Raw genomic sequence first — 56,184 nt, forward strand, 5'->3', positions numbered from 1 at the left:
GCGTCCCGGCATTATAATTTCGCGGGTGCTAATTTCTTACCGGAGACAGATGAATGAGCCTCGGCAAGCAGAAACTCGGCAGCCAGGGGCTCGTCGTGTCGGCCATCGGCCTCGGCTGCATGGGCATGAGCCAATCCTACGGCCCGGCCGACGAAGCGGAGTCGATCGCGACGATCCACCGGGCGATCGAGCTTGGCTGCACCTTCCTCGACACGGCCGAGGTCTACGGGCCTTTCATCAACGAGGAGCTGCTTGGACGCGCGCTGAAGGGCCGGCGCGACGAGGTGACGATCGCGACAAAATTCGGCTTCCGCATCGTCGACGGCAAGCAGGATGGCACCGGGCGCGACAGCCGGCCGGAGCATATCCGCGACGTGGTCGAGGCTTCGCTCATGCGGCTCGCGACCGACCGCATCGACCTGCTCTACCAGCACCGCGTCGATCCTGATGTGCCGATGGAGGATGTCGCGGGCGCAGTCGGCGAGCTGGTTGCGGAGGGCAAGGTGCGCTTCTTCGGCCTGTCGGAGGCGGGGGTTTCCAACATCCGCCGCGCCCATGCCGTGCACCCGGTCTCGGCGCTGCAGAGCGAATATTCGCTGTGGGAGCGCAACCTCGAGCCCGAGATCATCCCGGCGCTTGCAGAATTGGGCATCGGCCTGGTGCCGTTCGCACCGCTCGGCCGCGGTTTTCTCGCCGGCGACGTCAAGCGGGCGGAAGACTATCCCGAAGGCGATTTCCGGCGCGGCGACCCGCGCTATCAGGGCGAAAATTTCGACGCCAATGTCGCCGCGGCCTCCACGGTCCGCGAGATCGCCGTCGCCAAGGGGGTCAAGCCCGGCCAGGTGGCGCTCGCCTGGCTGCTGGCCAAGGGGCCGGAATTCGGCATCGACATCGTGCCGATCCCCGGCACCAAGCGACGGACCTATCTGGAGGAGAATGTCGCCGCCGCCGACATCAAGCTCGACGCCACCGAGATGCTGGGGCTCGACATGGCGCTGACGCCTGAGAAGGTATCGGGGCCGCGCTATAACGAGCGGACGATGTCGATGGTGGATCGGTAGGGGTGCGGTAATCTCCCCGCTCTCGGGTCCTCAAGGGGGAGATCAACTCGGTCAATCCTACTGCTTATTGCAATCCGCCAGCGCCGCCATCGCCTTCTTGGCCTCGGCCTCGCTGGCGTATCTCTTCTTGCCCAGATCGACGACCAGCGTTCCGTCGGGCTTCTTCGGCACGATCTCGCACTGTTTCGAAACGGCGTCCCTGGCGACCCACCATTCCTCGGCCGCGACAGCAGGCAGGCTGGCAATGCCGGTAGCGAGGATTGCGAGAGCGACGGTGCGAACCATTCCTGGCCTCCATTGTCAGTTGCTGGAAAACAGGCCGGCGCTGCCGGCGCCGTTCGTCGACGGAACCAGCGCACCGGTTGGGCAAACGCCCTCCCCGGGCCTTCTGTTCCGGCGCTCAACCGCCCGAATGCGGATCGATGCTGTAGGGATGCACGGGATAGCCTGAGCCGATCGTCCCGCTCACCCGATCGATCCAGGCGCTGACCGCCGGATAGTCGGCAAGCGAAAAGCCGCAATCCTCGGCGCGATGGCCGTAGGCATAGACGGCGATGTCGGCGATGGTGAGCGAGCCGCCGACAAGGAACGGCGTGTCCTGCAGGCTGCGCTCGAGAGCGCCAAGCGCGCGGGCGCCCGCCTCACGCTTGCCGGCCACCATCGGCTGATTGCGGTCCAGCCGCCCGGTCAGCGACCAGAAGCGCAGCGAGCCGATGACCGGCTCGACATAGTACTGCTCGAAGAACAGCCACTGCATGGCCTTGGCGCGCGTGAGCCGGTCCGCCGGCAGGTAGGGCGTCCCCTCCGCGACGCAAGCGAGGATGGCGTTGGATTCGGCGATCGCCGCCCCATTCTCCACGGCGAGCACGGGAACGGCGCCGGCCGGATTGAGCTTCAGGAAGGCCTCCGTACGGCTCTCGCCCTCGAAGATCGAGACGATCCGGGTTTCATAAGCGATGCCGAGCAGGCCAAGCAGGACACGAACCTTCCAGGCATTTTGCGAGGGCAGATAATCGTAGAGCGTGAGCATGGGTGCGTCCCTCCTTGGCCAGGCTGGCTTCGCATGGGGCGCGCGCGGGCGCCACCCGATTTATGCGCCTTGATTTCCTCCCTTGAGGGGGAGATGTCGCCGAAGGCGACAGAGGGGGTCGTCTCCCGTAAATCGTCAGCGTCGTGTTCGTGGCGGACCGCGTAAGGCGCTGCGACCCCCTCTGGTCTTCCGACCATCTCCCCCTCAAGGGGGGAGATCGGCAGTTCCGCCACGCCTCACCCCGCGATATCCCTCGCCACCGCCTGCGCCTCGATGCCGATCTCGCGCAGCAGGCCGGTGACCGGATTGTAGAAGCCGACGAGGTAGACACCCAGCGCCGTCGCGGGTGGATTCACTCCACTCTTCCCCGGCCGCAGCTCCGCCGGCAGGATGCCGTCATAGCCAGGACGGTAGCCCGTGGCGAAGATTACGGCGTCGAAGTTTTGCTCCTGCCCGCCGGCGAATGTTGCGCCGTCCTCGGTGAAGCTGACGATATCGGGGAGAATGCCGATCCTGCCCGCCTTGATCGCTGCTACAGTTCCGACATCGATGACGGGAATGCGGCCGGCGTCGATCTGCTTGAGGATGCCTTCCTTCGGCCTGACGATGCCGTATCGCTCCAGCCTGCCCAGCGCAAGGTCGAGGATTTTCGGGAACATCCAGTCGTTCAGCGCCCGCGGCATCGGCCGGCTGGCGATGCCGACCATCTGGATCGGCACGCCGAAAAGCTGGCGCGGCACGATGTGGACGCCCCTGCGCACCGAGATCGTCGGATGCGCGCCGCTCTCGGCAAGGTCGAGCGCGATCTCGGCGCCGGTGTTGCCCATGCCGACGACCAGAACGTTCCTGGCCGTATAGGGCGTGGCCTCGGTGTAGGCGGCGCTGTGCAGCACCTCTCCCTTGAAGGTTTCGATGCCGGCAAAGGCCGGCGTTATCGGCTCTGCGTTATTGCCGGTGGCGATGACGATCTTGCGGGCGTTGAAAGGACCGGCATCGGTCTCGACCACGATTTTTTCGCCCGCCCGGCGGATCGATTTCACCGTGACGCCGAAGCGCGGCTCCAGGCTGAAACGCGCGGCATAGGCGTCGAGATAGGCGACCACCTTTTCACGCGGAACGTAGCGTGGGTGGCTTTTCGGGAACGGCAGGAAAGGCAGTGACGAGAAGGACTTCACCGTGTGCAGGTGCAGCCGCCGGTAATGCCGCCGCCAGGCCGGCGCCAGCTCGCTCGCCTTTTCGAGGATGATGAAATCGACTCCGGCCCGCTTCAGGCAGGCCCCGACAGCCAGCCCCGCCGGTCCCGCGCCGACAATGACGACATTGGTATCCAAGGCAACCTCCTCCCCCCAAGGCAGGAAGAAGCTATGCCCGAGGTGGCGGAGGAGCAAGTAGGGGGATCACCTGGAACTTGCGGGACAGGGTGCACCGAGCGAAATCGGATGAATGGCCGAGCGAGGCGCCGGAGTCTTATCTCGCTCCTTATCGGGAAATGTCGCCGAAGGCGACGGAGGGATCGCTGCGCGTGAAGTGCCGGCGCGTTGCGCGGAGGAATACAACGTCGGCGATCTGCGTGAGACGACCCCTCAGGCCTCAAGGGGGGAGATCAGGATTCGCGCTCTACTCCGTCCCGCTCGGCGCTTCGGCCTCGTCCTCGGGCGGTTCGAGAATCTCGATCAGCCGCGCTACCCTGGCGCCCGGCATCGCGCGACCCTCGTTCATCAGCGCCTCGTCGGCGCCGATCCAGGCGAAGGCCTCGCGCAATTCCTCGAGGCTGGCGCCGGTGAGCGCGACGTCGGCGATGACGGCCTCGTCGACAGGGCCAAGAACGGAAATGATCTCGTTGCGGGTCATCCTTGTCTCCCTGGGGCGGAACGATGACAAGGAAACGGCGGACGGGTGGAGCGGGTTCCGACGGCGTTGTCTCCGCCTTGCGGGAGAAAGCGCCGCGCGGTCTTTGCTCTTGCCCCGACAACCGCTATGCACGCAGGCTCGTCCCGGAATTCTGCCGAGTCCTCATGAAATCCGTCTTGCTGCTTTCCGCCCTGCTCCTCTCCTCACCCGCCCTCGCCCAATGGAAGCCGAGCGAGAAGGTCGAGACCTATGCGATCTCAGGACAAAGCGTGGAGGCGCTCTATGTCTCGATCGGCGAGAAAGGCCCTGTGATCGGCGGGGACTCGGCCGGCAACGGGCGGCGGGCAATCGCGCAGACCAACTTCAAGCTGACCTGGCAGCGCGATTATCAGACTGAAGGCGGCGCCTGCGTGCTGAAGACCGCTCGCCCGAAGCTGATCATCACCTACACGTTGCCGAAGCCCGCCGCAAAACTTGCCCCCGCCGTGCAGGCGCGGTGGGACGCGTTTGCCGCCGGCCTCGCCGCACACGAGAAGGTCCACGGCGCCGGCATCGTCGACATGGTGGACAAGATCGTCGCCTTCAGCACCGGCCTCACCGTCGCCGATGACCCCGGCTGCACCAAGATCAGGGCGGAGCTGACGAATTATCTCGACCAGCTTTCCAAGGAGCAGCGCCGGGCCAGCCGCGACTTCGACAAGGTCGAGTTCGGGCCGGGCGGGAACTTGCAGAAGCTGATTGCGGCGTTTCTGATCGGCGGGTGAACACGGCCAAGAAGCGGCCGCGCCCCTTCCCGCGGTGGCAGCAGGGCCACACCGGAAGCACCGCTATCAGCATGACCGCATCTCGAATGGGATAGCTGCCAAATTCCGTCTGCGCGGAAACGGGCACTCGTCAGCTCTTTCTCGGCCCAGGTTGAAATCTACACCTTAGTACTTGCTAATGCGCATTCAGCCTTCTTCGCCGACCTGATTAGCGGCCACGCGGTACGGCCCTGGATTGACTTAGCTCACCGTAGGCTTGGCTCCTTTGTCCTTTGAGACGAAAGTCTAAGGGTATGCGCCGCAGCTTTACAGGCGGGTTTGGTAGCGCTACCGTTTCACAGTCGCGTGACCCGGGGGGAGCTGGGGCAAACGTCGCCGACGCCAGTGGTGGATGCTTGCCGGCATCCGTTTCAGCCACACCTTGATTGGAAACGGCTCCCCGCGAAACCCGCAGGGACCATCGGGAGGAGTTCGATGGCGTCTGTCGCGATTGGCGATGTCTACAAGTCGTTCGGAGCCACCCAGATCCTGCACGGCGTCAGCGTCGACATAGAGGACGGCGAGTTCGTCACGCTGGTCGGGCCATCGGGCTGCGGAAAATCGACGCTTCTGCGGATGATTGCCGGGCTGGAAAAAATCTCCCGCGGCCATATTTCGATCGGCAGCCGTGTCGTCAACGATGTTGCGCCGAAGGAGCGCGACGTGGCCATGGTCTTCCAGAACTACGCGCTCTATCCGCACATGACCGTTGCCGAGAACATGGCGTTCTCGCTCATGCTGAAGGGAGTGGCCAAGGCGGAGAGCGATGCCGGGGTGAAGCGGGCGGCCGAGATCCTCGGGCTGGTGCCGCTTCTGTCGCGTTATCCGCGCCAGCTTTCGGGCGGCCAGCGGCAGCGCGTCGCCATGGGCCGGGCGATCGTGCGCAATCCGCAGGTGTTTTTGTTCGACGAGCCGCTCAGCAATCTTGACGCCAAGCTGAGGGTCCAGATGCGCGCCGAGATCAAGGAACTGCACCAGCGGCTGAAGACCACGACGATCTATGTCACGCACGATCAGATCGAGGCCATGACCATGGCCGACAAGATCGTCGTCATGCATGACGGCCTCGTCGAGCAGATCGGGCCGCCGCTCGAGCTCTACGACCGGCCGAACAACCTCTTCGTCGCGAGCTTCATCGGCTCGCCGGCCATGAACCTGCTCAAGGGCACATTCGCCAATGACGGCACGCCGTCGTCGTTCCGGGGCGCGGGTGGCGTCTCCGTGCCTCTGTCGAAACCACCCGCGATCGGCAACGGCGAAGCCGTCGTGCTCGGCGTTCGGCCTGAGCATCTGCGGCTGGCCGAGGACGGCATTCCGGTCACCGTGGTGGTGATCGAGCCGACCGGCTCGGAAGTGCAGATCATCGGCCGGACGGCCGGCGGAGAGGATATCGTCGCCAATTTCCGCGAACGCCATTCCTTCGCGCCGGGAGAAACCATCCGGCTGTCGGTGGAACCCGGCCCCATTCATCTGTTTCACGGCGAAACGGGCCAGCGGATCGAAGCGGCGCCATAGACCACGCAACGAGGAAACCCACAGGAGGAGACGAGCATGAAGTTCACCAGACGCGACGTGATCCGCACGACCGCCGGCGCGGCCGCCGGGGCCTTGGGCAGCCGCTTCGTCGGCTCGAGCGCCTTCGCCCAGGAGGGCCTGACCTACAAGCCGGAGGAAGGCGCCAAGCTCCGGCTGCTGCGCTGGTCGCCTTTCGTGCAGGGCGACGAGGACCAATGGCTGAAGAATACGAAGCGGTTCACCGAGGCGACCGGCGTGGAGGTGCGCGTCGACAAGGAGAGCTGGGAAGACATCCGGCCCAAGGCGGCCGTCGCCGCCAATGTCGGCTCCGGTCCCGACCTGATGTTCGTCTGGTTCGACGACCCGCACCAATATCCCGACAAGCTGCTCGACGTGACCGAACTCGGCGACCATCTCGGCAAGAAATATGGCGGCTGGCACGACGGCCCGAAGCAGTATGCGACGCGCGAGGGCAAGTTCCTCGGCCTGCCGCTCGCCACCATCGGCAACGCCATCGTCTATCGCGAAAGCTGGGTGAAGGAGGCCGGCTTCTCGGAATTCCCGAAGGACACGGCGGGTTTCCTCGAGCTGTGCAAGGCGCTCAAGGCAAAGGGCCATCCCGCCGGGTTCACCCATGGCCACGGCGTCGGCGACGGTAACAACTATGCGCATTGGCTGCTATGGAGCCATGGCGGCCAAATGGTCGACGAAGCCGGCAAGGTGACGATCAACAGCCCCGAGACGCTGAAGGCGATCCAGTATGCGCAGGAGCTCTACAAGACCTTCATCCCCGGCACGGAAAGCTGGCTCGACGTCAACAACAACCGCGCCTTCCTGGCCGGCGAAATAAGCGTGATCGCCAACGGCATCTCGGCCTACAACACCGCCAAGGTCAACAAGGACAACGACCCGAAGCTGGCCGAAATAGCCAAGGACATCCGCACCACCAATCTGCCGATCGGTCCGGTCGGGAAATCGGTCGAGCTGTTCCAGGTGACCACGGCCGTCATCTTCAACTACACGCCCTACCCCAACGCGGCCAAAGCCTATCTGCAGTTCATGTTCGAGGACCCGCAGATGTCGGACTGGATCACGTCGTCGGCCGGCTATTGCTGCCAGACGCTGAAGGCCTTCGACAACAATCCGGTGTGGAAGGCCGACCCGAACAATGCCGCTTACGCGAAAGCCTCGGCGACGCTGCGACCCAACGGCTATGCCGGGCCGCTCGGCTATGCCTCGGCCGCGACCATGGCCGATTATGTGCTGGTCGACATGTTCGCCAAGGCGGTGACGGGACAGGCGACACCGCAAGAGGCGATGGAAGAGGCCGAAAAGCGCGCCAACCGCTATTATCGCGTCTGATCCTGCCGGGCACCTGAAGCAAGGGTGGCCGCGTCGGGATCTTCCGGGGCACGGAAGGACCACGCGGCCACCACCACTCCACCGCATGTTGCGAGGAATCCGCGCCCATGGCCGTGTCATCCGTTGCCGTTCAGCGGCGTCCGTCGATGCTTTCGCGACTTGCCGAGAGCCGGAACACTCTTGGTCTCGGCTTCATGCTGCCGGCGGCGGCGCTGCTCCTGGTCTTTCTCACCTATCCGCTGGGACTCGGCGTCTGGCTTGGCTTCACCGACACACGCATCGGCCGGCCCGGCATCTATATCGGTGTCGAGAACTATGAATATCTCTGGAGCGACAGCGTGTTCTGGCTGTCGGTCTTCAACACCGTGCTCTACACGGTCAGCGCTTCGATCCTGAAATTCGTGCTCGGCCTCTGGCTGGCTCTCATCCTCAACGAGAAGCTGCCCTTCAAGTCGTTCTTCCGCGCGGTGGTGCTGCTGCCCTGGGTGGTGCCGACGGTGCTGTCGGCCATCGCCTTCTGGTGGATCTACGATTCGCAGTTCTCGATCCTGTCCTGGGCGCTGCAGCAGATGGGGCTGATCGACCACCGCATCAACTTCCTTGGCGATCCGACCAACGCGCGCGCTTCCGTCATCGCGGCCAATGTCTGGCGCGGCATCCCGTTCGTCGCCATCACGCTGCTTGCCGGCCTGCAGACCATCCCGCAGTCGCTCTATGAAGCCGCCACGCTCGACGGCGCCAGCCGCTGGCAGTTGTTTCGCCATGTGACGCTGCCGCTTTTGACGCCCATCATCGCCATCACCATGACCTTCTCGGTGCTCTTCACCTTCACCGATTTCCAGCTGATCTATGTGCTGACCCGCGGCGGGCCGGTGAACGCCACCCACCTGATGGCGACCTTGTCCTTCCAGCGCGGCATTGCCGGCGGCCAGCTCGGCGAAGGCGCGGCAATCGCGGTCGCCATGATCCCCTTCCTGCTGGCGGCGATCCTGTTCAGCTATTTCGGCCTGCAACGGCGCAGGTGGCAGCAAGGCGGCGGAGACTGATATGGCCGCGATCAGAGAAGTCGAGCGCCTGGACACCGAAGGCGGCATGGGCTACCTGCAGAGCCTGCCGCGCCGGGTGGTCACGGTCTATCTGCCGCTGCTGGTGTTTCTCATCGTGCTGCTGTTTCCATTCTATTGGATGACGATCACGGCGGTTAAGCCCAATGTCGAGATGACCGATTATGTGAACTACAATCCGTTCTGGGTCGTGCATCCGACGCTGGAGCACATACGCTATTTGCTCCTGGAGACCTCCTACCCCGGCTGGCTGCTCAACACGGTGATCATATCGACGGCGGCCACCTTCCTGTCGCTGGCGGCTGCGGTGCTCGCCGCCTACGCGATCGAGCGGCTGCGGTTCTCCGGCGCCCGCCAAGTCGGCCTTGCCGTCTTCCTCGCCTATCTGGTGCCGCCCTCGATCCTGTTCATCCCGCTGTCGGTGATGGTGTTCAACCTCGGTCTCTACGACACGCCCTTCGCGCTGATCCTCACCTACCCGACCTTCCTGATCCCGTTCTGCACCTGGCTGTTGATGGGCTACTTCCGTTCGATCCCCTTCGAATTGGAGGAATGCGCGCTTATCGACGGCGCCACCCGCTGGCAGATCCTGACCAAGATCGTGCTGCCGCTTTCGGTGCCGGGCCTGATCTCGGCCGGCATATTCGCCTTCACGCTGTCCTGGAACGAATTCATCTACGCGCTGACCTTCATCCAGTCGTCGGAGAAGAAGACGGTGCCAGTCGGCGTGCTCACCGAGCTCGTCCGCTCAGACGTCTACGAATGGGGAGCGCTGATGGCGGGCGCGCTGATCGGCTCGCTGCCGGTGGTGGTGCTTTATTCGTTCTTCGTCGAGCACTACGTCTCCTCGATGACGGGCGCGGTGAAGGAATAGCGTCCGCTTTGGCGGTCATGGCCATTGCACGAGGCACCCGCCGATCGATGGATTTTAGCGGATCGGCACCAGCATGGCAGCCTCGCGGATGACGCGGATGGCGTCCGGATTGGTGACGGGATAGCACCGGCCGCGATCGACAGCGGCGCCAAGCGGCATTTCGAGAAAACGAAGCTGCAACTCATCGCCGCCGGTTTCGAACTCATGCCCGTCGATGCCCAGCCCCGATGCTCCGACGGGGTGGCGAGCAAGTAGCCGAGGGGGTGGTGCGTCGCGCTTTCTTCCCCGCTAGCTAGGGGCCGCTAGGGGGAGATAACGGCGCCCGCCGCCGCGCTAAAAACTGATCTCCACCGCCGGCGCACTACGCTTCGCCTCGCCATGAAACACCGCCTCGATGTTGCTGCCGTCGGGGTCGAGCAGGAAGGCGGCGTAGTAGCCGGGGTGGTAGGGACGCTCGCCCGGCGCGCCGTTGTCCTTGCCGCCGGCGGCGAGGCCCGCCTGGTAGAAGGCGTCGACCATGGCGCGGTCCTTGGCCTGGAAGGCGAGATGGTGACGGCCGGTGAGCACGCCCTGGGCCGCGCGGCTATCGGCGCTGGAAACGAACAGTTCGTCCGCCCAGAAATAATCCTCGGCCTCGCCGCCGATCGGGATGCCCAGCACTTCGAGCACCGCGCCGTAGAAACGCCGGCTCGCCTTGACGTCGCGCACCACCAGATGAAGGTGGTCGATGAGCCGGCCGCGATAGAGTTGCATGGCGTGTTGCCTCCTCCCGATTGCAGCGGCTCAATCTAGAAGGGCCTGGTGCGCGGTCAATGTGGGTGCGGAAGACTGCTGACAGGTAGAGAGATCGGCGCGAGGCACCCCCCTCTGTCCTGCCGGACATCTCCCCCTCAAGTGGGGAGATCAGTTTCTTCGCGGGTTTCGCCAATCACCGACGTTGTAAGGAGAGGCGCGGATCACGACACAGCCGATTCTCCGCTCTTGAGGGGAGATGCCCGGCAGGGCAGAGGGGGGCGTGACGGAGCGCCGACGTTGGCGACGATAACGCGTCCGAAAAATCCGGATAAAAAATGCAACCAGATTGTAGGATCGGTGTCCGCCTCGGCGTCCTTCGGACGCAAGCGGCGCGATGGACCTGGAAAAACCGTGCCGCATCAAACAGGATGCCTTACGGCATGGGAGAAAACCATGAATCCTTCCTATCGTTGGGTCATCGTCGCGGCCGGCGCGCTGATGACCTGTGTGGCGCTCGGCGCGATGTTCTCGCTGGCGATCTTTCTCGAGCCGATGTCGATCGACACCGGCTGGTCGCGCGCCGGCATTTCCAGCGCCATGACGCTGAATTTTCTGGTGATGGGCGTCGGCGGCTTCGCCTGGGGCGCGATCTATGACCGCGTCGGTGCCCGCCCCGTCGTGCTTGCCGGCGCGGTGCTGCTCGGGCTGGCGCTGGTGGTGGCGAGCCGCGCCAACTCGCTGCTGATCTTCCAGCTCAGCTACGGAGTGATCGTCGGGCTGGCGGCCAGCGCGTTCTTCGCGCCTATGATCGCGCTCACCACCGCCTGGTTCGACACCAACCGAAGCCTTGCCGTGTCGCTGGTTTCGGCCGGCATGGGAGTGGCGCCGATGACCATCTCGCCCTTCGCCCGCTGGCTGATCTCGGCCTATGACTGGCGGACCGCCATGTTCGACATCGGCGTCATGGCCTGGGTGCTCCTGCTGCCCGCCGTCTTCCTGGTACGCCAGCCGCCGGCGGCCGGCGCGGCGGCCGACGGCGGCATGCCGGCGCGTGCCGCCGTCGACCCCGGCATGAGCGTCGGCCAGGCGCTGCGCTCGCCGCAGTTCCTGGTGCTGGGCATGACCTTCTTCGCCTGCTGCGCGGCGCATTCGGGGCCGATCTTCCACATGGTCAGCTATGCGATGGCCTGCGGTGTGGCACCGATGGCTGCCGTCTCGATCTATAGCGTCGAGGGCCTTGCCGGCCTTGGCGGACGCCTGCTCTACGGCGTGCTCGGCGACCGGCTGGGGGTCAAGCCGGTGCTGATCACCGGCCTTGCCATCCAGGCCGCCGTGATCGCCGCCTATCTAGCGGTCGGCCGGCTCGAGCAGTTCTACGTCCTGGCCGTCATCTTCGGCGCCACCTACGGCGGCGTCATGCCGCTCTATGCGGTGCTAGCACGCGAATATTTCGGGCCGCGCATCATCGGCACGGTGTTCGGCGCCGCCACCATGCTCTCCAGCCTCGGCATGTCGTTCGGCCCGCTCGCCGGCGGCATGATCTACGACGCCTATGCCAGCTATTCCTGGCTGTTCATCGGCTCGGCGCTGGTCGGCCTGGGCGCCGCCGGCATCGCGATCGCCTTCCCGCCGCAGCCGAGCCGGCAGCGGCTGCAGATGGCATAGCGAGATGAATCTCCCTCCTCGAGGGGGAGATGTCGCCGTAGGCGGCAGAGGGGGTCACGGCGCGTGACTGGCCGACGCCCCTCTCCGTCGCTTGGGGCGCCGGCGATCCACGCGCCAGGACCTGCCCTGCCGGCATCTCCCCTCGAGTTGCCCGCACCGCCGACGCGAAATCCATTGCCCGACGACGGCGAGTGTGAAACTCTCCGCGCGAGAAGACGCTGCATCTGAATGCCGGCCGGGCCGGCGCCATCCGCGGTCGGGGATATTGCAGTGGACACAGGCCTGGAAGCCGCAGAAGCAAGGAATTGGTCCCGCCTGCTGGTCGCGGCCGAGAGCGGCGATGCCGAAGCCTCGCGCGCGGAGCTCGCAGCGGGCGCGGATATCAACCAGACCGATGAAGACGGCTGGTCAAGCCTGCACCTCGCGGCGCATAACGGCCGCACCGCCGTGCTCGAAACTTTGATCGGCCACCCGGCGGTCGACGTGAACTGCAGAAACAAATGGAAGAGCACACCATTGAGCCTGGCTGCGGCTAGGGGTCACCTCGCCTGTATCCGGGCGCTGCTGAAGCATCGGCAGATCGATATCGACGCCCGCGCCGACTATTACGGCAGGACGCCGCTCATCGAAGCCGCAAGGAACGGGCATCTCGATATCGTCAAGCTGCTGGTCGAGCATGGCGCCGACGTCAATCTCGCCGACAAGACGGGACGCAACAGCGCGCTCATCGAGGCGATCAAGGGACGCCACTTCGAAGTCGCGCAATATCTGCTGGAATCCCGCAAGGTGAACTTCCTCAACAAGGACATGCGGCTCAATGCGCTGATCTGGGCCGGCAGCACGCGCAACGCCGAGCTCATCGGCAAGCTGGACGCCGCGATCCATCGCTTTTTCGAAGGCAAGTGAAGCGCGGCCGTCAGCCATTGGAACCGTCAGGCCGAAGCTGCCCTCAGCCCGTGCCCGTACCTGACCTCAGCGCCTCCCTGCCCTCGTCGTCGCGGCGCAGCCGCGCGTCGGAGATCAGCATCACCGGGCATGGGCAGCGCTGCAGCACGCCGCTCGTCGTCTCGCCGAAGATGAGCTCCTCGCCGGGCCGCCGCGCCACGCCCATGACGATCAGCGCCACGTTCCTGCCCGCCTGACGGGCAATGGCATCGGCGGCGGCGGCCCTCGAGCGGATGGCCGTCTCGATCTCGACGCCATAACGGTCGGCAAGCGCGACAATGTCCTTCAGCACAGCCTCCCTGCGGCGATGCGAGACGGTGTCTCGCGGTTCGTCGCGACCCGGACGCGCGACATAGAGGACCTTGACCGGCGCGCCGGTGACGGAGGCGACGGCAAGCGCGAGTTCCGCGCCGCGGCGCGCATTCGCCGTGCCGTTGACCGGCACCAGGATCCTGCCGGATCCCGGCCCAAGGCGCGGCATCTGCCGGCCGACGCCGGCCGGCTTCAGCACCAGGCAGAGCGGGCCCTCGAAAGCGCCGGCGACCTCGTTGAGCCGGCGCGAGAAGCCGCCCTTCGCGGTCACCGCTCGGCCGAGGCCGATGAGCAGCATGCCGTAGCCCTTGCGCGCCTCCTTGGCGACCGCCTCGGCGGAGAGCGGAGCGTCATGCGGGCGGCGCGTGAGGGGGGCTTCATGCGCGGGCTCCTCGTCGGCTTCCTTCGCCGCCTCGCGGCCCTGCTCAGCGCCTTTCTCGATCTCGTCCAGATGCGCCGCCTCGACGGGGTCGGCTTCGCTTTCGCCGCTTGTACGGAGCACGGTCGTCGGCTTGCCGGCTCCGATGACACCGGCGAGGTAGGCGGCGAAGCGGCCGACGACGCCCTCGTCGACCACCACCAGCAGCCGCTCCAGATTGGTGATGAAGCCGCGCTGGTCGACCTCCTCGCGCTCCAGCCTTTTCTTTTCCGCCTCCCCCATCGGCAGCCGCCCCAGCGCCCAGCGCAGCGTCGGCGGCATGGCCAAGGTGGTGATGACGGCCATGGTGACGATCATGGTGAAAAGCGTGTGCGAGATCACGCCGATCGACAGACCGATCGAGGCGACGATGACCTCGGTCGAGCCTCGCGCATTCATGCCGCAGCCGACGGCAATGCCCTCGCTGCGGCTCATGCCCGCGGCCTCCGCGCCGATGAAGGCGCCGCCGAACTTGCCGAGGCTGGCGATCGCCACCAGCGCCACGGTGAGCAGTGCAAGCTCGGGATCGACGAGCACTGTCAGGTCGGCTGAGAGACCGGCGACGCCGAAGAAGACCGGCATGAAGAGTGCCGTGATCACGCCGCGCAATTGCCCCTCGATGTGACGCGACAGGATCGGCGACTCGCCGACCAATATGCCGGCGACGAAGGCACCAAGCACCGTATGCACGCCGATTAAGTCGGTAACCAGCGCCATGCCGCCCATGATGGCGAGGATGACGGTGACCACTGCGTATTCCGAGCGGAAGGTGTCGTTGGTCCAGCGGATGGCATCGAAGACGATGCGGCGGCCGAGCGTGAAGGAAAAGGCCATGAAGGCGGCGACGCCGGCGAGCGTGAAGGCGAGGCTGGCGAGCTCGATGCGGCCATGCGTGGCGATGCCGATGGTGATGGCGATGATCACCCAGCCGATCGTGTCCTCGATGATGGCCGAGGAGACGATGATCTGGCCGAGGTCGCGGCGCATGAAGTTCATCTCGCGCACCACCATGGCGACGATCTTGACCGAGGAGATCGAAAGCGCGGTGCCGAGGAACAGGCCGGAGACGATGCGCTCGCTGCCGGTGGCGAGCAGCGAGGCCGGCATGAACTGCGCCGCCACAAAGCCGAGCGCGAAGGGCACGGCGACGCCGGTGGCGGAGATCGAAAAGCACGCGCGGCCGACGCGGCGCACCAGCCTCAGGTCCGTTTCCATGCCGGTCAGCAGCAGAAGCATCAGCACGCCGAACTGGGCGATGGCGTTGATCATCGACTTCTGCGCGGCATCGCCCGCAAAGACCAGCCGCTCGGCCGCGGGCCACAGCCAGCCGAGCAGCGAGGGCCCGAGCAGGATGCCGCCGATCAGCTGTCCCATCACCGCCGGCTGGCCGAGGCGCTCCAGCAATTCGCCGATGCCTCGGCCGACGACGAGCAGCAAGATGACTTCGAGAACGAAGATGCCTTCGCTCGACATGCCGGTTTTTTCGGCGGCGAAGGCGGCGGCCGGCATCGATGCAAGCGCCGCCGCGGCAAGCGCGAGAGAAACCGGCCGGCGCCGGTTGGGCATGAAGGACAATTGCCGCACCCCTCGATTATCCTCGCCATAACGGTTTCGCACATGCATCGGTTGCACGGCGGTGGAACTGCCACTCTCTCCCGTTGTGGGGGCGATGTCCGGCAGGACGGGGGGGGCGCCGTGGAGGACCAACGTCGATTCAACCTATCTCCAAAGCAGGCCACTTTTAACCGTGATGGAGGTGCCTGCAAGGGCTGGGATGCCGGCGGGACAGCGCCTCCTCTACCCTGCCGGACATTTCCTTCACAACGCGAGAGAGTGGCAACTCCGGCGCCGGCCGCCTCTCTCAAGCAGCTTCGACGTCGCGTACAATTCGATTCAAATGCTGCCGCCCATCTTTGCTTGTCGGTAAAGCGACTCACGCATGGTCGCTGCACGGCGGGGCAATAAGGAGAAGCTAATGAAAAGCGACTTTGCCGCCGCCCACCTGCACCTCGACAGGGCCTGCCATTATCTGCGCGGCGACGACGAGACCAGCCGCACGGCGCTTGCGGCGCTCGACCTTGTGATCGAGGCGGTCGCGACCGCCCTCTATGCCCGGCCCGAGGCCGAAGTGGTGCCGTTTCCGATATCAGCCGCTCAGCGATAGGAAGCATCCATGACCGGCGGCCGGCAATGATGATTAACGGCCGATCAGATCGGTCATCGCCTCGATGACCTTGCCGGCCGCCGCGCCCGTCGCCGACCGATCATTGACGATGATCGAGATGCGAAACGGAATGTCGAACTCGATTGGCCTGAGTGCCAGTCCGAACTCGGAATAGAAGCCCGCAGTGAACGGATCGACCACAGCCAGCGAGCGGCCGCCCCTGACCAGCGCGCAAGCCAAGAATGACTGGAAGATGTCGGCGACGGTGTTGGCCGCGGTCACTTCGAGCAGCCTCGCGCCGTCGCGGCTGCGGCGGAAATAGAGCTCGCCCAGCGACACGAACGGATAGAGGGAAAAATCCTCCAACCGGACGCGCTCGCTCTCGGCAAGCGGATGCCTCTGGTCCATGACACAAACGCTATTGCGCTCGAAAGTGGCGACGCATTTGGCATCCAGGAAGGAAACGCCCGCGTCCACCAGGCCGACGTCGGTCAGGCGCGAGGCGACGGAGGAGACGATCTCCGTCGAGCTCCGCACCGCGATGGTGGTCCTGGCCTCTGGAAAGCGCGTCCGAAGCTGCTGGATCGCTTCCGGCACGATCTTGAAGGACATCGCCGCCAGCGTGCCGATGCGCACGACGCCGCGCTTCAGTTCCCTGATCTCCTGCGCCGCCATGATCAGATTGCGCGCGCCATGAAACGTCTTGCCGACCTCGCCGTAGAACAGCAGGCCCTGCTCGGTCGGAACCAGCCGACCGTGCGATCGATCGAACAGGCTGAGGCCGGTGTCGATCTCCAGCTCCTGCAGCAGCCGGCTGACGCTCGGCTGCGAGACGTTGAGCGCGATCGCAGCGCCCGACACGGAGCCGGCCACCATCGTTGACTCGAAGGCCTCCAGTTGACGAACGCTGAGCCCGGAAAAACGCATCTCTTCCTCCCGGTATAGGATTAGCACATACCGGACCAAAATCTTGATCTTTGATTTCGCTGCGTTTCGGGCCCTAGCTGCAAGCTTGGCAGAAACGGACGGAGCCGTCGTGAAGCGAGCCAATGTCATCTTCATCTGTGCCGACCAGATGCGCTACGACGCGCTCTCGGTCACCGGCAACCGCGTCGCCCATACCGCAAACATCGACCGCATCGCCGCGCGCGGCGCAACCTTCCATCGGCATTTCACGCCTAACCAGATTTGCTCGCCAAGCCGAGCGACCATGGCAACAGGGCTCTATCCACGCCATCACGGATTGTGGCGCAACGGCGTGGCGCTCGACGGTCAGCTCCCTAATCTGTGGCAGGCGCTGTCGCTTGCCGGATACGCCACAAAAGGCGTCGGAAAGCTGCACTTTCAGCCACTGCTCGCGCCCGTCGAACGCGACATGCCGGAATCGCTTGCCTATTGGGAAAGGCCGGGCTGCGAGGACTGGCAGGGTCCCTATTTCGGCTTCGATGCCGTCGACCTCGTCATGGGCGAAGCCAACGAAGCCACTCGCGCCGGCCACTACGCCGCCTGGCTCAAGCGCAACCACCCCGAAGTGGTGGACCTCTACGAGCCCGACGCCAGTCCCGACAGCCGGGCGCAGGATCTGAACGAAGTCTGGAAAAGCGCGGTGCCGCCCGAGTTGCACTACACCAGTTGGATCGCGGATCGGGCGATCGACTTCATCGAGCGCCAGGGCAAGCAGGCAGAGCCGTTCGGCTTGTTCGTCTCGTTTCCGGACCCGCACCACCCCTTCGCCCCGCCCCGGCCCTATTGCGACCTGTTCCGACCGGAGCTGATGCCCACGCCGACCATCCGGGCGGGCGAGCTGGAGCGGATGCCGGCCTATCTCGGCGAAGGCGACGATCCGACCAAAGTGCCCTACATCGCCTCCGGCGAGCAGCCGCGCGAGCAGGGCTTCCTCCTGCGCACCGACGATATCTCCGACGAAACGCTGGCCATCGCAATCGCCCACACGCATGGCATGATCCAGATGATCGACGATGCCGTCGGGCGGCTGCTCGTCGCACTGGACGACGTTGGCGTGCTCGACGACAGCTTCGTGCTGTTTACCGCCGATCATGGCGAGTTGCTCGGCGACCACGGGCTGCTGCGCAAGGGGCCACCGCCCTACCGACAACTGCTGCAGGTCCCGCTGGTTCTTAGCGGTCCAGGCATCCGCGCCGGAACAAGCCTCGATGCGCTGACCAGCCACCTCGACCTGTTCGCGACCATCGCATCGCTGCTCGGCCTGCCGGCGCCCGCGACCGACGGCACCGATCTCAAGCCGCTGATCGACGGCCGGGTCGCCGACGTCCGCGACTTCCTGTTCGGTGAATATCATCCGCGACGTGACGCCTGCCTCTACAATCAGTCGATCATCTCCAAGGAGTGGCGGTTCACCCGCTATCCCAACCAGCCGGCCTGGGGGGAGCTGTTCGATCTTCGCGAAGACCCCTGGGAGCACTGGAACCTGTTCCCCGAGCGAGCACTCGGCGCGCAGGCGCGCGCACTGAGCGCGGTTCTCGACCGGCGGCTGCCGCCACAGCCGCTGATGGTCAACGAAGTCCTTGGCGCGTACTGAACCAATGGGAGAATGACATGAACGACAGAAGCGTCTTCTCGAGCCTGGACAGCATGAACCGCCGCAGCTTCATCAAGACGGCCGCTGCGGCTGCCTTCGCCACGGCGGCGTTTCCACATACCGGCCTTGCCGAGGCGCCGCGCAAAGGCGGCGCGCTGCGCCTTGGCCTCAACGGCGGCAGCTCCGCCGACACGCTGGACCCGACGCAGCTGATCGGCACTTTTTCCATCAACGTGTCGCGGCAGGTCTACAACACGCTGGTGGAGATCGGCGATGACGGCAAGCCGGCGCCGGAGCTCGCGGCAAGCTGGGAAGCCAGCGACGGCAACATGCGCTGGATCCTCAATCTCAGGCCGGGCGTGCAGTTTCACAACGGCAAGACGTTCGACGCCGACGACGTCAAATACTCGCTGGGCCTGCATATCGGCGACAAGACCAAGTCGAAGGCCAAAGGGCTGGTCGCCGACGTCGCGGAAGTGCGGGCCATCTCGCCGACGCAAGTCGAGATCCTGCTCAAATCGCCAAATCCCGACATGGATTATGTGCTGTCGGATCTGCATTTCGCCATGGTGCCCGCAGGCTTCGCCGACTGGTCGAAAGCGATCGGCACCGGTCCGTTCAAGCTCACCGCCTTCCAGCCCGGCGTGCACGCCACCGCCGCCCGCAACGAGACCTACTGGCGCAGCGATCGCGGCCATGTCGACACGGTCGAGACGGTCGTGATCAACGACGCCGCGGCACGCGTCTCGGCTCTTCAAGGCGGCTCGGTGCACATCGTCAACGGCATCGACTACAAGATCGCACCGCTGCTCAAGAAGGACCCCCGCGCCTATCTGCTGGTCACCGAAGGCAAGCAGCATTTCTCGCTGCCGATGGACGCCACGAAGGAGCCGTTCAACAGCCCCGATGTCGTGCTGGCGCTCAAGCTCGCGCTCGACCGTGAGCAGATGGTGAAGCTGCTGATGGCCGGCTTCGGACGGGTCGGCAACGACCATCCGATCGCTGCCAGCGATCCGAGCTTCAATCCTAACATCGCGCAGCGCGCCTACGATCCGGACAAGGCCCGTTTTCACCTCAAGAAAGCCGGCAAGAGCGATCTTACCCTCGAGCTGCACGCCGCCCCCGTGGCGTTCGAGCAGGCGGTCAACACGGCCGAGCTTTTCGCGCAATCGGCCAAGCCCGCCGGCATCACCATCAATGTCAAGCGCGAGCCCGATGACGGCTACTGGAGCGACGTGTGGCTGAAGAAGCCATGGGTGGCTTCCTTCTGGGCCGGGCGGCCATCGGCGAGCATGATGTTTTCCTCCGTCTACGCCTCGGGCGCGCCGTGGAACGAAACGCATTGGAAGAACGACAGCTTCGACAGACGGCTGACGGAGTCGCGCTCATTGGCCGATCCGGCGAAACGCCGCGACGTCTATTTCGAGCTGCAGCAGATGATCCATGACGAGTGCCCGACCATCATCCCGGCCTTCGCCAGTTGGATCGACGCGGCGCGCCAGGAGGTAAGGGGTTTCGTTCCCAATCCCAACTTCCTGCTCAGCGATCATCGCGTGGCCGAACGGGTCTGGCTGAGCGCATAAGAGCTTCCGTCGGAGAGCGTCAGCAGGAACATTTCTGCCGGCCCCACATTGTGCTATATGGGGTGTGGCCGGCTCAACGGCCGGCCACGGCGGGAGGCACGTGGCAAGGGGATGTCGCAGGTCCAGACCGTAAAGCCAGCCGAAGCAGCGGCGCCGCCAAGGGGCTCCGATGCGTTCGCGCTGAAGCTCACTTCCTCCGAATTCGCAACCACCATGTCGCATTTCCACCGCGCGGAGATCGCGCGCATGGCGGGCTGGCGCGACCGGCTCGACCGCACCAGCAATTGGGCAATCACCGTGGTGGCGGCGATGCTGTCCGTGTCGCTGTCGACGCCTTCGGCGCATCACGGCGTGCTGCTCTTCGCCATGCTGCTCATCACGCTGCTTCTATGGATCGAAGCGCGGCGCTACCGGTTCTTCGACGTCTATCGGGCGCGGGTGCGTCAGTTCGAGCGCTACTACTTTGCGCAGATCTTTTCGCCGCAGCCGGATTTCGCCTCCAACTGGCTTGCCATCCTCGGCGAAGGCCTGCGCTCGCCGCGCTTCCTCATCTCGCAGCGCGCGGCGCTGGTCCGGAGGCTGCGGCGAAACTACGTCTTCATGTACACGATCCTGATGCTTGCCTGGGTCTTGAAGATCACCACGCCCAGCCTGCAGCGTGAAGGCTCGCCGATCGGCTTCAGCGCCTCGCTGCTCGACACCTTTCGCGTGGCGACGCTCGGTCCCATCCCCGGCGTCGTGGTGGTCTGTGGCGTCGTCGTATTCTATCTCGGGATGCTTGCCGCCGCCTTCCTGATGCGCGCCGACGACGGCGAACTGTCGTTCGGCGACGTGCATGTTTGAGCCTGGGGCGGCGGCCCTTGGTCTTTCAGGCAGCCCGCCGTTTCCACGCGCTCACAATCCCGGTGGCCTGACGAAACCGTCGGTGAGACGCGCCAGCGCTTTCGCCACGGCCAGCAGCTTCATGTCCGAATGGCGGCGGCCGACCAGCTGGGCGCCGATCGGCAGGCCCTCCCGGTCGACACCGATTGGAATGACGGCGGCCGGATGCCCGGTCAGGTTGAAGCGGCAGGCGTGGCTGAGCCCGCTCCAGTAGGGCGTCTCGATGCCGTCGACGGGGATCGGCGCACCCATTTCGCGGTGGCGGAAGGCCGTGCACATCATCGCCGGACAGACCAGCACGTCCCACCCGTCGAAGAACCGCTCCCAGGCAGCGATGAATTCGTCGCGCTGGTTGAGCGCCTCGAGATAGGCGGCCAGCGAGGGCGAGGTTTCGCGCGGCTGCCGGAAGACCTGCGAATACCAGGTGATGAGATCGGAAAACAGCGCCCGCTCGGCCGCGAAATCGTGCTGCGGCAATGCCTGCCCTACCCGCGCGCCGCCGACCTCGATGGCGCCCGCGAAGCCTGCGATCGCGTCGGCGATGTCGAGCGCGGTCGGCACTCCGGGAAATTCGGGCGCGAAGGCAACCCTGAGCGTCCCCAGCGGCGGCTCCGGCGCCTCGTCCGTCGCCACCGGCGGCACTTCGGTGTCGAGACCGTCGGCGCCGGCGATGATGCGGTGGGCCAGGATGAGATCGTCGACGTCGCGGGCCAAAGGCCCGATGTCGAACAGCAGGCGGAAGCTGCGCGGCAGGTCGGGCGGATCGGCGTAGCTGCCGGTGATCGGCACCGTCGCCTGCGTCGGCTTGAAGCCATAGACGCCGCACAGATGCGCCGGCATCCGGATCGAGCCGCCGGCATCGCTGCCGATCTCGAGCGGCACCAGCCCGGCGGCGACCGCGGCCGCCGCGCCGCCGCTGGAGCCGCCGGGCGTGCGGGTAACGTCCCACGGATTGACGGTGCGGCCGAAGATCGGATTGTCGGTCTGCAGGTCGCGCAGCCTGGGCGGCACGTTGGTCTTGCCGATGATGACGGCGCCGGCCTTGCGCAGCCGCGCGGCAATCGTGCTGTCCGTCGCCGGGACATGACCGGAAAAGGCTTCCAAACCGATGGTGGTGCGCATGCCGGCTGTGGCATGGCCGTCCTTCAGCGTGACCGGCACACCGTTGAGCGGACCGACGGCCTCGCCTCGCACGACCGCCATATCCGCGGCCTGCGCTCCGGCGCGGGCCGCCTCCTCGTCGAGGGTGACGATGGCGTTGAGCAGCGGATTGACGACAGCGATGCGGGCAAGCTGCGCCTCCATCGCCTCGACAGCGCCGACCTTCTTCTCGCGGATCGCCGCCGCCAGTTGCGACGCGGTCAGGAAGGTGGTGTCCAAATGGCTCATCATGGTGGTGTTCCTTCCTGCGGAACGGAAATATGGGAGTAGGGAAGATCAGAATTCGTGAACTCCGCGCATCGGATGCCAGTACCTTTTTCCCCTATTCCCCTATTCCCCTCCCTTCCCTTCAATTCAACGAAAGCGCCGTCCGGAACTCCTTCGTGGTGTTGCGGTTGGGATAGGGCTCGTCCGGCACCGGAACGCCGAGATGGGCGCAGAGCGGCGCCCAGCCGTCGCCCAGCTTGTGAACCAGCAGGCGCTCGGCCGGCACCGTCTTCAGCACCGCTTCGATATTGGCCTCATAGACGGCAATCGCATGCGCGCGGTCCTGCGGGCGGCCGCCGAAAACCTGCTTCGTGACAAGGGCGACGCCCAACGACTCCTGATCCTGGCTGTCAATGACGGCCGGCAGGATGGTTTTTGCGAAACTCTCCCACCAGCTTTCCGGCGAGCGCCAGGTGAGGATGACGCGCGCTTGCGGAAAGACTTCGATCAGCTCGCGCCAGTAATGCACCGAGGGCCAGTCGACGCAGGATTTATAACCGGCAAACAGCCGATTCCAATCCGGCGCGGCGCCTTGGGCGAGCGCTCGCCAGAGCCGCTTCTGCTCCGCATGCGCCATGACCTCCGACATGTGATGGCACGGGCCGAAGCCGAGCATGGTCAGCGCCTCGCGCATCGAATCCGTGCCGGTGCGGCCGAAGCCGGTTCCTATCACCCTGATGGTCATTCTCCCCTCCTCCCACTTGTCTTCCCCAATCGTCGGCTGCGGCGCGATCAACCTTCCCGAAGCACGAACCGCAAGCGATTGCCTTCCGGGTCCGCGGTCTCCACGGCACCGCCGATCTTTTTCGGCGGCAGGTTGGCGGCATCGAGCCTGCGTTCCAGCGCAGCCAGCTCCTCGACCGATGCAAGCTCAACCGTGAAATGGTCGAGGCCGGCGGCACCCGGCGGCGGCTCGCGCAGCTCGTCACGCGCCCAGATGTTGAAGGCGACCATATGCGGCCGGCTCCCGGTGCCGCAGTCGAACATGCCGAAACTTCTCGACTGGATGTGCGGGCGGAAGCCGAGCACACCGACATAGAATTCCATCAGTTCTTCCGGCGCGCGGGCGCGCATATGGATGTGGCCGATGAAGGCGTTCTTCGCCATCCTCTGCTCGACATGGCCGGAATTGCCGAGGTCGCGCAAAAGGCCCGGGAGATGGAGCGGCTCGAGCCCGGAATGCGCGCTGCCGTCGGTGCCGATCAGCGCCACGCGGCCATCGGCCGACACCTCGCGGCGCAGACAGCGTTCCGGCGTGTCGAAGCAGATCTCGATGCCGTTGCCGGACGGGTCGGAAACGTAGAGCGATTCCGAAACCAGGTGGTCCTGGGCGCTGTAGCGCAAGCCGGAAGCCTTAAGCCGGGCGGCGGTGTGGGCGAGGTCGCGGCGGCTCGTCACATGGATGGCGACATGGAAGAGATCGCGCGATTTCTGCGGCAGGGCGATCTGCGCTCCGGGGTGGAGCACGATAAGCTTCCGCCCGCCGGCGCCGAGCTCCGCCGTGGCGGCATCCTCGCCGAGGACCGCCAATCCGATCGTGTCGCGCCAGACGATCAAGGCAGCCGGGATGTCGGTCACCCTGAGATGGACCGGCCCGAGACGGGTGGCTTGAGGCAACCCTTCGCCCATCGTCGTCCGTCCGATTGCGGTCGGCGAACATATTAGCCGTGAACGATATTTCTGTCTCGCGCCAAGTTCGGGTTGACCCCTCCCCGGCGGGCGGCGACTATTGCCACGAAGCTTCTTGGGAGGAGACCACATGGACGAGACCGACCACTGGCGCAACATGGCGAGCGCGCCGCGGGACGGCAGTCGCATCCTGGTGACGGTGCGCTCGTCCGAACAGGGACCGGCCGAGGTCGACATGGCCTACTGGTCGCGCGCCGACCAGTTCGGCGAGGAAGGCTGGCGGGCGTCGGATTCATCGCCCGGACGCGTCGTCGAGTATGCCGAGCCGGAGCTCAGATGCTGGATGCCGCTGCCCACGGCGGGGCGAGGTTCGTTGCCGAGCCCCTGGGAAGGCGACGACGTGCCGCTGGTGGATGGCGAGGGGATTTAGCGCCTCTTTCCTTCTCCCCTTGTGGGAGAAGGTGTCGCCGAAGGCGACGGATGAGGGGTGCTGGACGGAGTGAGGCGCTGGGGAATGTCGCTGCGCTGTCGTCGTGGCCGCCAAGCTGGAACACCCCTCATCCGTCTCGGCGCTGCGCGCCGATCCACCTTCTCCCACAAGGGGAGAAGGGGAGCTTTTCAGCCCACCGCCACCATCACCGCTCCCGCCTCGACCTTCGCCGGATAGGTCCTGAGGTTGATGCATGGCGGCAGGCGCTTGGCGGCTCCGGTGCGGTAGTCGAAGGCGCCGGCGTGCTTTGGGCATTCGACCTCGTAGTCCATGACCAGGCCGTCGGCGATGTGCACCGCCTCATGCGTGCAAAGCCCGTCGGTGCAGAAGACCTCGTCGTCGGGCGAGCGAAAGACGGCATAGGTCTTGCCGCCATGGTCGAAGCGGCGGGCGCCTTCCTGTTCGATGTCGTCGAGCCCGCAGGCCCTGATCCAACCGGTCATTTTTCTTCCCTTCAGATCTGTCTTGCCTTCAGATTGAGGCGAACCCATCGGGGCGGCGAAGCCGGCCGCCCCGATGATCCGGGTCTAGTTCTTGTTCAGGTATTCCGCCGCGTTGGCGGGCGTCACCAGTTCGAACGGCACATAGACGACGCGGTCGACCTTCTCGCCTTTGGCAAGCGCGAGCGCCGCATCGACACCGCCGCCGCCTTGGCCCTTGGCGTTCTGGAACACCGTGACCGAGAGCTCGCCGGCCTTCATCGCCTGGAGCCCGTCCTGGGTGGCATCGATGCCGCCGACCACGACGTTCTTCAGGTCGACGCCGTTGGCCTTGAGCGCCAGGATGGCGCCGATGGCGGATTCGTCGTTGTTGGCGATGACGGCGTCGGGCGCCGGGCCGGCAGTCAGCCAGTTGGTCATCAGGTTCTGCGCATTGTCGCGCGACCATTCGGACGACTGCTTGTCGGTGACCTTGATGAAATTGCACATGTCGGTCGAAAAGATCTGCTCGACATCCTTGGTGCGCTGGAGCGCCGCCTGATGCACCAAGCTGCCCATGATGATGTAGGCCGTAGCGCCGGCCGACTTGCCCTTGGCGCGCAGCATCTTGCAGACCTCGAAAGCTTCCAGCGTGCCGGACTCGACCTCGTTCGAGCCGACATAGACCTGCTTCTCCGGCAGGTTCTTCATGTCCGATGGCTCGAGGTTGACGAAAACCAGCGGAATGCCGGCCTTGGCGGCTTCCTCGCTCATGGTCTTCGAGGCATTGGTGTCGACCAGCGTGACGATGATGGCGTCGACACCGCTGGCGATGAAATTCTTGACCTGGTCGAGCTGTTTGGCGACGTCGTTCTGGGCGTCCTCGACCTGGATCTCGGCACCCTTCTCCTTGGCGCGGGCCTGCATGCCATGCATCAGCAGCGTCTGGAAATTGTTGTCGAAGTTGACGATCGAGACGCCGAGCTTGGCGGCGAAGGCGCCGGTCGAGACAGTCGCGAACGCGGTCGCCATCAAAGCGGCGAGCGCCGTCGAGATGAGAAGCTTCTTCACGGGTTTCCTCCCTCTGGATTTGGAGTGCCGGCTCACTCCTGTCTTGTTCGCCGGCCCTTTCGGGATCGTTGAAGCGGGCGGCTCAGGCCGGCCACGTGGCTTTCTCTGCAGCTGTCATTTCGCGGCGGCGTTGGCGCGCGCCTTCTTCTTCTCGTAGCGGGCCTGCATGCGCGCCTCGCCGTCCTTGCTGCCGTCGTGGAAAGTGCCGAACCAGCGGTCGAACGGGATCAGGCCGTCGCCGTAGTTCACCTCGAAATATTTGTGGTGCAGGTAATGGATATAGGCGTGGCTATCCACCGATCTGTCCTCGGTCAGTTCCACCTTGTCGAAGCCGACATGGCCCGGGATCGCGCCGAAGCCGGCATAGTGGAGCTGGTAGAGCGCCAGCAGCGGGTTGGACGGAATGATCAGGTGCCAGAAGGCGACGCCGAGATAGCCGAGCTGCTCCACCGGATGCATCGACAGCGACGACCAGGGCGACGGGTTGACCGAATTGTGGTGCACCGAATGCACCCATTTGTAGAGCGGCCCCAAATGGATCGTCCGGTGCAGCAGGAAGAAATGCGTCTCGTGGATGATCGGCACCACCAGCGCCAGGCAGAACAGGTAGACGGGGTTCTCCGCGAAGGTCAGCCACGGCACGTAGCCGTTGGCGTAGGCGTAGAGGATCGCCACCTCGATCGCCGTCCAGATCGGCATGCCGGTGCCGAAGGTGCGCAGCATGTTGTCGATGTTCTGGTTCTCGAAGAAGAAGGCTTTGCTCTTCTGCTCCGAGGGCCATTTGCCGTTGTATTTGAAGCGGTTGCCCTGGGCTCTCAAAATGTAGAGTCGAAGCTCGAAAGCGCCGAAGAAGACAAGCAGCGCCGCGCAGTTGACGATGAACAGGCGCAGGATCCAGCCGATGGCGAGCGTCTTCATCGTCTCGACGTCCGGCAGCACGTAGCGCCACCACACCACTGCCGAGAGGGCGAAGAGCAGGTTGTAGGGCAGGAAATAATGCGGCAGCCACTTCAGCAGCGCCAGCGGTCGCGGCGGAAACGCAAAGAGCGGCGCGGTGCCGGCCGGTTCGTTCGGGGCCCAATCGCCCCTCTTGTTGCGCGTGCCGTATTGCAGGTCGTCCATGGCTGGTCTCACAGCGATTGAGAGAGCGTGAGGAGGCGGTCATAGGCGGCATCGTCCATGTCCACCTGGTGCTTCGCTTCCGGGTAGCTGCCTTCGGCCACGTCGCGGCCGAAGGCGCGGAACGCACTGATGCGCCTTTCCTGCAGCTCGGCCTCCAGCGTGACGAAGTGGGCATAGCGCTTGGCATGGCGCGGATAGTGGCCGGTGTGGGTGCCCAGCACGTCGCAGGAGAACAGATACTGCGTGTCGCAGGCAGTGCCGCAGCCCATGCCCATGGTGATCAGCGGCGTCGAGCGGGTGATGTGGTCGGCGAGCCTGACCGGCACCACTTCGACCTCGATGCAGGCCGCACCCGCATTCTCCAGGTCCTTGGCCGCGCGCAGCACCTTGAAGGCCTCTTCCGCCGTGCGGCCGACGGCTCGGAAATTCGTCCAGGTGGCGCGGTTCGGCACCAGGCCGACATGGCCGGTGACGGGAATGCCCTCCGCCGCCATCGCCTCGATGAAGCGCGGCGAGTGCGATGAATAGACCGCGTCGGCGCCGCGCTTCATCATGGCGAAGCCCAGCCGCACCGCCTCGTCCGGCGACGCGACCGCGCCATGCGGCATGCCGACGGAGAGGAACGCGTGAGGCGCCGCTTGGCGGATCGATTCCAGATTGTGGTCGGGCTCGCAGGAGAGGATGACGATGTCGCAGGCGACCGCGGCCGCCGCCTCGGCCGGCGTGTCGACATGCAGCTGCAGCCATTTCCTGCTGCCCTTGGCGGTTTGCAGGTCGTAGGCCGTCAAGCGTCTTGCCACCGATGATCCTCCCGTTCGCGGGCGGACGATCAGGCTTGTGAAAGGTCCCCCTCACCCGGATTGGCAGCCGACTTGCGAAGCGCAATTCGGGGCCATCCGACCTCTCCCCAGGGAGAGAGGAGCCAGGCTGCGTCGGTGCCGGCCCTCTTCTCCGCTCGGGAGAAGGTGGCCGCGCAGCGGCCGGATGAGGGGGAGAATTCGCACATGCTCGTCTCCCGTTCGCGGTCGAGTTAGCACCGCGATGCCGGCCAAGGCTCGCGCAACCTTGATCAAATCAGATCAAAGGTTCTCGGCAGTGAAGGTGATGAAGCGGATCGGCGGGTTATCGACCGGCAGGTCGTGCAGGTTGAGCGCCGCCAGCACCAGGTCGATGGCGCGGCGCGCCTGCGCCTCCGGCGCCTGGTCGAGCACGACGTCCATCGTGCCGTCATGCAGGCCGCGCGTGCTGCGCTCGGTTAGTTCATGGCCGACGAAGAAGACGTCGCGACCGCGTGGGTGCCGGCGCAGCACTTCGTTCAGGGCCGTGTTGGCGCCGCCGGCATTGTACAGGCCGGCAAGGTCGGGCCAGCGCACAAACGCCTCATGCAACTGCTCGGCATTGCGGTCGCCCTTGTCGAAACCGAACAGGGTGGCGATGGGCTCGAAATCCCGCCCCTCGTCGATCAGATAGTCGAAGAAGCCCCGTACGCGGTCGCGGTGGACGCGATAGATCTGGCTGTGACAGATCGCGACCACCTTGCCCGGCCGCCGCTGCATCTTCGCCATCAGCAGCCCCGCCATGCGGCCGGCGGCGTAATTGTCGATGCCGACATAGGTGCTCTTGGTGCCGGAGATCTGGGTGACGATCTGCACCGTCGGGATGTTTTCCGCCTCCAGCTTCGCCACCGCCGCGCTCACCAGCGGATGGTCGGGCACGGCGAGGATCAGCGCGGCGCGCCGCATCTCCGGTTCGAGGATGCGCTTGGCGATCGCCGCCGGATTGGCCTCGTCGAGAAAGGTGCGGTGGACGGCGATCGAGCGGTCGAGCGTCGCCGCGATGCGTTCGAAGGCGCGGGAGAGGCGCGCGAAGAAGGTGGCGTCGGGCCTGACCAGGATCACCTCGATGCGGATGACGCCCCGATGCGCTTCGGGCAGTCGGCGCGGATAGTCGAGCGAGCGCGCCGCCGCCACCACCTTCTCGACCGTCTCGGGGCGCACCCCGCCCCTGCCGTTCAAAACGCGCTCCACCGTCGCCGTGCCGACCCCGGCGCGGCGGGCGATTTCGAGGAAGGTGGGCTTTGGAATGGGTGGGCTCCTGGGGGTGCTTTGGCACGAAGCCTAGCCGTTCTCCGGCAACAGGAGAAGGCGAGACGCCGAAGCCGCTAATCTCCCCCCTTGCGGGGGAGATGGCCGGCAGGCCAGAGGGGGGTGCGAAGGAACGCTACCGTTGGCCGGATCGGTTCACCGACAGGATGAATGTGGGACTGCCAAGAATTGACAGGCTGGCGGGACAGCACCCCCCTCTGCCCTGCCAGGCATCTCCCCCGCAAGGGGGGAGATTGGCAGTTTCAACGCCTCAAAACATAAACGCTGCCGTCGCCGAGTTTGGTCCCGTACGGCCGTCGGCGACGCCGCCCAGGCCGCACTATCCCGCGAACGTCTCGACGATGATGCGGGCCATATCGCGGTGGACTGCCTCGCGCGACGCCCGCGGCGCGGTGGATCCGGTGTAATAGACGGCCACGAGAATGGGCGCGCCCTCGGGCGGCCAAAGGATTGCGACGATGTTGGTCGTCCCGTTGTCGCCGCTGCCGGTCTTGTCGCCGATGCCCCACGTTGCGGGCAGCCCGGCACGAATTCGCGCCGCGCCAACCTTGTCTTCGATCAGCCAGGCCTCGAGCCGTTTGCGAGATGCCGGCGACAGCGCGTCCCCCAGCAGGATGCGCCTGGCGTCGCCAAGCGCCGCCCTCGGGCTGGTCGTATCGCGCTTGTCGCCGGGGATGGCCGTGTTCAGCGTCGGCTCGGTGCGATCGAGCCGGGTGACATCGTCGCCGAGCGAGCGTGCGAAGCGCGTAAGGCCCTGCGGCCCGCCGAGCACCCTGAGCAGCAGGTTGCCGGCGGTGTTGTCGCTCCAGACGACCGCCGCGGCGCAGACATCCTCGAGCTTCATGCCATCGCCGACGTGGTCCTTCGTGATCGGCGAATAGCCCTGCTCGACATCGGATGCGGCATAGACGATGCGGTCGTCGAGCTTGGCCTTGCCGTCATCGACGGCCTTGAGCACGCCCGCGGCGGCGAGGAACTTGAAGGTGCTGGTCATCGGAAACAGCTCGTCCGCCCGGTACTCGATCGCGGCGTTGGTCCCGATATCGAGAATCATGACGCCCAGGCGCCCGCCATTCCTGGCTTCGAGCGCTTCGACCGCCTTGGTCGCGGCCACCACATCGGCCTTGCCCGGCCGCGTCGCCGCCTGGATACGGACGATCGGCAAGGATGCGAATGCGCCGGCAAGCGCTGAACGCCGGGTGATCGAGGTCATCTGTTTCTCCATTTTGGGCAGGTTTTTTTGGGGCGCAGGCGGAGCGCCGGTGAAAAGTGCATTGGCCAAGGAGCGCCGAAGCGATCGGACGCGCGGCTAGTCGGTGAGCCGCGACAGCACCTGGTAGGCCGCCCTGACTCGCGCCTCATTCGGGTAAGCCTTGTTCGCCAGCATGACGATGCCGATCTTCCTCGACGGGACATAGGCGACATAGGCGCCGAAGCCGTTCGTCGAGCCGGTCTTGTTGAGCACCACGTCGGCGCGTGGCGCCATCGGCGGCTCGATCGCAGTTGCAGGGATCGGCTGAAGCATACTGGGCGCATTCCCGGCGACGATCTTCGCCAGGTCGACCGGATAGGGATACTGCTCCCAGATCAGATCCTGGATGAGTTCGCCAGCGCGGAAATAACCGGTGTGGGTGGCTTCGAGCGCGCGTGCGACATCGTCCGGCACCTTGCCGATGCCCATGTTGGCCTCGATGAAGCGGATCATGTCGACTGCGTTCGACTTGATCCCGTAGGCCTCTTCGGCGAGCAATGCCGGGGTGACGCGGACGGGCTTGTCGTTGCGGTTATAGCCCCAGGCGTAGGATTTCATCTGTGCGGCCGGGACGTTGACGTAGGTTCGCCGCAAGCCGAGTTCCGGCAGCAGCCGTTTTTCCATCAGCGCCGGGAAGCTCGCGCCCATCGCCTTGGCGGTGGCCATCCCGAGCAGGCCGATGCTCGGGTTGGCGTAGGTGCGGGTGGTGGCGGCCGCGAATTGCGGCTTCCATTGGCGATAATAGGCGATGAGCTGTTTTTGCGTCTTCACCGTATCGGGCAGCTGCAGCGGGAAACCGCCGGCCGTGTGCGTGGCGAGGTCGAGCAGCCTGACATCGCCCAGCGCGCTGCCTTGAAGCTCGGGCATGTGCTTGCCGACCTTGTCGCCGAGCGCCAGCTTGCCCTCGACCTCGGCATAGGCCGCGAGCGTCGCGGTGAAGGTTTTGCTGATCGAGCCGAGCTCGAACAATGTATCGCGCGTGACGGCGGCCCGGGTGTCCTTTTCGGCCACGCCATAGTCGATGAAGAAGCGCTCGCCGTTCACGGACACGGCGACGGCCATCCCCGGAATGCCGTACTGCGCGATCACCGGCTTCACCGCCTCATCGACGAGCTGCCTTATCTTGGCGTCCTGATCGGCGGCGCGAGCGCCCGACAGACTGCCCGGGGCGCAGGCGAGGACGACGGCAGCGATGGTGAAGCGAAGCCGGCTGCACATGATCTGCTCCCTCTGGATCGGACGATTGCGGGTTTATGACCCCTTCGAACCGGCTACAAACGATGATAAATCGCAACAGCTATAAGATAATCTTGGGCATCGATGGTTCGACCTTACCTGCCGCTCAATGCATTGCGGGCCTTCGAGGCGTCGGCCAGGCATCTCAGCTTCACACGTGCCGGCATCGAACTGGCGGTGACGCAGGCCGCCGTTAGCCAGCAGGTTCGATCGCTCGAACAGCGGCTCGGCGTGCAGCTGTTTCGCAGGTTGCCTCGCGGCCTCAAGATCACGGCGGAAGGCGAGGCTCTGCTGCCGATCGTCGGCGACGCCTTCGACCGCCTGGCGCGATCGCTGGAGCGGGTCGGATCTGGAAAACTGCGCGAACCGCTCGTCGTCGGCGCCGTCGGAACCTTCGCCGTCGGCTGGCTGCTTCCGAGACTGGAAGACTTCCGGCGCACCCATCCGTTCGTCGAGCTGCGCCTGTCCACCAACAACAACCGCGTCGACCTGGCGGCCGAGGGATTGGATTTTTCGATCCGCTTCGGCAATGGCGCCTGGAATGGCCTTGATGCGACGGAACTTTTCGAAGCACCTCTGACGCCGCTTTGCACGCCGGAGCTGGCGGCGACGCTTCACGCGCCGCAGGACCTCGGCGCGCTTACCTTGCTGCGCAGCTACCGTCAGGACGAATGGAGCCGCTGGTTCGAGGCCGCCGGCATGGAAGCGCCTGCGAACTTCGCGAGCGCGATCGTCTTCGATTCTTCACTGGCGATGATGGAAGCCGCCGAACAAGGGGCAGGCGTTGCGCTGGCTCCGGCGCTGATGTTTTCGCGACAACTGAGCAAGGGGTCGATAAGGCGCCCTTTCCAGGCCTCCATATCGCTCGGCAGCTACTGGCTGACCAAGTTGAAGTCCAGGGAACCGACCGCCGCGATGTCGGCCTTTGCGGATTGGATCACCAGCTAGGAACCGGACCAGACAAAGCGCTCCCGGCTAGCCGAGCTTCAGCCGGCTTTCGCCGCGTCCGATGCCCCGAACCTCAGCCCATCCATCAAGAGCTTCACCAGCCGCCCCGAGCGGTCCCGCCAGTCGGGCGTGTTGGGGGCGGAGTAGATGCCGGCCAGCGCATGCAGCACGTCCGACGCATCGACGTCGGCGCGGATCTTCCCCGCAGCTGCGGCCTGTTCGACCAGCCCCTTCAGCGCGCCGGATACGCGGCCTGAGGTATCGGAGAACAGCGTCGAGTTGGTGGTGAGCAACAGCCGCAGGCTTGTCGCCAGACCGCGCTTGGTGGCGATATAGTCGACGAAGCGCTGCATCCAGAGTTCCAGCGCCACATCGGCCGGATGAGCGCCGGCAAGTTCCTCGGCCGCATGGCAGAGCGCTTCCACCTCGCGGCGGTAGACCACCTCGACCAGATGCTCGCGCGTCGGGAAATGCCGGTAGAGCGTGCCGATGCCGACTCCTGCCCGCTTGGCGATCTCCTCCAGCGAGGCATCGACACCCTCGGCGGCAAACGCCTGCGCCGCCGCCTCGACAAGCTTGTCGCGGTTGCGCCGCGCATCGGCGCGCAGCGGCTTTGGGGCCGGCGTTTCAGGCTTTTCGGCAGGCTCCGAGGGCTGTTCAGTCAGTTTTTTCTCCACTGTCGCAATATGGGGCTTGAACCCATCCGGGTCAGCCCCCACGTAAATAAACGGAGGCGCCTCCGTTTTAGTGGAGTTGTCTTATCATATAATCATGGGAAGCGATATGTCACGGTGTAAGCGCCTAATCTTCCCCCTCGAGGGGGAGATGTCGCCGAAGGCGACAGAGGGGGTCGCCGCGCGTGAAACGCCTTGCTGGCGCGCGACGCGCGAGGGCGTTGGCGCTCTACGTGAGACGACCCCCTCTGCCCTGCCGGGCATCTCCCCCGCAAGGGGGGAGATTAGCTGCTTCGACGCCTTGCCCCTCTCCTCCCAAGCCCCATTTCCCTCCCCCTAGCGTCCAGCAATCGGAGCCCGACGCCTCATGACCAGCCAGACGATCATCGATCCTCCCGAAGACGGCCATTTCAGGAACGGCCAGGCCAGCAATGGCGCAAGCCCCACCACCTTGTCCATCCACCTCACCATCAACGGCCGTGACCACGCGCTCGATATCGAGCCGCGGGTTACCCTGCTCGACGCGTTGCGCGAGCGGCTCCACCTCACCGGCACCAAGAAGGGCTGCGACCAGGGCCAGTGCGGCGCCTGCACCGTTCATGTCGACGGTGAGCGGGTGCTGGCCTGCCTGACGCTCGCCGCCCAGGTCGAGGGACGCTCGATCACAACAATAGAAGGGCTCGCCGACGAAGACGGCACGCTGCACGCCGTGCAGGCCGCCTTCCTCGAACAGGACGCCTTCCAGTGCGGCTATTGCACGCCCGGACAGATCATGTCGGCGGTGGCCTGCATCCGCGAGGGCCATGCCGGCTCCGACGAGGAGATCCGCGAATACATGGCCGGCAATCTGTGCCGCTGCGGCGCCTATCCGCACATCGTCGCCGCCGTCCGCCAGGCAGCCGAGGGACTCCGCTCATGAGAGATTTTTCCTATCTTCGCGCCGACAGCGTCGAGGCCGCCCGCAACGCGGCCGCCCTTCCCGGCGCCATGCTGCTTGCCGGCGGCACGACGCTCATCGATCTCGCCAAATGCGGCGTCGCCGAACCGGCCACCGTCATCGACATCAGCCATATCGAGGGGCTCAACGCCATTGATGTAACCGCCGACCGCGCCGTCATCGGCGCGCTGGCCAAGATGAGCCATGTCGCCGACAACGCCGAGGTGAAAAGCCACTTCCCGGCGGTTTCGGAAGCGTTGTGGCAGGCGGCCTCGGCGCAGCTGCGCAACATGGCGACCATCGGCGGCAACCTGATGCAGCGCACGCGCTGTCCCTATTTCCGCGATCCGCAGAACTTCCCGGCCTGCAACAAGCGCGAGCCGGGCAGCGGCTGCTCGGCGATCGGCGGCGTCACGCGCGGCCATGCGGTGCTCGGCACCAGCGAAGCCTGCATCGCCACCTATCCGGGCGATCTTGCCATCGCGCTTGTCGCCTTCGACGCCGAGGTCGATCTTGGCGAGCGGAAGCTGAAGGTCGAGGACTTTTTCCTCGCCCCTGGCGCCACGGCCGAACGCGAGCACGACATCCGCCCCGGCGAACTGATCACGGCCATCGAGATCCCGGGCTCGGCCGCGGCCCGGCGGTCGACCTATCTCAAGGTCCGCGACCGCAAGTCCTATGAGTTCGCGGCGGCGAGCGCTGCCGTCGGACTGGAGCTCGAGGGCGACGGCCGCACCATACGCGACATCCGCGTCGCGGTCGGCGGCGTCGCGACGAAACCGTGGCGGGCGCGCGCCGTCGAAGAGGCGCTGAAGGGCAAGCCGCTCGACGAAGCGTCCGTTCGCAAGGCGAGCGAGCTCGTCATGGAGGGCGCCGTCGACCACGGCGCCAACCACTACAAGATCGCATTGGCGCCCCGCGTGATCGCGCGCGCCATCCTCCAATTGGGAGAAACGGCATGACCGTTCATGACATGAAACACGCAGGCTCCGACAGCGCGCGCCTCGAAGCGGTGGGCGGGCGCCTGTCGCGCGTCGACGGCCCGGCCAAGATCACCGGCGCCGCGCGTTACGCGTTCGAACAGCAGCTCGAAGGGCTGACCCATGCGGTGCTGGTCGGCGCGACGATTGCCGCCGGCAAGGTCACCGGCATCGACACGCGCGCGGCTGAAACCGCGCCAGGCGTGCTCGCGGTGCTGACGCCCGAGACCATCATGGAACTGAATTCGGCATCGGACTGGTTCGGCAGACAGCCGTCCGAAGAAACCTATTGCCCGCTCGTGCGCGAGGTCACCTTTTCCGGCCAGCACGTTGCTGCCGTCGTGGCCGAGACCTTCGAGCAGGTCGTCGCCGCCGCGGCGCTGGTCAAGGTCAGCTATGACGAGACGCCGGCAGTCGTCGACCTGAGCGACGGCAGCGACGGTATTCCGGTCGACGCCATGACCAAGGAATGGGGCGACGCCGAGGCCGCCTTTGCCGAGGCACCGGTGCGCGTCTGCGCCGCCTACAACACGCCGCGCGAGTTCCAGGCGGCTATGGAGCCGCACGGGCTGATCGCGCGCTGGGAGGGCGACCAGCTCACCATCTGGGAACCGAGCCAGTGGCTCGACGGCATGGCGCGCACCTATGCCGAATGGTTCGGCGTGCCGTTCGAGAATGTGCGGCTGGTCTCGCCCTATATCGGCGGCGGCTTCGGCTCCAAGGCGCTGGCGCTCGCGCACAGCGCGGTGGCGGCGGCGGCGGCAAAGATGCTCGGACGCCCGGTGAAGCTGGTGCTCAACCGCCCGCAGAATTTCACCTCCTATGGCGGCCGCGCCGCGACGCGCCAGACGGTTGCGATCGGCGCCGACAAGGCGGGCCGCATCCAGTCGATCGTGCATCGCGGCGTCAACGAGACGGCGGTCGACGGCATGTGGGTCGAGCCGCTCGGCTCCGTCACCTCGATCATGTATGCGACGCCCAATTTCTCCTCGAAACAGAATGTGGTCAGGGTGAACACGGTGGTGCCGGGGGCGAAGCGCGCGCCGGGCGAGAACCCGAGCGCCTTCGGTATCGAATGCGCCATCGACGAGCTCGCCCATGAGCTCGGTATCGACCCGCTGGAGATGCGGCTGATCAATTATGCCGAGCAGGATCCCCACGCAAAGAAGGCGTGGTCGACAAGGCAGTTGCGGGAGGCCTTTGCCGCCGGCGCGGAAGCCTTCGGCTGGGCGAAGCGTTCGCGCGAGCCGCGCTCGATGCGTGACGGCCACCAGCTCATCGGCTGGGGCGTCGCGGCCGGCACCTATCCGGTTCGGCGCGCCTATGGCGAGGCCGTGGTGAAGCTCCTGGCCGACGGCTCGGTCGAGGTCGAGAGCTCCTCCATCGACATGGGCCAGGGCACCTACACGATCCTGGCGCAGACCGCGGCCGAGACGCTTGGCGTGCCGGTAGAGAAGGTGTCGGTGAGGCTGGGGGATTCCCATTTCGCCCGCGCCGGCGTCACCGGCGGCTCGCGGCTTGCCGGGGTCATGACCGGCGCCGTCTACAAGGCGGCGGGCCAGGCGCTGGACGAGCTGATCGGGCTGGCGCTCTCCGATCCGCGCTCGCCCTTCCATGGGCTGCAGGCGAACACGCTTCAAGTGAAGGGTGGCCGCATCGCCTCGCCGCGCGGTGACGGCCCGGAGTTCTCGATCGCCGAGCTGATGCGCGCCCTCGGTCGCGAAAAGATCGAGGCCAAGGGCGACACTGTCCCGGCCAGCTTCACGCCGGAGCAGCGCTACAACAACTACACTACCATCGCCATGGCGCTGCCACACACCGAGGGCGATTATTCCCGCCACTCCTGGTGCGCGCATTTCGTCGAGGTGCGCGTCGACGAGGATTTTGGCACGGTGCGCGTGTCGCGCGTCGTGTCGGCGCTCGATTCCGGCCGGCTCTACAACCCCAAGCTGGCGGAGAGCCAGTGGAAGGGCGGCATCATCATGGGTATCGGCCAGGCGCTGCTGGAAGAAGGCATCGTCGACCGCCGCCATGGCCGGATCGTCAACGGCAATCTCGCCGACTACATGCTGCCGACCAATGCCGACATCCCGGATATCCAGACGATCTCGGTCGGCATCCCCGACCCGCATTCCTCGGCGCTGGGCGGCAAGGGCGTCGGCGAGCTCGGCATCGTCGGCGTCGCGCCGGCGATTGCCAACGCGGTGTTCCACGCGACGGGGAAGCGGGTGCGGGACCTGCCGATTACGCTGGAGAAGTTGATTTAGCGCCGGCCTTGTCTCCCCCCTCGAGGGCCCTCGAGGGGGAGATGTCGCCGAAGGCGACAGAGGGGGTCGCCGCGCGTGGGGCGCCAACCTACAACCGTCGCAATAGGCCGAGTCCAGTCGGACCGACCCCCTCTGCCCTGCCGGGCATCTCCCCCTCGAGGGGGAGATCACTTGCCCTGGCTCTGGCCCTTCAAAAACTGGCTGAGCAGATCCATCGGCAGCGGGAAGACCACGGTCGATGAGCGCTCGCCGGCGATGTCGTGCAGGGCCTCGAAATAGCGCAGCTGCATGGCCTGCGGTTCGGCCGCCAGCATGCGGCCGGCCTCGACCAGCTTGGCCGCCGCCTGCTGCTCGCCGTCGGCGTTGATGACCTTGGCGCGCCGCAGCCGCTCGGCCTCTGCCTGCTTGGCGATGGCCCGGACCATGCTCTCATTCAGGTCGACATGCTTGATCTCGACATTGGAGACCTTGATGCCCCAGGCGTCGGTGCGCTGGTCGAGGATGTCCTGGATGTCGCTGTTGAGCTTGTCGCGCTCGGCCAGCATCTCGTCCAGCTCGTGCTTGCCGAGCACCGAACGCAGCGTGGTCTGCGCCAGCTGGTTGGTGGCGGTCATGAAATCCTCGACCTGGATGATCGCCCGCTCGGCGTCGACGATGCGGAAATAGAGCACCGCGTTGACCTTGACCGAGACATTGTCGCGCGAGATGACGTCCTGCGGCGGCACGTCCTGCACCACAACGCGCAGGTCCACGCGCACCATCTGCTGGATGAAGGGAACGAGCAGGATGAGGCCGGGCCCCTTGACCCCGGTGAAGCGGCCGAGCGTGAAGACCACGCCGCGCTCATATTCCCTCAGGATGCGGATCGCCGCCGACAGGAACATGATCACCAGCAGCGCGAGGATCAGATAGGCGACATAGCCGAGCGTCATCGTTTTGCTCCGTCGTTTCCCGCTCCGTTGTGACCTGCACCACGCCGCCGCACCGTCAGCACGAGATCGCTGACGGCGGTCACCTCAGCACGATCTCCGGGCGCGATCGGCTCCTCGGCCTTGGCGCGCCAGCGCTCGCCGAGCGCCAGCACATGACCTTCTCCGCCTTCCCAGTCGAGAACGTTCACGGAAAGACCGTGCATGGCCCCGCCGCCGACGCGCGGCGGATTGCGGCGCGCCGCCCAAAGATAGCTGCCGGCCAGCAGCGCGAGGCCCAGCGTCAGCGCCGCGGCGGGGCCGATGACCGCCCACGATATGGCGAAGCCCGGCCCCTCGACCTTGAGCAGCATGGCCGCACCGAGCAGGAAGGCGGCCGCGCCGCCGACACCCAGCACCACTGTCGGACTGAAAGCCTCGACGATGAGGAAGGCGACGCCGAGCAGCATCAGGGCGAGACCGGTATAGTTGATCGGCAAGAGATCGAGCGCGTAGAGGCCGAGTACGAGGCAGATGGCGCCAATGACGCCAGGCGCCACCGCACCTGGGCTCGTGACCTCGAAGACGATGCCGTAGAAGCCGATCAGCATCAGGAGGACGGCAACGTTCGGATCGGTGATGACCGCGAGAAGCCGGATGAACCAGCCGGGATCCAGGACCTCGACGGCCAGGCCCTTCGTCGCCAGCACCTCTTTCTTGCCGGCCACGTCGACGGTGCGGCCGTCGGCGAGCTGCAGCAGCTCCGCCGTGTCACGGGCGACAAAGTCGATGACATGTTGCTGCAGCGCCGCACCTGCCGAGAGGCTCGCCGCCTCGCGAACCGCCTTCTCGCCCCAGTCGCCATTGCGCCCGCGCAGTTCGGCGAGGGAGCGGATCAGCGCCACCGCGTCGTTGGTCGCCTTGGCCGTCATCGGGTCCCCGGCTGGCGTCCCGGTGTCCTTGTCGTCCTTCTCACCGCCGGGAAGCGAGGGCAGCCCGCCGATCTCGACCGGAGTCGCGGCGCCCAGATTGGTGCCGGGCGCCATCGCCGCGACATGGGTCGAGTAAAGGATATAGGTTCCGGCGCTCGCCGCATGACCGCCGGCGGGCGCGACATAGCCGATGACGGGAACGGGGGATGCCAGGATATCGGCGATCATCTCGCGCATCGAGGTGACGAGGCCGCCGGGCGTGTCGAGCTGAAGGATGAGAGCCCCGGCGTTGCGCTCGGCCGCGGTCTTGAGCGCTTCCTTGAGCTGGCGCGAACTCGCCGGACCGATGGCGCCGTCAATCGCGATGCTCAAGGCCATCCTCTCCCCCGCCGTTTCGGCCGAGGAGAAGGGGAAAACCGCCGCGGCGGCCATGAAAGCCGCTGCCAGAAGGGCCACCCGCGCGAGTTTCACGCCTCAAAGCTCCTTGGGATTCAATATGGGGTTGTGCCGGGGCAAGTCCAATGAGGGCAGCGGAGCGGGTAATCTCCCTCCTCACGATTCCACGGCAATTTCGACGTCGCCTCCAACGCTGGCTCCCTCGCCCGTACGTCATTGTCCCCATCGACGGCGCGAATGAACGCGCTCGCAACAATGGAGACGACAATGACGACGATGGATCGTTTGCAGTACGAAACCGACCGCACGGGCTTCAACCTGTTCGGCTCTGCCCGCCGCGGATTGCGGCTGGCCTATCACGCCATGCGGATGCGCAGCGATCGCGCCGCGCTGCGCGCCATGCCGGACTATTTGCTCAAAGACATGGGCATCAGCCGCTCGCAGATCGAGCACTACACGTCCACGCGCGCCGCGCTCGCCGCAGCCGGCAGGACGGATGCCTGAAGCGGATGAACGACTGCATCGGCGGCCGGCCGGAAGGCTGGTGAAAACCCCGGCTCGCCGGGGTTTTCGCGTTCCGGCGCGAAGCATTGCCGGCATTGGGACCGGTCGCGGCTGCCCGCCCAAATGAAACGGGCGATGCAATTTCCACGGTGGGCGCACCAGAAATTCCACGCTGCCATCCACTCTCGTTCAAACGCATCGGCGTCAGAAAGGAAGCCGTCACGGCAACCAAGCCGCAAAGCAACCTTCGGAGTAGTGACATGCAACCTAACACCAAACCTGCCCGCGTTCCGCTCAACGGCGTCGACACACCGAACCTCCTGGCGACCATCAATTTCGTCGCCGGTCAGCCGGAGCTGGCGAAGTTCCAGTTCCGCGCCCACAACGAGTGGATCGAAGGCACCCACAGCAAGAGCGTCATGCATGGCTTCCACGGCGCCGGCCAGGAGCAGAAGCACGAGAAGCCCTTCTATGCCGACAGCGACCATCCGGCGATCCTGTGCGGCGCCGACAACGCCCCGACCCCTGTCGAGTGGCTGCTGCATGGGCTGGCGAGCTGCCTGATGGCGGGGCTCGCCAACATCGCCGCCGCGCGCGGCATCAAGCTCACCAGCGTGAAGTGCTCGGTCGACGGCGACATCGACCTGCGCGGCATCCTCGGCATCTCGGACGAGGTACGCAACGGCTTCCAGAACATCCAGGTGTCGTTCGAGGTCGAGGGCGACGCACCGGCCGAGAAGCTTGAGCAGCTGGTCGAGCAGGCCCGCGCACGCTCGGCCGTGTTCGACGTGCTGACCAACGGCGTGCCGGTCACGGTCGGCATCAAGACCATCCAGTGACCTAAAGCGCGTCGTCCTGAAAACGGTTCAGGCGACGCGCCTTAGTTCTTTGTTTTGACGCATGTCGTTGTCCCAGAACCGCTGCACACTTCTGGGCGAAATGCGTTAGCTGAAGCGACGGTTCGGAGAAATCCGGACCGTCTCTCCCAGGGCCTCGGAACAGAGCCATGAAACATGCTGACGTCGTCATCATCGGCGGCGGGCAGGCCGGGCTTGCGCTCAGCCATTGCCTTGGCCGCGCCGGAATCGACCATGTCGTGCTGGAGCGCGGCCGCATCGGCGAGCGCTGGCGCACGCAGAGCTGGCGATCGCTGAGGCTGTTGACGCCGAACTGGCTGAACGGCCTGCCCGGCTCGCCCTATGACGGCCCGGACCCCGACGGCTTCAGGACAAAGGACGTGTTCGTCCATGATCTCGAAACCTATGCAAGCCGCTGGCAGGTGCCGGTGGAATGCGGCGTCGAGGTCACCTCCTGCAGGCGGACCGGCAGCAGCTTCGCGCTTTCCACCAGCGCCGGCGACTGGTCGGCCAGGGTCGTAGTGGTGGCGACGGGGCATTGCGACCGGCCGATGATGCCCTTTGTGTCCGAGACCAGAGGCGGACCGCTGAATATCCACGCTTCGCAGTATCGCTCTCCCGGCGAGCTGCCGCCCGGCGGGGTGCTGATCGTCGGCGCCTCATCTTCCGGCGTGCAGATCGCCGACGAGCTCGCGCGCGCCGGCCGGCGTGTGATGCTGTCCGTCGGCAAGCATACGCGCCTGCCGAGACTGTGGCGCGGCAAGGACATCTTCTTCTGGCTCTGTCAGATGGGCGTGATGGCCCAGCCGCTCGACGGACTTGCCAATCCGGAGAGCGCCAGGCGGCAGCCCTCGCTGCAACTCGCCGGACGACCGGACAAGGCCGATGTCGACCTTGCCACGCTGCAGGCGCTCGGCGTCGAGCTCACCGGCCGCGTGCGCGGCATAGCCAACCGCGAGATTGCCTTTGCCGACGATCTTGCCGCGCAGATCGCGGCGGCGGACGCGAAGCAGGGGCGGCTGCTTGCCGAGATCGACCGCTTCGCCGGCGCCGCGCGGCCCGGCCGGCGCGAGCCGGTGGCGACGCCCTCTGCGCGCCGCCAGCGGCTTTCGCTGTCGGAGGGGGCGACCGGCACGGTGATCTGGGCGACGGGCTATGCCCGCTCGTTCGACTGGCTGGAGCCGTCGGCGGTTGGGCCGGATGGCGAGCTGGCGCACCGCGGCGGGATCACCAGCGTTCCCGGACTCTACGCGCTCGGCTTCCGCTTTCTGCGCAAGCGCGATTCCAACTTCATCGGCGGCGCCGGCGTCGACGCGCAAGCGATCGCCGCCGAGGTCTCCATCTATCTCGACCGCAAAGGTCGCCAAGCCGCCTGAGAGGCCGCCGTGAGGACACCGAAGATGCCAACGACCGCGATTTCCCTGCCGCCCACGCCCAAGCGCGCCCATTACGACGCCATCATCGTCGGTGCGCGCTGCGCCGGCGCCTCGACGGCGCTGCTGCTTGCCCGCGCCGGCCTGACGGTGCTGACGATCGAGCGCCGGCCCTACGGCTCAGACACGCTGTCGACGCACGCGCTGATGCGGCCCGCCGTGCTGCAGCTGTCGCGCTGGGGCCTGCTCAAACCGCTGCTCAGGGCCGGCACGCCGCTGATCGAGACAACGACGTTCCACTATGGCGAGGAGGAGATCACGATTCCGCTCAATGCCGGGCCCGATCTTCCCGGGCTGATCGCGCCTAGGCGCACCGTGCTAGACCGCATGCTCGTCGATGCCGCGCGCAAGGCCGGCGCCGAGTTCCTGCACGACGTGGCGGTCGGCGACCTCTTTGCCGACACGCGCGGACGCGTGCGCGGCGTCGAGATCCGCGGCGCCGGCCGCGCGGCCTTACGTTTAAGCGCCGACATCGTGATCGGCGGCGACGGCATCGGCTCCACGGTGGCGAAATGCTGCGACGCGCAAGTGCTCAGAAGGGGCACGGTCTCGGCAGCCCATGTCTATGGCTACGCGCCGGTCGAACCCGGCGCCGGCTATCACTGGTATTTCCGCGACGGCATCGCCGGCTCCCTCATTCCGACCAATGCCGGGCTGGCCTGCATCGTCGCTTCGGTGCCGACCAAGCTGTTCGACGAGCGCTTCCGCCTTGATCATTTCCGCGCCCGCATGGAGGTGCTGGAGGCGCTTTCGCCCGCACTGGCCGAACAGGCGAGCCCGGCGCCCGACGATGCCCGCCTGCAGGCGTTCCGCGGCGTGCCGGGCTACATCCGCCACGCTCACGGACCAGGCTGGGCGCTGGTCGGCGATGCCGGCTTCTTCCGCGACCCGCTCACCTCGCATGGCATTGCCGACGCGCTGCGCGACGCCGAGAGCCTAGCGCGGGCGATCCTGGACGGATCGGAAGCAGCCTTCGCGACCTGGCAGCAGGAGCGCGATCTCTTCGCCCATCAGATCCTCGACACCACCGACGCCATTGCCGGTTTCGACTGGTCGCTGGCCGATATCGGCGAGCGGCACCGCCGCTTCAGCGCGGTGATGAAGGCCGAGGTCCGGGCGCTCGCCGCACACCCGATGCCGGTCCGCCGCGCCGTGCCCGCCATGAGCGAGCTGGCGACTTATCGAGCGCCGGCAAACGAACCGCAGGCAATGGCGGGCTCGAGCCTCTATCGCAACCGAACGGGAGTAAGACCATGACCGTACATTTGATGAAGGACGGGTGGATCGGCGTCATCAAGGGGCGGCCGCAGGTCGGCGCCGTCGCCGAGCGTTCGCGGCGCACGCAACCGCAGGATATCGACGCCTTCGCGGAGATGACCGGCGACCGCAATCCGCTGCATTACGACAAGGCGTTGGCCGAGGCCTCGGTGTTCGGCAAGCTCATCGTGCAGGGCGGCGTCACCTCCGGCATCCTGAACGCGGTGGTCGCGGAGGACCTTCCCGGGCCCGGCTCGGTGTTCCTCGAAGTCTCCTGGAAATTCGTCAAGGCGGTCGGTGTCGGCGAACTGATCACCGCCCGCGTCGAGGTCAAGGACGTGCGCGCCGACGAGCCGATCACGAAATTGGAGACCTCGGTGCGCAACGAGGCCGGCGAGCTTTGTCTCACCGGCACCGCGACGGTGTTCACCGTGCCGCTCGCCGGGGGCGAGGCGGACAAATGACCGCCGGCAACGGTTGGCCCGGCTTTCGGTTCCGGAGCCGGGCCGATAGCCGTCAATAGTCGGTGTCGCTTTCGACGGTGACCGGACGACGGTGGTAGCGGTGATGGCGCTCGACTGAGTTCGTGACGACGACGGCGTCCGAGCGGTGATGGCGATGCCAGGCGCGGCGGCCGTTGTCATAGAATGCGACGGTGCCGTGATGGCGGTGATGAAGGCGGTGGCCTTCCTCATTTATGACGATGGCGGGACGGTGATGGTAATGGTGCCTGTGATGCGTCGTGATGACCACATCGGCCTCGGCGGCGGATGCGACGGCGGGTGCCGCGACGCAAAGCGCCAACGCTGCGAGAAGCACTGTTTTCATTGCAATATTCCTGGTTGGTGGAGCGTCCCTTCGCCGGATAAACCCCTGCCGGGCTGTTTGGTTCCGGCCTGGATCGGGCTGCCCGGCAGCAACGCAGCGAAGGTCATTTCGGGCGTTCGCGCCGCAGCGCAACATATCTGAGGTAAGTGCTCGCCGCGGCGTCGCAGGCGCGTCGCGACGGTCCGTTCGCGATCAACATGGCCTTGGCAAGCTTGTCGGAGAGCCCGTATTTGCTGGCGAAGGACGCTGTTTCATAGGGCTGGTCTTCCAGATCGTCCGCGAGTCCGTCGGTCATATATCGCCTCCCGATGCAATGGCGCGTCAGAAATGCGGAAGCATTACTTAGGTTGCGACGGTCGATCCTCTTCTTTGCTTTCCGGACTTCAGTCCGACGGCGCTTCGGACGGTTGGCCGATGAGTGGAACGAACGCTCTTGGTCGCCGTTTGCCGGCAAGCAATTCGCCGATGGGAGGATAAATATGGAAGACCCGACCAACAGTGTCCTGGAGGCTCGCTGGCTGCTTGCCGTGCCGGCCTCGATGGTCCTCACCGTGCTGATAGCCGGGTTCCTGCTTTCATAGCGTCGCCCATGAATCGGCTCCTCTTCATCCTCGCCGATTTTCTGTCTAGGCCGCCCGGCTTCTATGCGATGGTTATCGCGATGGTTGCGTGCACCTTGCTCGTACCCTTCGGACTTACCAACACGGTGACCTATGCGCTGTCGGCAGCGGCCATCATCATCACGGGGATCGTGCTTATCCAGGGGTACCGGGACACGGCGGCCATCCACGCCAAACTCGACGAGATCGTGATCGCGCTGCGGCAGACACGCAATGACGTGGTTGGGCTCGAGCATGCGGACACGCAAGAGATCAAGTCGAAGCTGGTCGAGCTGGAGCGCGAAGCGGAAGCCGGCTCGGCCGAGGCGGCATCGCAGAACGAGACGAATGAGGCCGGTGCCGCAGCGGGCGGGGGGCGTTGGGGTAGCTGAAGCACCGGCCGAAGGGGGCGGAATGGGCACCGCCGCCACCCAAAGATAATCTTCCCACGCCAAGATTAAATTACGCGATCGCGGTAGGAGATCCTAGGAACCTGCCGTACCGGCGACGAAGGCCCGGACGTGGGCGACGAACTCGTCGAAGGCCGGCTCGCCCTCAAGCAGGATGTGGTTTTGGCTTTCCAGCTCGAGGAAGCTGGCGCCGGGAATGCCTGCCGCCATGGTGCGGCCGGACTCGACCGGGGCAACATTGTCTTCCCGCGCGTGCAGCACCAGGGTCGGCACCCGCACTTTTTCGAGCAGCTCGCTGACATCGATCACGGAAAAGGCGGTCTGCAGGCGCCAGGCGTCGTCCGGCAAAACCGTGCGCCGCATCAGATCGTCCATCCAGGCGAAATGTTCGTGCGTGGCGCCGGGGATGAACATGGAGCAGAAGGCTTGGCGGAACATCGGGTTCGACTTGCCCCAGCTCTCGCGCATCAGCGTCGATACGGCCTCGCGCGTGGCGATCTCGCCGGGGTCGCCGCGCGCCCGCCAGCCTTTGACGTAGCCGCCGTAGAGGATCATGCCCGAGACTTTCTCGGGGTGGCGTATGGCATAGGCGATCGAAACCGCGCAGCTCTGCGACAGACCAAGAAGCGTGAAGCGATCGAGCCCCGCGGCCTCGACGACGCATTCGAGATCCGACACCATCGTGTCGAACGAGACGTCGGCCACGTGGCGTTGCGACAGGCCATTGCAGCGCTCGTCGTAGCGCACCAACTGGTTCCGGCGTGACAGTTCCCTCATCCAGTGCCGCCAGATCGGGCTGTCCCAGTCGAAGGTCAGATGCGACATCCAATGCGCGGCGCGCAGGATGGGCGGGCCGCTGCCGGTCTTGGCAAAAGCAAGCCTTGTGCCGTCGCGAGCCCGGCAGAAATGGACGGCGCGGCCGGGATCCTGCGCGGGCGTCGGCGCCTTGGCGAGCGAAGGCGAAGGTGATTGCATCTGGGCCACGTCCGTGGCGCCGCGTTGCGCGGAACGTCCCGTCGGCTGGGCGGCTGCCGCCCTCACCTTCTCTTCCAGCGCCGCGATCTCTTCCGCCAGGCCGATATCCTCCGGCAGCAGCCGCCGCAGGCGCCGGGCAAGCGGCAACGCACGCCTCGGCTCGCCGGCCAGGCGCTCGATCAGCTCGCGCAACATGCCGAGCTCGGCGATCTCGACCTCGCTGGCGACGCCCGCGCGCCAGGCCTCGTATTCGAAGCAGCGCTCGAGCGAAAGATCGGCGAGGAAATCGCCGCGGATCGAACCGGCCACGGCCTCCAGCTCTTCCGTGGACGCCATGGAAAGATCGGCCTTCACCAGCGGCAGCAGCCGGGCATAGTCCGTGCCAAGTTTCAGCGAGACAGTGTTGCGGTCGGCGACCAGAGCGGGTTCGTCCTCGCCAAGCACCTGGCGGATCTTGGACAGGCTCCAGCGCAAGGCGCCGCGCGGATCGTCGGGAATGTCCCAGAAGATTTCGCAGAGCCGCTCGCGCTGATGCGCCTTGCCGGTGACGGCGAGATAGGCAAGCAAGGCTCTCGTCTTGCGCGACGGAGGCAGGTCGAGCAGCGCGCCGTCGCGGACCACCTGGAAGTCGCCGAGCACGCACAGGTCCAGCAGCCCCTTATGCGGAGCGTCGGTCATCCGGCCGGGCACCCTTCCACTGCCATCTGGCTCCTCGTCGATGCGGCGGGAGAAGACCGCAACGGAATATCAAAATCGGCTAATTTACGGAAGCCGATACGGCAAGACGGGCGTTGGGAATGTGCGATGGGTTACATTGGCGGCGATGCGTACTCTCCCTTCGAGGGGAGCTGTCGCCGACGGTGACAGAGGGGGCGCCTCGCGTGAAGCGCCAGCGCTCTCCCCGACATCAGACGGCGTTGGCAATCCAAGTGAGACGACCCCCTCTGTCCTGCCGGACATCTCCCCCGCAAGGGGGGAGATTGGATGTCACCGGCGCTTTCGCAAACTTCCAACCACCGCAATTGCCACCGCCAGGGCGACCAAACCCGCCGCCACTGCGAACGCAAACCCCATCCCGCCCGCGACTGCTTCCGGTGTCGCGGCGCCGATCTCGCCAGTGCCCACTGCGAAGGCAAACACCGCGCCCATCACCGCCGTGCCGGTGATCAGGCCGAGATTGCGCGACAGGCTGAGCATGCCCGAGACCACGCCGCGCTCGTTCTTATCGACATCGGCCATGACGGCGGTGTTGTTCGCCGCCTGAAAGAGCTGATAGCCGGGCGTCAACAGCATGATCGCCGCCGCGTAGCCGGCGATGCCGAACAGCGCCGGCAGCAGAGTGAGCGCGGCGCAGCCGATGGTCATCAGCACCAGCCCGGCAACGACCATGGCGGACGCGCCCAGGCGATCGACGATACGGCCGGCAATCACGCCGCACAGCGCCGAGACGACCGGGCCGATCGACAGCACGGCGCCGACCTGCGCTTCGCCCAGGCCCAGCGCGCGCGACAGGAAGAAGGGCCCGACGACAAGCGTCGCCATCATCACGGTGGAGACCAGCCCGTTCATGGCAAGGCTCGGCGCCAGCACCGGATCGCTGAACAGCGCTGGTTTGACCAGAGGCGACGCCACTCTCCGCTGCGCATAGAGGAACAGAGCGGCGCCGAGACCGGCCATGCCGAGCAGCGCGACGTTCGTGCCGCCGAAATGGCCGCGTCCTGTCGTCATCGCCAGCGCATAGGCGGCGAGCGTCAAGGCAAGCAGCAGTGTGCCCAGCGCGTCGAAGCGCGGGCCAACGCCCTGCGCCTCATTGCGGAGGAACGTCGCGGTTTGATCGCCCGGCAGGAAGCGCCGGGCGAGGATCATGGCCACGACACCCAGCCCGGCAGTGACGAGGAAGATCGCGCGCCAGCCGAGGGAAGCGATCAGCACGCCGCCAAGCGACGGCCCAAGCGCGGTGCCGATCGCGGACATGGTGCCGAGCAGGCCCATGGCGCTGCCGGTGCGCACTTTCGGCATCGTCGTGCCGACCAAGGCCATGGTCAGCGCCATCATCACCGCGGCGCCGAGGCCTTGAGCGGCGCGGGCGGCGACCAGCAGCGGCAGCGACGGCGCAAGCGCGGCCGCCAGCGACGCGGCGCTGAACAGGCCAAGACCGGCGACCAGCAGCAGCCGGCGGCCGACGAGATCGCCAAGACGCCCGACGCTGACGATGAGCGCGGTGATGACAAGCAGATAGGCAAGCACCACCCATTGCACCGCCTGGAAAGATGCGGCGAAGGCGGTGCTCAGCGTCGGCAGCGCGACATTGGCGATGCTGGTGCTGAGCGAGGACAAAAGCATCGCCAGCGACAGGCTGGCCAGCGCGCCGCTTGCCGAGCGGCTTGCGGGAACGGTGCGTGGATCTGCGATATCGGCCATGGTTCTTCTCCGGCTCGGGTGGAACTTGCCGGGAGAATAGGTGCCTGGCCGATGCGGCGGAACGCGCAGCATTTGCACTCGAATAGTGCATGAAACGCCATATCACTGCATCGAGGACGTGCTAAGATCGCGCCATGTCCCGACCCGATCTCAACCTGCTCGTCACGCTGGACGTGCTCATCGCCGAAGGCAGTGTCGCGAAAGCCGCGCAGCGGCTGAAGCTCAGCCCGTCGGCAATGAGCCGCGCGCTCGCAAGACTGCGCGAGGTGACCGGCGATCCGCTTCTGGTCCGCGCCGGGCGCGGCCTGGTGCCGACGCCGCGCGCCATCGAGCTCGGGACGGATGTCGGCCGGCTGGTGAAGGAGGCGGAGGCTGTGCTGCGCCCCGCCGAACGCCTTGATCTGAAGCGGCTTACGCGCAGTTTCACGCTGCGCAACAGCGATGGTTTTGTGGAAAATTTCGGCCCTTCCCTTCTCGCGCGCGTCGCGGAGGAAGCGCCGGGCGTGCAGCTGCGCTTCGTGCCGAAGCCCGACAAGGACAGCGCGCCGATGCGCGAAGGCAGTGTCGATCTCGAGACCGGCGTTATCGGCGGCTCGACCGGCCCCGAGGTGCGGGCGCAGGCGCTGTTCCGCGACCGTTTCGTCGGCGTGGTGCGCAGCGGCCATCCGCTGTGCGACGGCAAGATCACCGCCGCCCGCTTCGCCGCCGGCCGGCATATATTGATCTCGCGCCGCGGGCTGGATCGCGGGCCTATCGACGACGCGCTGGAACTCGCCGGGCTGACGCGGACAATCGCCACCGTGGTCGGCGGCTTCGCGGAAGCGCTGGCGCTGGCGCGCGGCTCCGATCTCATCGCCACGGTGCCCGAGCGCTATACCGGCAAGCTGCGCGAAGGCCTGCTCACCTTCGCATTGCCGGTGAAGCTCGCCGGGCTCACCATTTCGCTGCTATGGCACCCGCGCCTCGACGCCGACCCCGCGCATCGCTGGCTGCGGGGCCTGGTGAGGGAGATCTGCGGAGGGCGGTGAGACAGCCGATCTCCTTTCGCGGCGACCGGGACGCAGGCGGGGCGCGAAGGAACGCCGCGCCGACAGACCAGATTTTGGCCCCAACAAAGTGTGGAGACAGGTTCCTTGGCGACGCCGGGACGGAGCGGAGGGACGCCCAACAAGAACCCCCGCTCCGTCGCTGCGCGAGCACCTCTGCCCGATCTGCCGGCCAGGACCTGCGCCGGGACACTTCGAGCAACCGATCGCCCACCCTCATCGGATGGCGAATTTTAGCATCCCTGCATGTGCGCATCATGAAGCGGTTCACAGAGCGGCAGCGTTCCTCTCCGCAGTCTTTGAGGGGCGACGAAACCGCTAGCGCGACGGGTAATTCACTGCCGTTTGCCCGCCAATGCTGCGTTGCCGAAATGCGCCCAAAAAAAGTCAGGTTGAGAACCGGACCTCAAAACGCCTCAACCAGTGAAAAACCAGCCTATTCAAACGTGTAGGCGGCAACATTCGTGTCGCTTGCCGCAACGGCCGAAAAGCCCGGAAATCCGCCATTTCGGGGCCTGCCGGCGCGGCAACCGCGGAAATGCGGCAGCCCGATTACGGCATTGCACAACGGAAAAAAACGCTGTTCCGGAGGCGCCGCCGCCGACGTTGACAGCCAGCCGGGCCAATGGCAATCCGCAGTGACTGGTCACGCCATGACCGTTGCTGTTGGGGACGGACGGGGTTTCAGCAGCTTGGCGGCGGCGCCGGACGGGCGGGCACTTGCGTAGTGTACCGCCCGCTCCTGGCCGGCAGCGGCGCGAGGTTTCGCGTACGAGGCTCAGAAAGGGTGCCCAGACCGCTACTGACGAACCGTTGCCAGCTTTTCAAGCGTCGGCTCGCTATAGGCCTTCTTGATCGCAATTCCCTCCTGAAGACGCTTCGCGCGGGCGAGCGCTGCCGGGGAGCGACCATCAAGCTTGCGGCCGGAAGCGTTCACCAGGCGCTCCGTACGACGCAACAGGTCGTAAGAGCGGATCAGCGCCCTTCTGCTCTCCTCAATCAGTTGGTCCTGGAAATCTGCGGCCGCGTGCCCGCGCGCGGGCTAGTGGGGATTCTTGTTCTCGAGCATGCCGCTCTCCCTGTTCAGACGGGAGCGCGGATCAACGTCTCTCAGTCGCCAATGGTGTCCGGTGGGTGGTTACCAGCGATACGGCAGGGTACGCCGATTGGTGCGCCGTGGCAAAGCCAATAGTTTCGACCGATCTCGGACCGCCGCAAAGGAGTGCCGCAGGGCGGCCTGGCTCGCCTCAGAAGGTAAAGCCGGACGACGGCGCGGCGGCGGTCGCGGCCGACAGCCTGCCGCGCTTTTGCAGCCGCGGCTTTTCGTAAGTCTTCTTCATCGTCCATTCCTGGGCGGGTCAACGACCTGCGCAGGTGAACGCGATGCGGCCGCCCTGTCAAGCTTAGCCCGGGAATGCTTGCCCTGCTGGCTGTTGCTTAGGTCAGCGCGGCGGGAGCGGGGCCGACGACCCGGCAACGACGCTCGACAGCTTCTGGCGCTTCACCAGCACCGGTTTCTCATAGATCTTCTTCATGGATATGCCCCTTGCCCAATTTGCCGCCTCAAGACGCAAGGGAAGTGCCGTTTTGTCAAAAAACGTTTTCGTGAGATGCGTGCAAAGCGAGCCGGCTGCAACCGAATGCGGGCAGGCTGTGGTGAGCCGGCAACATCGAGCCTGCTGAGGTTCGTTCCTAGCCCGCGTGCTGCAGCCAATGGCGGTCGAACACGTCGAGGATGGCGCGGTACTCGGACGGCGGGATTTGGTTGACGCCGCCGTCGCTGTCGGCACTGAGGAACTGGCCGAGCTGCCGGTCGACCGCTTCCGGGTGCTCCATGACGATGCCGAGGCTCGCGAGATCGGCGGCGATCGAGGTGCCCGGCGGCAGGTACCCGCCCCATTGCTCGGCGGCTGGCGCATCGCGCAGGCGCACCAGCAGGATTCTTGTCAGCGAGGGCTGCGCCTCCGGGCCGATGATGGCGGTGCCGACCATATAGCCGCCGAGCACGCTCACCGGCTGCGTCTGCGGGAACAGGCAAAGGAAGAACTGCGCTTCGCCGCCCACCTCCTTCAGATGCAGGTAGAGGCTGCGCTTTGCCGGCGTGACCGGCCCGCCGAGCTGCAACTGCCCGGTCGGCAATGTCTCGCGATATGTGGCGGTGAACGCATGCGCGCCGGGTCCGGCCTCGATCGACAGGCGGCCCCTGATGAGTTGGCCGCGATAGTAAGGCGACCAGGCGCGCGAATAGCAGGCATAGGTCCCGGCAAGCGCCAGCCCGGTGCCCTTGTCGTCATGCCCGGGCGAGGCCTCGACCTGCGCGTGGGCGCGGCGTTCGAGCTCCGTCGCGTCGATGCCGTGCCGGGCCGCGATCGCGGCCGTGAAGCTCGGCAGATCGCTCTCGGCGATCCAGGCGCCGGGTCGCTCGAGGCGCAGCACTTTCGCCCAGTCTTCATAGACGCTGTGCTCGCGAGGCTGCGCGCGGCCTTGCAGCCATTTGTCCGCGCGGCCGATATCGAAAGCCGTCTTCGGATTGACCGCACGGAACGCCGCCGCCAGATCCTTGCGGCTGGCGGTTCCCAGCACGACCGAAGTCAGTCGTAACTTCTGCGCGATGTTCAGTGCCATCCGGCTGCACCTGTTCCGTCCCGACAGAATCGGGATTGGCCTCTTGTTCGAGCGAAGATCATGCTTTCACGGCCGCCGCAAGCTCACTGGGCAGTGCAACCAGGAGCAAGCAAGCCGTCCCGCCGGCTCCGCAGCAGCGCCGCAAGACGATCCAGGCCAAGCCATCCGCCTGCACTGGACCTGCATTTCTAGCGCGCTCCGAAGGATCCGGGCTTCTGCCCGGATCGGCGAGGCAGAACAGAAACGGCCGGACAAGGGCCGAACCAGACAGCCACCCGGCCAGCCTGAGGGCTGGGGCGTGGCGCCGCCGGCGGGGCCGGCGCCTGCCCGCGCGGATCGCAAAGCCGCGCGGTTCGCGCGGGCCTTCGGGCCGGTCAATTGAGGGGGAAAGTCGCCTCCCTCATCCAGCCGCCTGCAGCTCCTTCTTGCGGGCCGGCCGGCGGCGTGGCCGGCGTTGCGGCGCAAGCTTCAGCATCACCGGCGGCTCGCTCGACAGGGCGCCCGTCACGGCGCTGACCATGCCATGGGCGACGAAATCGGCGTTAAGCCCGGCGGCAAGTTCGGCCGCGGCCTTGGCGTCGCCGTTGCCGATTTCCGACCAGGACACGATGCCGACCCTGAGACGCGGTTTCAGCCGCTTCAGCCGCCGCACCATGAAGCGCGCGTGCTTGGTGGAGTCGCGGTTGAGGAAACCGATCACCACCGTATCGACGCCGCTCAGGTCGAGGCGGCGGATCCCGGCAGGTTCGAGGTCAATGAAACTCGCTCTCGACACTTCGGCGCCCTGCACCTCCAGCACCTGCGCCAGCATCGCGGCGGCGGCGTCGTCGAGCTCGCCCCGCCCGCCGGCGCAAAGCACGGAGAAGCCCACGCCATCCGGAAGATCGACCTCCTCGGATAGAGGCTCCTTGCCGTCGCCGGCCTTCCGATCGTTCGCCTTGCCTTCAGCAGCCTTGCCCGCGGTGATCTTGGCTGAGGCTGCCTTGCCCGGCGAGGCCTCGGCCGAGGCAGTGGCTGCCTGCTGGTCCTCTTCCTCCTCGGCTTCCGCCTCCTCCGCTTCCTCCTGGGCGCTGGCGTCCAGATTGGCGACGAGCGTCAGCGCGCTCGCTGCGACCTGTTTGCGCTGTTCGTCATCCATAACGCCGCGCATGCGGTCCTGCTCGCCAAGCAGCAGCGCCGGAATCGCCACCTGGTCGTAGAACTCGAACAGGTATTTTTCTTCGAGCATCTCCTCGGCGTGGTCGGTCGCCTCGTCCGGATCGGCGGCGAGCAGCCGCTGATAGAGACGCGCGTGCGGCTCGAGCACCGGCTCGTTCCCGAACAGCACGTCGAGGAACTCGAACTGCGGCACGTGGCGGCCGAGGACGACGAGGCAGACGGTGAGCGGCGTCGACAGCACCAGGCCGATCGGCCCCCAGAGCCAGGTCCAGAAGATCGCCGCGACGATGATGGCGAGCGGCGAGAGGCCGGTGCGCGAGCCATAGAGCCATGGCTCGATGACGTTGCCGGTGATCAGCTCCATGGCGATGAACAGTGCCCCGGTCCACAGAAGCAGCGACCAGCCGGGCGCCACCGCCAGCGCCAGGAACAGCGGCAGCAGCGCGCCGATGATCGGCCCGATATAGGGAACGAAGCGCAGGGCGAGCGCCAGCATGCCCCAAAGCAGCGCATTGGGTATGCCCAGCACCCACAGGCCGATGGTGATCGGGATGGCGTAGATAACGTTGACCACCAGCTGCATCAACAGATACTGGCCGACCCGCTTGCCGGCGTCCTGCAGCGCCTGGGTGGTGCGGTGGAGATCGCCATAGCCGACGAGACGGATGAAGCGGTCGCGCAGATCCTCCCGCTCCATCAGCATGAAGATGACGACGACGACCACAAGGCCGGCCGAGCCGAGCGGGCTGAGCAGCGGCTCTATGACCCTTTGCAATACTTCGAGCGGCCTTTCCTGCGCGACGATCTCGACCGGGATCGGATCGCGCTTCGGCGTCTCGGCGGCGGACGGCAGCTGCGGCTCCTGGCGCTCGAACTCCTGGCCGACGCGCTCGATCACGCCGCTCAAGCGCGAGATGATGCCGTTGCCCAGCCCGTTTTCCTTCAGCGCGCGGATCTTTGTCAGGATGTTGATCTGATAGACGGGGATGTTCTGGGCGAGGTCGCTGACCTGCGTGGCCACCACGAAGGAGAACAGCGCAAGCGCGGCAAAGGCGCCCAAAACGCTGGCGATCACGGCAGGCAGGCGCGGAATGCCGACGCGTTTCAACGCCGACACGAGCGGCGCGATGGCGAAAGTCAACAGCAGCGCGACTGCGATCGGCAAAAACACCTCGCGCCCGAAATAGAGCGCCGCAACCGACGCGACGACGGTTGCGACCGTCGGCAGCGCCGTGCGCGGATGGCTGCGCGAGGCAGCAAGCAGGCCCGCCAGCCCCGGTTCCGACTCGCGCGTGCCGTTCTGACGATTATCCGCCACCGTGAGTCTCCACCCTGCCCGCCATGATTGGCTTTCGCCGGCGTGCAACGCGCGGATCGGAGGATGGTTGCGAGGCGCTATCAGTTGGAGCGAGGACGAAGCGGCTGATGCAAATCTCCCCTTGCGGACAAGGGGAGATTTGAAGCGCTCGCCGCCGCACCTGAAGGTCCGTGCCCGGCTATTTTACCGGGATCATGAGATGCGCGTAGGGCGTGCCCGGCCACATCACGTAAGGCTTGGACGTGTCGGGCTTGGCATCGGTCGGATAGCCTTTCATCATGTCCATCGCGTTGACGATCATCACATGCGGCCCCGTCTCGATCCAATTGTTGCCTGCCTCGGGCTTCGTCGCATAAGGATCGGTATTGCTGCCGTCGGTGCCGCCGGACAGCATATACATGAAGCCGACCTTGCCTTTGGGCGGTTCCTTCTTTTCCAGCCAGGCCATCGCCCATTCCATCGAGTTGGCATCGCCGCACATCGGATCCGGACCGGGCGAGGCCGGATTGTCCGGCATGCACCAGAAGCCGGTCTTGCCCTCGCGCAGGGTGCGCATGTTCCCCTTTTCATCCATGGCGTAGACCGCAGCGCCACTCGCCACTGCGGCGGGTGCGGCGGACTCGGCGCTTTTGATCAGCGCAGCATCGTCGGCAGCTGCGCCCTGGATCGCAATCAAACTGCCCGCTGCCAACAGCGCAGCGACCGTCAGAAGCCGTTTCATGGCCGTTCTCCGGTTCGAGTTGATGTCTTTGTCCATGATGTCGGACGTCACGGCGTCCCAGAGCCGTTCGTCGGTGCACTGATCCTACCAGATTACCTGCAGGCGGACAATTTGCCTTAGCATTCGCCAATGTCCTTCCATGCTCTCGAACACTGGGGAAACGGCGGCTGAGCTCCTTCGTTATCCTGAGCGAAACGACGCGCGCAGACCCTAGGCTGCCGAAGCTTCGACTGCCGCCGCCGTTGCTGCCGCCTCCCTTTATGTTGCACTGCGTTAGATTTGTTGCATTGCGGTATGAGCCCATAGGCGCGAGGCTTTACCAAGGCGGGATACGAACGACCGTTGCGAGGTTCGCCTTCGTGTCAGCACCATCGCCGGACTTCCGGCCCGACATTGAGGGGTTGCGGGCGCTCG

At 65.9% G+C, this 56,184-nt stretch carries 56 protein-coding genes (1 of these 56 only partly in view); 25 read left to right on the plus strand and 31 right to left on the minus strand.

The genetic code is table 11. From position 1 onward, the window contains the following. Positions 1-53 precede the first annotated feature (53 nt). Entirely contained in the window at positions 54-1,061 is a 1,008-nt protein-coding gene (locus CK222_RS18875) for an aldo/keto reductase (RefSeq protein ID WP_095801396.1), read from the plus strand. Between the two features lie 57 nt (positions 1,062-1,118). Here the strand turns inward: CK222_RS18875 and CK222_RS18880 are convergent, their stop codons facing one another. The 4 genes from CK222_RS18880 to CK222_RS18895 all read right to left on the minus strand — a co-directional run bounded on the left by CK222_RS18880 (position 1,119) and on the right by CK222_RS18895 (position 3,942). Continuing rightward, on the minus strand, positions 1,119-1,346 hold the full coding sequence (locus CK222_RS18880) for a hypothetical protein (RefSeq protein WP_095801397.1): 228 nt from the start codon (positions 1,344-1,346) through the stop codon (positions 1,119-1,121). A 115-nt stretch (positions 1,347-1,461) separates the two neighbouring features. Continuing rightward, positions 1,462-2,091 carry a glutathione S-transferase family protein gene (locus tag CK222_RS18885; protein WP_095801398.1) on the minus strand — a complete coding sequence of 210 codons (630 nt, stop codon included), beginning with the start codon at positions 2,089-2,091 and terminating at the stop codon, positions 1,462-1,464. A gap of 236 nt (positions 2,092-2,327) precedes the next feature. After that, entirely contained in the window at positions 2,328-3,422 is a 1,095-nt protein-coding gene (locus tag CK222_RS18890) for an NAD(P)/FAD-dependent oxidoreductase (RefSeq protein ID WP_095801399.1), read from the minus strand. A 286-nt stretch (positions 3,423-3,708) separates the two neighbouring features. Then, positions 3,709-3,942: a hypothetical protein gene (locus tag CK222_RS18895; RefSeq protein ID WP_067001193.1), complete on the minus strand. Its 234-nt coding sequence runs from the start codon at positions 3,940-3,942 to the stop codon at positions 3,709-3,711. Positions 3,943-4,106: 164 nt separating this feature from the next. Here CK222_RS18895 and CK222_RS18900 point away from each other — a divergent pair, with 164 nt between their 5' ends. The 5 genes from CK222_RS18900 to CK222_RS18920 all read left to right on the plus strand — a co-directional run bounded on the left by CK222_RS18900 (position 4,107) and on the right by CK222_RS18920 (position 9,560). Continuing rightward, positions 4,107-4,706 (plus strand): DUF922 domain-containing protein, encoded by a 600-nt coding sequence (locus CK222_RS18900; RefSeq protein WP_095801400.1) that lies wholly within the window; start codon positions 4,107-4,109, stop codon positions 4,704-4,706. 474 nt (positions 4,707-5,180) lie between these two features. Further along, positions 5,181-6,260 carry a sn-glycerol-3-phosphate ABC transporter ATP-binding protein UgpC gene (ugpC, locus tag CK222_RS18905; RefSeq protein ID WP_095801401.1) on the plus strand — a complete coding sequence of 360 codons (1,080 nt, stop codon included), beginning with the start codon at positions 5,181-5,183 and terminating at the stop codon, positions 6,258-6,260. A 36-nt stretch (positions 6,261-6,296) separates the two neighbouring features. Then, complete coding sequence (locus CK222_RS18910) at positions 6,297-7,622, plus strand: ABC transporter substrate-binding protein (protein WP_095801402.1); 1,326 nt, start codon at positions 6,297-6,299, stop codon at positions 7,620-7,622. A gap of 107 nt (positions 7,623-7,729) precedes the next feature. After that, positions 7,730-8,668: a sugar ABC transporter permease gene (locus tag CK222_RS18915; RefSeq protein WP_095801403.1), complete on the plus strand. Its 939-nt coding sequence runs from the start codon at positions 7,730-7,732 to the stop codon at positions 8,666-8,668. Position 8,669: 1 nt separating this feature from the next. Next, positions 8,670-9,560, plus strand: coding sequence for a carbohydrate ABC transporter permease (locus CK222_RS18920; RefSeq protein ID WP_095801404.1), 891 nt, complete (start codon positions 8,670-8,672; stop codon positions 9,558-9,560). Positions 9,561-9,614: 54 nt separating this feature from the next. On the opposite strand, the gene CK222_RS33375 is transcribed toward CK222_RS18920, so the two are convergent. Continuing rightward, on the minus strand, positions 9,615-9,740 hold the full coding sequence (locus CK222_RS33375) for a hypothetical protein (RefSeq protein ID WP_259979814.1): 126 nt from the start codon (positions 9,738-9,740) through the stop codon (positions 9,615-9,617). A 153-nt stretch (positions 9,741-9,893) separates the two neighbouring features. Then, entirely contained in the window at positions 9,894-10,313 is a 420-nt protein-coding gene (locus CK222_RS18925; RefSeq protein ID WP_095801405.1) for a VOC family protein, read from the minus strand. 435 nt (positions 10,314-10,748) lie between these two features. On the opposite strand from CK222_RS18925, the gene CK222_RS18930 reads away from it, so the two are divergent. Further along, on the plus strand, positions 10,749-11,960 hold the full coding sequence (locus CK222_RS18930) for an MFS transporter (protein WP_095801406.1): 1,212 nt from the start codon (positions 10,749-10,751) through the stop codon (positions 11,958-11,960). A 270-nt stretch (positions 11,961-12,230) separates the two neighbouring features. Next, positions 12,231-12,866, plus strand: coding sequence for an ankyrin repeat domain-containing protein (locus tag CK222_RS18935; RefSeq protein ID WP_095801407.1), 636 nt, complete (start codon positions 12,231-12,233; stop codon positions 12,864-12,866). Between the two features lie 43 nt (positions 12,867-12,909). On the opposite strand, the gene CK222_RS18940 is transcribed toward CK222_RS18935, so the two are convergent. Next, positions 12,910-15,219, minus strand: coding sequence for a cation:proton antiporter (locus tag CK222_RS18940; RefSeq protein ID WP_245433090.1), 2,310 nt, complete (start codon positions 15,217-15,219; stop codon positions 12,910-12,912). Positions 15,220-15,610: 391 nt separating this feature from the next. On the opposite strand from CK222_RS18940, the gene CK222_RS18945 reads away from it, so the two are divergent. After that, positions 15,611-15,799: a hypothetical protein gene (locus tag CK222_RS18945; RefSeq protein WP_067322650.1), complete on the plus strand. Its 189-nt coding sequence runs from the start codon at positions 15,611-15,613 to the stop codon at positions 15,797-15,799. 33 nt (positions 15,800-15,832) lie between these two features. Here CK222_RS18945 and CK222_RS18950 read toward each other — a convergent pair whose 3' ends face one another. Continuing rightward, positions 15,833-16,726 carry a LysR substrate-binding domain-containing protein gene (locus CK222_RS18950; protein WP_176477675.1) on the minus strand — a complete coding sequence of 298 codons (894 nt, stop codon included), beginning with the start codon at positions 16,724-16,726 and terminating at the stop codon, positions 15,833-15,835. Between the two features lie 109 nt (positions 16,727-16,835). On the opposite strand from CK222_RS18950, the gene CK222_RS18955 reads away from it, so the two are divergent. From CK222_RS18955 to CK222_RS18965, 3 genes are all read left to right on the plus strand, one after another. Beyond that, on the plus strand, positions 16,836-18,359 hold the full coding sequence (locus CK222_RS18955) for a sulfatase-like hydrolase/transferase (protein WP_141247082.1): 1,524 nt from the start codon (positions 16,836-16,838) through the stop codon (positions 18,357-18,359). 17 nt (positions 18,360-18,376) lie between these two features. Next, positions 18,377-19,942, plus strand: coding sequence for an ABC transporter substrate-binding protein (locus CK222_RS18960; RefSeq protein WP_095801411.1), 1,566 nt, complete (start codon positions 18,377-18,379; stop codon positions 19,940-19,942). Positions 19,943-20,053: 111 nt separating this feature from the next. Then, positions 20,054-20,785: a DUF2270 domain-containing protein gene (locus CK222_RS18965; RefSeq protein ID WP_095801412.1), complete on the plus strand. Its 732-nt coding sequence runs from the start codon at positions 20,054-20,056 to the stop codon at positions 20,783-20,785. A 51-nt stretch (positions 20,786-20,836) separates the two neighbouring features. On the opposite strand, the gene CK222_RS18970 is transcribed toward CK222_RS18965, so the two are convergent. The 3 genes from CK222_RS18970 to CK222_RS18980 form a co-directional block, all read right to left on the minus strand. Beyond that, positions 20,837-22,216, minus strand: coding sequence for an amidase family protein (locus tag CK222_RS18970; RefSeq protein ID WP_245433092.1), 1,380 nt, complete (start codon positions 22,214-22,216; stop codon positions 20,837-20,839). Between the two features lie 118 nt (positions 22,217-22,334). Next, a complete protein-coding gene (locus tag CK222_RS18975; RefSeq protein WP_095801413.1) occupies positions 22,335-22,937 on the minus strand; it encodes a sulfotransferase family protein in 603 nt (200 codons plus the stop codon). A 47-nt stretch (positions 22,938-22,984) separates the two neighbouring features. Beyond that, a complete protein-coding gene (locus CK222_RS18980; RefSeq protein WP_095801414.1) occupies positions 22,985-23,881 on the minus strand; it encodes a VOC family protein in 897 nt (298 codons plus the stop codon). A 130-nt stretch (positions 23,882-24,011) separates the two neighbouring features. Between CK222_RS18980 and CK222_RS18985 the strand changes: the two genes are divergently transcribed. Continuing rightward, the gene (locus CK222_RS18985; protein ID WP_095801415.1) at positions 24,012-24,311 is read left to right on the plus strand and encodes a hypothetical protein; all 300 of its coding nucleotides are present in this window, start codon (positions 24,012-24,014) and stop codon (positions 24,309-24,311) included. 188 nt (positions 24,312-24,499) lie between these two features. Here CK222_RS18985 and CK222_RS18990 read toward each other — a convergent pair whose 3' ends face one another. From CK222_RS18990 to ampC, 7 genes are all read right to left on the minus strand, one after another. After that, entirely contained in the window at positions 24,500-24,814 is a 315-nt protein-coding gene (locus tag CK222_RS18990) for a MocE family 2Fe-2S type ferredoxin (RefSeq protein WP_067322435.1), read from the minus strand. An 84-nt stretch (positions 24,815-24,898) separates the two neighbouring features. Further along, a complete protein-coding gene (locus CK222_RS18995) occupies positions 24,899-25,861 on the minus strand; it encodes a sugar ABC transporter substrate-binding protein (RefSeq protein WP_095801416.1) in 963 nt (320 codons plus the stop codon). Between the two features lie 114 nt (positions 25,862-25,975). Beyond that, positions 25,976-26,983 (minus strand): sterol desaturase family protein, encoded by a 1,008-nt coding sequence (locus CK222_RS19000; RefSeq protein ID WP_067322428.1) that lies wholly within the window; start codon positions 26,981-26,983, stop codon positions 25,976-25,978. An 8-nt stretch (positions 26,984-26,991) separates the two neighbouring features. Further along, positions 26,992-27,783: a 3-methyl-2-oxobutanoate hydroxymethyltransferase gene (locus CK222_RS19005; RefSeq protein ID WP_095801417.1), complete on the minus strand. Its 792-nt coding sequence runs from the start codon at positions 27,781-27,783 to the stop codon at positions 26,992-26,994. 279 nt (positions 27,784-28,062) lie between these two features. Then, a complete protein-coding gene (locus tag CK222_RS19010; RefSeq protein ID WP_095801418.1) occupies positions 28,063-29,067 on the minus strand; it encodes a LacI family DNA-binding transcriptional regulator in 1,005 nt (334 codons plus the stop codon). 340 nt (positions 29,068-29,407) lie between these two features. After that, positions 29,408-30,301 carry a class A beta-lactamase gene (bla, locus tag CK222_RS19015; RefSeq protein WP_095801562.1) on the minus strand — a complete coding sequence of 298 codons (894 nt, stop codon included), beginning with the start codon at positions 30,299-30,301 and terminating at the stop codon, positions 29,408-29,410. 96 nt (positions 30,302-30,397) lie between these two features. Then, entirely contained in the window at positions 30,398-31,558 is a 1,161-nt protein-coding gene (gene ampC, locus CK222_RS19020; protein ID WP_095801419.1) for a class C beta-lactamase, read from the minus strand. A 102-nt stretch (positions 31,559-31,660) separates the two neighbouring features. Between ampC and CK222_RS19025 the strand changes: the two genes are divergently transcribed. Then, positions 31,661-32,524 carry a LysR family transcriptional regulator gene (locus tag CK222_RS19025; RefSeq protein ID WP_095801420.1) on the plus strand — a complete coding sequence of 288 codons (864 nt, stop codon included), beginning with the start codon at positions 31,661-31,663 and terminating at the stop codon, positions 32,522-32,524. 38 nt (positions 32,525-32,562) lie between these two features. Here CK222_RS19025 and CK222_RS19030 read toward each other — a convergent pair whose 3' ends face one another. Beyond that, on the minus strand, positions 32,563-33,189 hold the full coding sequence (locus tag CK222_RS19030; protein WP_095801563.1) for a TetR/AcrR family transcriptional regulator: 627 nt from the start codon (positions 33,187-33,189) through the stop codon (positions 32,563-32,565). A gap of 376 nt (positions 33,190-33,565) precedes the next feature. On the opposite strand from CK222_RS19030, the gene CK222_RS19035 reads away from it, so the two are divergent. Genes CK222_RS19035 through CK222_RS19045 form a run of 3 tightly spaced genes read left to right on the plus strand, consistent with a single transcriptional unit; the run spans position 33,566 to position 37,382 of the window. Further along, positions 33,566-34,117, plus strand: coding sequence for a (2Fe-2S)-binding protein (locus tag CK222_RS19035; protein ID WP_095801421.1), 552 nt, complete (start codon positions 33,566-33,568; stop codon positions 34,115-34,117). After that, positions 34,114-35,097 (plus strand): xanthine dehydrogenase family protein subunit M, encoded by a 984-nt coding sequence (locus tag CK222_RS19040; RefSeq protein ID WP_095801422.1) that lies wholly within the window; start codon positions 34,114-34,116, stop codon positions 35,095-35,097. Before CK222_RS19035 ends, CK222_RS19040 begins: the two co-directional genes overlap by 4 nt. Then, positions 35,094-37,382: a xanthine dehydrogenase family protein molybdopterin-binding subunit gene (locus tag CK222_RS19045; RefSeq protein ID WP_095801423.1), complete on the plus strand. Its 2,289-nt coding sequence runs from the start codon at positions 35,094-35,096 to the stop codon at positions 37,380-37,382. The genes CK222_RS19040 and CK222_RS19045 overlap by 4 nt, the downstream gene beginning before the upstream one ends. Positions 37,383-37,549: 167 nt before the next feature. On the opposite strand, the gene CK222_RS19050 is transcribed toward CK222_RS19045, so the two are convergent. After that, positions 37,550-38,314: a slipin family protein gene (locus CK222_RS19050; protein ID WP_095801424.1), complete on the minus strand. Its 765-nt coding sequence runs from the start codon at positions 38,312-38,314 to the stop codon at positions 37,550-37,552. Beyond that, entirely contained in the window at positions 38,311-39,693 is a 1,383-nt protein-coding gene (locus tag CK222_RS19055) for a nodulation protein NfeD (protein ID WP_095801425.1), read from the minus strand. The genes CK222_RS19050 and CK222_RS19055 overlap by 4 nt, the downstream gene beginning before the upstream one ends. 192 nt (positions 39,694-39,885) lie before the next feature. Here CK222_RS19055 and CK222_RS19060 point away from each other — a divergent pair, with 192 nt between their 5' ends. The 5 genes from CK222_RS19060 to CK222_RS19080 all read left to right on the plus strand — a co-directional run bounded on the left by CK222_RS19060 (position 39,886) and on the right by CK222_RS19080 (position 44,133). Then, positions 39,886-40,122, plus strand: a complete 237-nt coding sequence (locus tag CK222_RS19060) for a DUF1127 domain-containing protein (protein ID WP_164746786.1) — start codon at positions 39,886-39,888, stop codon at positions 40,120-40,122. A gap of 260 nt (positions 40,123-40,382) precedes the next feature. Continuing rightward, complete coding sequence (locus CK222_RS19065) at positions 40,383-40,961, plus strand: OsmC family protein (RefSeq protein WP_095801426.1); 579 nt, start codon at positions 40,383-40,385, stop codon at positions 40,959-40,961. Positions 40,962-41,128: 167 nt separating this feature from the next. Beyond that, a complete protein-coding gene (locus CK222_RS19070; protein WP_095801427.1) occupies positions 41,129-42,355 on the plus strand; it encodes an NAD(P)/FAD-dependent oxidoreductase in 1,227 nt (408 codons plus the stop codon). Positions 42,356-42,379: 24 nt separating this feature from the next. Beyond that, positions 42,380-43,669 (plus strand): NAD(P)/FAD-dependent oxidoreductase, encoded by a 1,290-nt coding sequence (locus tag CK222_RS19075; RefSeq protein WP_141247085.1) that lies wholly within the window; start codon positions 42,380-42,382, stop codon positions 43,667-43,669. Next, complete coding sequence (locus tag CK222_RS19080) at positions 43,666-44,133, plus strand: MaoC family dehydratase (protein ID WP_095801429.1); 468 nt, start codon at positions 43,666-43,668, stop codon at positions 44,131-44,133. Before CK222_RS19075 ends, CK222_RS19080 begins: the two co-directional genes overlap by 4 nt. A 52-nt stretch (positions 44,134-44,185) precedes the next feature. Here the strand turns inward: CK222_RS19080 and CK222_RS19085 are convergent, their stop codons facing one another. Then, on the minus strand, positions 44,186-44,497 hold the full coding sequence (locus CK222_RS19085; protein ID WP_066999469.1) for a hypothetical protein: 312 nt from the start codon (positions 44,495-44,497) through the stop codon (positions 44,186-44,188). A gap of 103 nt (positions 44,498-44,600) precedes the next feature. Further along, on the minus strand, positions 44,601-44,792 hold the full coding sequence (locus CK222_RS19090; protein ID WP_066999471.1) for a hypothetical protein: 192 nt from the start codon (positions 44,790-44,792) through the stop codon (positions 44,601-44,603). 294 nt (positions 44,793-45,086) lie between these two features. On the opposite strand from CK222_RS19090, the gene CK222_RS19095 reads away from it, so the two are divergent. Next, positions 45,087-45,488: a low affinity iron permease family protein gene (locus CK222_RS19095; protein WP_095801430.1), complete on the plus strand. Its 402-nt coding sequence runs from the start codon at positions 45,087-45,089 to the stop codon at positions 45,486-45,488. 93 nt (positions 45,489-45,581) lie between these two features. Here the strand turns inward: CK222_RS19095 and CK222_RS32935 are convergent, their stop codons facing one another. Then, positions 45,582-47,159, minus strand: coding sequence for an alpha/beta hydrolase (locus CK222_RS32935; protein ID WP_245433093.1), 1,578 nt, complete (start codon positions 47,157-47,159; stop codon positions 45,582-45,584). A gap of 309 nt (positions 47,160-47,468) precedes the next feature. After that, positions 47,469-48,902 (minus strand): MFS transporter, encoded by a 1,434-nt coding sequence (locus CK222_RS19105; RefSeq protein WP_245433094.1) that lies wholly within the window; start codon positions 48,900-48,902, stop codon positions 47,469-47,471. 134 nt (positions 48,903-49,036) lie between these two features. Here CK222_RS19105 and CK222_RS19110 point away from each other — a divergent pair, with 134 nt between their 5' ends. Next, positions 49,037-49,930, plus strand: coding sequence for a LysR family transcriptional regulator (locus CK222_RS19110; protein ID WP_095801432.1), 894 nt, complete (start codon positions 49,037-49,039; stop codon positions 49,928-49,930). An 817-nt stretch (positions 49,931-50,747) separates the two neighbouring features. Here the strand turns inward: CK222_RS19110 and CK222_RS32330 are convergent. The 6 genes from CK222_RS32330 to CK222_RS19135 all read right to left on the minus strand — a co-directional run bounded on the left by CK222_RS32330 (position 50,748) and on the right by CK222_RS19135 (position 55,770). Further along, entirely contained in the window at positions 50,748-50,885 is a 138-nt protein-coding gene (locus CK222_RS32330; RefSeq protein ID WP_164746987.1) for a hypothetical protein, read from the minus strand. Between the two features lie 310 nt (positions 50,886-51,195). Continuing rightward, on the minus strand, positions 51,196-51,288 hold the full coding sequence (locus CK222_RS19115) for a hypothetical protein (protein ID WP_082953785.1): 93 nt from the start codon (positions 51,286-51,288) through the stop codon (positions 51,196-51,198). 102 nt (positions 51,289-51,390) lie between these two features. Next, entirely contained in the window at positions 51,391-51,483 is a 93-nt protein-coding gene (locus CK222_RS19120) for a hypothetical protein (protein WP_082953784.1), read from the minus strand. A gap of 157 nt (positions 51,484-51,640) precedes the next feature. Continuing rightward, positions 51,641-52,573 (minus strand): hypothetical protein, encoded by a 933-nt coding sequence (locus CK222_RS19125; protein WP_095801433.1) that lies wholly within the window; start codon positions 52,571-52,573, stop codon positions 51,641-51,643. Positions 52,574-52,973: 400 nt separating this feature from the next. Beyond that, the gene (locus CK222_RS19130; RefSeq protein WP_095801434.1) at positions 52,974-55,049 is read right to left on the minus strand and encodes an AI-2E family transporter; all 2,076 of its coding nucleotides are present in this window, start codon (positions 55,047-55,049) and stop codon (positions 52,974-52,976) included. Between the two features lie 178 nt (positions 55,050-55,227). Further along, positions 55,228-55,770 (minus strand): hypothetical protein, encoded by a 543-nt coding sequence (locus CK222_RS19135; protein WP_067322371.1) that lies wholly within the window; start codon positions 55,768-55,770, stop codon positions 55,228-55,230. 359 nt (positions 55,771-56,129) lie between these two features. On the opposite strand from CK222_RS19135, the gene CK222_RS19140 reads away from it, so the two are divergent. Further along, positions 56,130-56,184 carry the 5' portion of an acyltransferase family protein gene (locus CK222_RS19140; protein WP_245433095.1) on the plus strand. Its footprint extends 1,958 nt past the window's final position, so 55 of the gene's 2,013 nt are visible here — the first part of the coding sequence; the start codon lies at positions 56,130-56,132; its stop codon lies off the right edge, out of view.

This window comes from Mesorhizobium sp. WSM3866 (assembly GCF_002294795.1).
Classification (GTDB): Bacteria; Pseudomonadota; Alphaproteobacteria; order Rhizobiales; family Rhizobiaceae; genus Mesorhizobium.

Bases quoted from the DNA above. Each gene is read 5' to 3' on its own strand.
- CK222_RS19095 (WP_095801430.1), top strand. From the start codon at position 45,087: ATGAATCGGCTCCTCTTCATCCTCGCCGATTTTCTGTCTAGGCCGCCC.
- CK222_RS19070 (WP_095801427.1), top strand. From the start codon at position 41,129: ATGAAACATGCTGACGTCGTCATCATCGGCGGCGGGCAGGCCGGGCTT.
- CK222_RS18980 (WP_095801414.1), bottom strand. From the start codon at position 23,881: ATGGGCGAAGGGTTGCCTCAAGCCACCCGTCTCGGGCCGGTCCATCTC.
- CK222_RS19075 (WP_141247085.1), top strand. From the start codon at position 42,380: ATGCCAACGACCGCGATTTCCCTGCCGCCCACGCCCAAGCGCGCCCAT.
- bla (WP_095801562.1), bottom strand. From the start codon at position 30,301: ATGACCTCGATCACCCGGCGTTCAGCGCTTGCCGGCGCATTCGCATCC.
- CK222_RS18965 (WP_095801412.1), top strand. From the start codon at position 20,054: ATGTCGCAGGTCCAGACCGTAAAGCCAGCCGAAGCAGCGGCGCCGCCA.
- CK222_RS19000 (WP_067322428.1), bottom strand. From the start codon at position 26,983: ATGGACGACCTGCAATACGGCACGCGCAACAAGAGGGGCGATTGGGCC.
- CK222_RS18920 (WP_095801404.1), top strand. From the start codon at position 8,670: ATGGCCGCGATCAGAGAAGTCGAGCGCCTGGACACCGAAGGCGGCATG.
- CK222_RS18960 (WP_095801411.1), top strand. From the start codon at position 18,377: ATGAACGACAGAAGCGTCTTCTCGAGCCTGGACAGCATGAACCGCCGC.
- CK222_RS18910 (WP_095801402.1), top strand. From the start codon at position 6,297: ATGAAGTTCACCAGACGCGACGTGATCCGCACGACCGCCGGCGCGGCC.
- CK222_RS19115 (WP_082953785.1), bottom strand. From the start codon at position 51,288: ATGAAGAAGACTTACGAAAAGCCGCGGCTGCAAAAGCGCGGCAGGCTG.
- ampC (WP_095801419.1), bottom strand. From the start codon at position 31,558: ATGTGCAGCCGGCTTCGCTTCACCATCGCTGCCGTCGTCCTCGCCTGC.
- CK222_RS19025 (WP_095801420.1), top strand. From the start codon at position 31,661: ATGGTTCGACCTTACCTGCCGCTCAATGCATTGCGGGCCTTCGAGGCG.
- CK222_RS19080 (WP_095801429.1), top strand. From the start codon at position 43,666: ATGACCGTACATTTGATGAAGGACGGGTGGATCGGCGTCATCAAGGGG.
- CK222_RS19135 (WP_067322371.1), bottom strand. From the start codon at position 55,770: ATGAAACGGCTTCTGACGGTCGCTGCGCTGTTGGCAGCGGGCAGTTTG.
- CK222_RS18945 (WP_067322650.1), top strand. From the start codon at position 15,611: ATGAAAAGCGACTTTGCCGCCGCCCACCTGCACCTCGACAGGGCCTGC.
- CK222_RS18930 (WP_095801406.1), top strand. From the start codon at position 10,749: ATGAATCCTTCCTATCGTTGGGTCATCGTCGCGGCCGGCGCGCTGATG.
- CK222_RS19040 (WP_095801422.1), top strand. From the start codon at position 34,114: ATGAGAGATTTTTCCTATCTTCGCGCCGACAGCGTCGAGGCCGCCCGC.
- CK222_RS18915 (WP_095801403.1), top strand. From the start codon at position 7,730: ATGGCCGTGTCATCCGTTGCCGTTCAGCGGCGTCCGTCGATGCTTTCG.
- CK222_RS18975 (WP_095801413.1), bottom strand. From the start codon at position 22,937: ATGACCATCAGGGTGATAGGAACCGGCTTCGGCCGCACCGGCACGGAT.
- CK222_RS19125 (WP_095801433.1), bottom strand. From the start codon at position 52,573: ATGGCACTGAACATCGCGCAGAAGTTACGACTGACTTCGGTCGTGCTG.
- CK222_RS19105 (WP_245433094.1), bottom strand. From the start codon at position 48,902: ATGGCCGATATCGCAGATCCACGCACCGTTCCCGCAAGCCGCTCGGCA.
- CK222_RS32935 (WP_245433093.1), bottom strand. From the start codon at position 47,159: ATGACCGACGCTCCGCATAAGGGGCTGCTGGACCTGTGCGTGCTCGGC.
- CK222_RS18895 (WP_067001193.1), bottom strand. From the start codon at position 3,942: ATGACCCGCAACGAGATCATTTCCGTTCTTGGCCCTGTCGACGAGGCC.
- CK222_RS18875 (WP_095801396.1), top strand. From the start codon at position 54: ATGAGCCTCGGCAAGCAGAAACTCGGCAGCCAGGGGCTCGTCGTGTCG.
- CK222_RS18950 (WP_176477675.1), bottom strand. From the start codon at position 16,726: ATGCGTTTTTCCGGGCTCAGCGTTCGTCAACTGGAGGCCTTCGAGTCA.
- CK222_RS19090 (WP_066999471.1), bottom strand. From the start codon at position 44,792: ATGACCGACGGACTCGCGGACGATCTGGAAGACCAGCCCTATGAAACA.
- CK222_RS18970 (WP_245433092.1), bottom strand. From the start codon at position 22,216: ATGATGAGCCATTTGGACACCACCTTCCTGACCGCGTCGCAACTGGCG.
- CK222_RS18880 (WP_095801397.1), bottom strand. From the start codon at position 1,346: ATGGTTCGCACCGTCGCTCTCGCAATCCTCGCTACCGGCATTGCCAGC.
- CK222_RS19035 (WP_095801421.1), top strand. From the start codon at position 33,566: ATGACCAGCCAGACGATCATCGATCCTCCCGAAGACGGCCATTTCAGG.
- CK222_RS18885 (WP_095801398.1), bottom strand. From the start codon at position 2,091: ATGCTCACGCTCTACGATTATCTGCCCTCGCAAAATGCCTGGAAGGTT.
- CK222_RS19045 (WP_095801423.1), top strand. From the start codon at position 35,094: ATGACCGTTCATGACATGAAACACGCAGGCTCCGACAGCGCGCGCCTC.
- CK222_RS18985 (WP_095801415.1), top strand. From the start codon at position 24,012: ATGGACGAGACCGACCACTGGCGCAACATGGCGAGCGCGCCGCGGGAC.
- CK222_RS19110 (WP_095801432.1), top strand. From the start codon at position 49,037: ATGTCCCGACCCGATCTCAACCTGCTCGTCACGCTGGACGTGCTCATC.
- CK222_RS19050 (WP_095801424.1), bottom strand. From the start codon at position 38,314: ATGACGCTCGGCTATGTCGCCTATCTGATCCTCGCGCTGCTGGTGATC.
- ugpC (WP_095801401.1), top strand. From the start codon at position 5,181: ATGGCGTCTGTCGCGATTGGCGATGTCTACAAGTCGTTCGGAGCCACC.
- CK222_RS19065 (WP_095801426.1), top strand. From the start codon at position 40,383: ATGCAACCTAACACCAAACCTGCCCGCGTTCCGCTCAACGGCGTCGAC.
- CK222_RS19060 (WP_164746786.1), top strand. From the start codon at position 39,886: ATGACGACGATGGATCGTTTGCAGTACGAAACCGACCGCACGGGCTTC.
- CK222_RS19120 (WP_082953784.1), bottom strand. From the start codon at position 51,483: ATGAAGAAGATCTATGAGAAACCGGTGCTGGTGAAGCGCCAGAAGCTG.
- CK222_RS18925 (WP_095801405.1), bottom strand. From the start codon at position 10,313: ATGCAACTCTATCGCGGCCGGCTCATCGACCACCTTCATCTGGTGGTG.
- CK222_RS18900 (WP_095801400.1), top strand. From the start codon at position 4,107: ATGAAATCCGTCTTGCTGCTTTCCGCCCTGCTCCTCTCCTCACCCGCC.
- CK222_RS18990 (WP_067322435.1), bottom strand. From the start codon at position 24,814: ATGACCGGTTGGATCAGGGCCTGCGGGCTCGACGACATCGAACAGGAA.
- CK222_RS19085 (WP_066999469.1), bottom strand. From the start codon at position 44,497: ATGAAAACAGTGCTTCTCGCAGCGTTGGCGCTTTGCGTCGCGGCACCC.